This window comes from Roseicyclus sediminis (assembly GCF_025515305.1).
Lineage (GTDB): Bacteria > Pseudomonadota > Alphaproteobacteria > Rhodobacterales > Rhodobacteraceae > Roseibacterium > Roseibacterium sediminis.
In genome coordinates this window covers 1-57,671 of the sequence record NZ_JAOPHT010000001.1, presented here as the reverse complement: position 1 = coordinate 57,671, position 57,671 = coordinate 1, and the positions used below count along the sequence as shown (strand labels likewise).

46 protein-coding genes and 1 tRNA gene are annotated in these 57,671 nt (G+C 66.4%); 26 read left to right on the top strand and 21 right to left on the bottom strand.

Going from position 1 to position 57,671, the window contains the following annotated elements:
* Nucleotides 1-177: 177 nt before the first annotated feature.
* Nucleotides 178-972, top strand: coding sequence for a class I SAM-dependent methyltransferase (locus tag N8I71_RS00235; protein WP_262875909.1), 795 nt, complete (start codon nt 178-180; stop codon nt 970-972).
* A 167-nt stretch (nt 973-1,139) separates the two neighbouring features.
* A complete protein-coding gene (locus tag N8I71_RS00230; RefSeq protein ID WP_262875908.1) occupies nt 1,140-1,679 on the top strand; it encodes a hypothetical protein in 540 nt (179 codons plus the stop codon).
* A gap of 25 nt (nt 1,680-1,704) precedes the next feature.
* Here the strand turns inward: N8I71_RS00230 and N8I71_RS00225 are convergent, their stop codons facing one another.
* The 9 genes from N8I71_RS00225 to N8I71_RS00185 form a co-directional block, all read right to left on the bottom strand.
* Nucleotides 1,705-2,484, bottom strand: coding sequence for a succinate dehydrogenase iron-sulfur subunit (locus tag N8I71_RS00225; RefSeq protein WP_262875907.1), 780 nt, complete (start codon nt 2,482-2,484; stop codon nt 1,705-1,707).
* A 66-nt stretch (nt 2,485-2,550) separates the two neighbouring features.
* Complete coding sequence (locus N8I71_RS00220; protein ID WP_262875906.1) at nt 2,551-2,874, bottom strand: hypothetical protein; 324 nt, start codon at nt 2,872-2,874, stop codon at nt 2,551-2,553.
* Nucleotides 2,874-4,691, bottom strand: coding sequence for a succinate dehydrogenase flavoprotein subunit (sdhA, locus tag N8I71_RS00215; protein WP_406676059.1), 1,818 nt, complete (start codon nt 4,689-4,691; stop codon nt 2,874-2,876). Before sdhA ends, N8I71_RS00220 begins: the two co-directional genes overlap by 1 nt.
* A gap of 23 nt (nt 4,692-4,714) precedes the next feature.
* Nucleotides 4,715-5,086: a succinate dehydrogenase, hydrophobic membrane anchor protein gene (gene sdhD / locus N8I71_RS00210; protein ID WP_262875905.1), complete on the bottom strand. Its 372-nt coding sequence runs from the start codon at nt 5,084-5,086 to the stop codon at nt 4,715-4,717.
* A gap of 11 nt (nt 5,087-5,097) precedes the next feature.
* Nucleotides 5,098-5,481: a succinate dehydrogenase, cytochrome b556 subunit gene (gene sdhC, locus N8I71_RS00205; protein WP_262875904.1), complete on the bottom strand. Its 384-nt coding sequence runs from the start codon at nt 5,479-5,481 to the stop codon at nt 5,098-5,100.
* A gap of 431 nt (nt 5,482-5,912) precedes the next feature.
* Nucleotides 5,913-6,968: a MaoC family dehydratase gene (locus tag N8I71_RS00200; RefSeq protein ID WP_262875903.1), complete on the bottom strand. Its 1,056-nt coding sequence runs from the start codon at nt 6,966-6,968 to the stop codon at nt 5,913-5,915.
* Nucleotide 6,969: 1 nt separating this feature from the next.
* Nucleotides 6,970-7,173 carry a DUF1737 domain-containing protein gene (locus N8I71_RS00195; protein ID WP_262875901.1) on the bottom strand — a complete coding sequence of 68 codons (204 nt, stop codon included), beginning with the start codon at nt 7,171-7,173 and terminating at the stop codon, nt 6,970-6,972.
* Nucleotides 7,174-7,177: 4 nt separating this feature from the next.
* Entirely contained in the window at nt 7,178-7,732 is a 555-nt protein-coding gene (locus N8I71_RS00190) for an NnrU family protein (RefSeq protein ID WP_262875899.1), read from the bottom strand.
* Nucleotides 7,732-8,598 carry an HpcH/HpaI aldolase/citrate lyase family protein gene (locus tag N8I71_RS00185; RefSeq protein ID WP_262875898.1) on the bottom strand — a complete coding sequence of 289 codons (867 nt, stop codon included), beginning with the start codon at nt 8,596-8,598 and terminating at the stop codon, nt 7,732-7,734. The genes N8I71_RS00190 and N8I71_RS00185 overlap by 1 nt, the downstream gene beginning before the upstream one ends.
* Nucleotides 8,599-8,879: 281 nt before the next feature.
* Here N8I71_RS00185 and N8I71_RS00180 point away from each other — a divergent pair, with 281 nt between their 5' ends.
* Nucleotides 8,880-9,200 (top strand): hypothetical protein, encoded by a 321-nt coding sequence (locus N8I71_RS00180; RefSeq protein ID WP_262875897.1) that lies wholly within the window; start codon nt 8,880-8,882, stop codon nt 9,198-9,200.
* Here N8I71_RS00180 and N8I71_RS00175 read toward each other — a convergent pair.
* A complete protein-coding gene (locus tag N8I71_RS00175) occupies nt 9,197-9,949 on the bottom strand; it encodes a sulfite exporter TauE/SafE family protein (RefSeq protein WP_262875896.1) in 753 nt (250 codons plus the stop codon). The two genes, N8I71_RS00180 and N8I71_RS00175, sit on opposite strands and share 4 nt — an antisense overlap.
* 159 nt (nt 9,950-10,108) lie before the next feature.
* On the opposite strand from N8I71_RS00175, the gene mdh reads away from it, so the two are divergent.
* The 5 genes from mdh to sucD all read left to right on the top strand — a co-directional run bounded on the left by mdh (nt 10,109) and on the right by sucD (nt 15,287).
* Nucleotides 10,109-11,071: a malate dehydrogenase gene (mdh, locus tag N8I71_RS00170; protein WP_262875895.1), complete on the top strand. Its 963-nt coding sequence runs from the start codon at nt 10,109-10,111 to the stop codon at nt 11,069-11,071.
* Nucleotides 11,072-11,185: 114 nt separating this feature from the next.
* The gene (gene pepT, locus N8I71_RS00165) at nt 11,186-12,424 is read left to right on the top strand and encodes a peptidase T (protein ID WP_262875894.1); all 1,239 of its coding nucleotides are present in this window, start codon (nt 11,186-11,188) and stop codon (nt 12,422-12,424) included.
* A 193-nt stretch (nt 12,425-12,617) separates the two neighbouring features.
* Nucleotides 12,618-13,811: an ADP-forming succinate--CoA ligase subunit beta gene (gene sucC, locus N8I71_RS00160; protein WP_262875893.1), complete on the top strand. Its 1,194-nt coding sequence runs from the start codon at nt 12,618-12,620 to the stop codon at nt 13,809-13,811.
* Nucleotides 13,812-13,823: 12 nt separating this feature from the next.
* A complete protein-coding gene (locus tag N8I71_RS00155) occupies nt 13,824-14,393 on the top strand; it encodes a succinyl-CoA synthetase subunit beta (protein ID WP_262875892.1) in 570 nt (189 codons plus the stop codon).
* Nucleotides 14,394-14,405: 12 nt separating this feature from the next.
* Complete coding sequence (gene sucD, locus N8I71_RS00150; RefSeq protein ID WP_262875891.1) at nt 14,406-15,287, top strand: succinate--CoA ligase subunit alpha; 882 nt, start codon at nt 14,406-14,408, stop codon at nt 15,285-15,287.
* 63 nt (nt 15,288-15,350) lie between these two features.
* On the opposite strand, the gene N8I71_RS00145 is transcribed toward sucD, so the two are convergent.
* Entirely contained in the window at nt 15,351-16,226 is an 876-nt protein-coding gene (locus N8I71_RS00145; protein WP_262875890.1) for a sulfotransferase family protein, read from the bottom strand.
* Between the two features lie 32 nt (nt 16,227-16,258).
* Between N8I71_RS00145 and N8I71_RS00140 the strand changes: the two genes are divergently transcribed.
* From N8I71_RS00140 to lpdA, 5 genes are all read left to right on the top strand, one after another.
* Nucleotides 16,259-16,936 (top strand): hypothetical protein, encoded by a 678-nt coding sequence (locus N8I71_RS00140; RefSeq protein WP_262875889.1) that lies wholly within the window; start codon nt 16,259-16,261, stop codon nt 16,934-16,936.
* Between the two features lie 52 nt (nt 16,937-16,988).
* A complete protein-coding gene (locus tag N8I71_RS00135) occupies nt 16,989-19,949 on the top strand; it encodes a 2-oxoglutarate dehydrogenase E1 component (protein ID WP_262875888.1) in 2,961 nt (986 codons plus the stop codon).
* 6 nt (nt 19,950-19,955) lie between these two features.
* Complete coding sequence (gene odhB / locus N8I71_RS00130; protein WP_262875887.1) at nt 19,956-21,461, top strand: 2-oxoglutarate dehydrogenase complex dihydrolipoyllysine-residue succinyltransferase; 1,506 nt, start codon at nt 19,956-19,958, stop codon at nt 21,459-21,461.
* 75 nt (nt 21,462-21,536) lie between these two features.
* Entirely contained in the window at nt 21,537-21,926 is a 390-nt protein-coding gene (locus N8I71_RS00125; protein ID WP_262875886.1) for an MAPEG family protein, read from the top strand.
* A gap of 78 nt (nt 21,927-22,004) precedes the next feature.
* On the top strand, nt 22,005-23,393 hold the full coding sequence (gene lpdA / locus N8I71_RS00120) for a dihydrolipoyl dehydrogenase (RefSeq protein ID WP_262875885.1): 1,389 nt from the start codon (nt 22,005-22,007) through the stop codon (nt 23,391-23,393).
* A 99-nt stretch (nt 23,394-23,492) separates the two neighbouring features.
* Here lpdA and N8I71_RS00115 read toward each other — a convergent pair whose 3' ends face one another.
* Both N8I71_RS00115 and N8I71_RS00110 read right to left on the bottom strand, forming a co-directional pair.
* On the bottom strand, nt 23,493-24,146 hold the full coding sequence (locus tag N8I71_RS00115) for a GntR family transcriptional regulator (RefSeq protein ID WP_316249051.1): 654 nt from the start codon (nt 24,144-24,146) through the stop codon (nt 23,493-23,495).
* Nucleotides 24,140-24,874 carry a M48 family metallopeptidase gene (locus N8I71_RS00110; RefSeq protein WP_406676053.1) on the bottom strand — a complete coding sequence of 245 codons (735 nt, stop codon included), beginning with the start codon at nt 24,872-24,874 and terminating at the stop codon, nt 24,140-24,142. Before N8I71_RS00110 ends, N8I71_RS00115 begins: the two co-directional genes overlap by 7 nt.
* Before the next feature lie 118 nt (nt 24,875-24,992).
* Here N8I71_RS00110 and N8I71_RS00105 point away from each other — a divergent pair, with 118 nt between their 5' ends.
* From N8I71_RS00105 to N8I71_RS20600, 3 genes are all read left to right on the top strand, one after another.
* On the top strand, nt 24,993-25,334 hold the full coding sequence (locus N8I71_RS00105; protein WP_262876342.1) for an FYDLN acid domain-containing protein: 342 nt from the start codon (nt 24,993-24,995) through the stop codon (nt 25,332-25,334).
* Between the two features lie 173 nt (nt 25,335-25,507).
* Nucleotides 25,508-25,583: transfer RNA gene (locus N8I71_RS00100), tRNA-Ala, on the top strand.
* A 19-nt stretch (nt 25,584-25,602) separates the two neighbouring features.
* Nucleotides 25,603-25,932, top strand: a complete 330-nt coding sequence (locus N8I71_RS20600) for a DUF6538 domain-containing protein (protein WP_406676052.1) — start codon at nt 25,603-25,605, stop codon at nt 25,930-25,932.
* A 202-nt stretch (nt 25,933-26,134) separates the two neighbouring features.
* On the opposite strand, the gene N8I71_RS00090 is transcribed toward N8I71_RS20600, so the two are convergent.
* From N8I71_RS00090 to N8I71_RS00075, 4 genes are all read right to left on the bottom strand, one after another.
* Complete coding sequence (locus tag N8I71_RS00090) at nt 26,135-27,094, bottom strand: ABC transporter ATP-binding protein (protein ID WP_262875881.1); 960 nt, start codon at nt 27,092-27,094, stop codon at nt 26,135-26,137.
* Nucleotides 27,091-28,980, bottom strand: coding sequence for a dipeptide/oligopeptide/nickel ABC transporter permease/ATP-binding protein (locus N8I71_RS00085; RefSeq protein WP_262875880.1), 1,890 nt, complete (start codon nt 28,978-28,980; stop codon nt 27,091-27,093). The genes N8I71_RS00090 and N8I71_RS00085 overlap by 4 nt, the downstream gene beginning before the upstream one ends.
* Nucleotides 28,977-29,924 carry an ABC transporter permease gene (locus N8I71_RS00080; protein WP_262875879.1) on the bottom strand — a complete coding sequence of 316 codons (948 nt, stop codon included), beginning with the start codon at nt 29,922-29,924 and terminating at the stop codon, nt 28,977-28,979. The genes N8I71_RS00085 and N8I71_RS00080 overlap by 4 nt, the downstream gene beginning before the upstream one ends.
* Before the next feature lie 96 nt (nt 29,925-30,020).
* The gene (locus N8I71_RS00075; protein WP_262875878.1) at nt 30,021-31,598 is read right to left on the bottom strand and encodes an ABC transporter substrate-binding protein; all 1,578 of its coding nucleotides are present in this window, start codon (nt 31,596-31,598) and stop codon (nt 30,021-30,023) included.
* Between the two features lie 91 nt (nt 31,599-31,689).
* Between N8I71_RS00075 and N8I71_RS00070 the strand changes: the two genes are divergently transcribed.
* Nucleotides 31,690-32,364, top strand: coding sequence for a DUF1028 domain-containing protein (locus N8I71_RS00070; protein WP_262875877.1), 675 nt, complete (start codon nt 31,690-31,692; stop codon nt 32,362-32,364).
* Nucleotides 32,365-32,394: 30 nt separating this feature from the next.
* On the opposite strand, the gene N8I71_RS00065 is transcribed toward N8I71_RS00070, so the two are convergent.
* Together N8I71_RS00065 and N8I71_RS00060 are read right to left on the bottom strand one after the other, a co-directional pair.
* The gene (locus tag N8I71_RS00065; protein ID WP_262875876.1) at nt 32,395-33,159 is read right to left on the bottom strand and encodes a FadR/GntR family transcriptional regulator; all 765 of its coding nucleotides are present in this window, start codon (nt 33,157-33,159) and stop codon (nt 32,395-32,397) included.
* Nucleotides 33,160-33,329: 170 nt separating this feature from the next.
* Nucleotides 33,330-33,941, bottom strand: a complete 612-nt coding sequence (locus N8I71_RS00060; RefSeq protein ID WP_262875875.1) for a LuxR C-terminal-related transcriptional regulator — start codon at nt 33,939-33,941, stop codon at nt 33,330-33,332.
* 302 nt (nt 33,942-34,243) lie between these two features.
* Here N8I71_RS00060 and N8I71_RS00055 point away from each other — a divergent pair, with 302 nt between their 5' ends.
* The 9 genes from N8I71_RS00055 to N8I71_RS00015 all read left to right on the top strand — a co-directional run bounded on the left by N8I71_RS00055 (nt 34,244) and on the right by N8I71_RS00015 (nt 55,260).
* Nucleotides 34,244-34,735, top strand: coding sequence for a molybdopterin-dependent oxidoreductase (locus N8I71_RS00055; RefSeq protein WP_262875874.1), 492 nt, complete (start codon nt 34,244-34,246; stop codon nt 34,733-34,735).
* An 83-nt stretch (nt 34,736-34,818) separates the two neighbouring features.
* Nucleotides 34,819-37,416: a hybrid sensor histidine kinase/response regulator gene (locus tag N8I71_RS00050; protein WP_262875873.1), complete on the top strand. Its 2,598-nt coding sequence runs from the start codon at nt 34,819-34,821 to the stop codon at nt 37,414-37,416.
* Nucleotides 37,417-37,787: 371 nt separating this feature from the next.
* The gene (locus N8I71_RS00045; RefSeq protein ID WP_262875872.1) at nt 37,788-38,231 is read left to right on the top strand and encodes a hypothetical protein; all 444 of its coding nucleotides are present in this window, start codon (nt 37,788-37,790) and stop codon (nt 38,229-38,231) included.
* Nucleotides 38,232-38,788: 557 nt separating this feature from the next.
* The gene (locus N8I71_RS00040; protein ID WP_262875871.1) at nt 38,789-39,028 is read left to right on the top strand and encodes a hypothetical protein; all 240 of its coding nucleotides are present in this window, start codon (nt 38,789-38,791) and stop codon (nt 39,026-39,028) included.
* A 413-nt stretch (nt 39,029-39,441) separates the two neighbouring features.
* Nucleotides 39,442-49,635 carry a peroxidase family protein gene (locus N8I71_RS00035; RefSeq protein ID WP_262875870.1) on the top strand — a complete coding sequence of 3,398 codons (10,194 nt, stop codon included), beginning with the start codon at nt 39,442-39,444 and terminating at the stop codon, nt 49,633-49,635.
* A 91-nt stretch (nt 49,636-49,726) separates the two neighbouring features.
* The gene (locus N8I71_RS00030; RefSeq protein WP_262875869.1) at nt 49,727-51,487 is read left to right on the top strand and encodes a type I secretion system permease/ATPase; all 1,761 of its coding nucleotides are present in this window, start codon (nt 49,727-49,729) and stop codon (nt 51,485-51,487) included.
* A gap of 15 nt (nt 51,488-51,502) precedes the next feature.
* Nucleotides 51,503-52,444 carry a hypothetical protein gene (locus N8I71_RS00025; RefSeq protein ID WP_262875868.1) on the top strand — a complete coding sequence of 314 codons (942 nt, stop codon included), beginning with the start codon at nt 51,503-51,505 and terminating at the stop codon, nt 52,442-52,444.
* A 33-nt stretch (nt 52,445-52,477) separates the two neighbouring features.
* The gene (locus N8I71_RS00020) at nt 52,478-53,791 is read left to right on the top strand and encodes an HlyD family type I secretion periplasmic adaptor subunit (protein WP_262875867.1); all 1,314 of its coding nucleotides are present in this window, start codon (nt 52,478-52,480) and stop codon (nt 53,789-53,791) included.
* 71 nt (nt 53,792-53,862) lie between these two features.
* The gene (locus N8I71_RS00015; RefSeq protein WP_262875866.1) at nt 53,863-55,260 is read left to right on the top strand and encodes a hypothetical protein; all 1,398 of its coding nucleotides are present in this window, start codon (nt 53,863-53,865) and stop codon (nt 55,258-55,260) included.
* Here N8I71_RS00015 and N8I71_RS00010 read toward each other — a convergent pair.
* Nucleotides 55,253-55,906 (bottom strand): LuxR C-terminal-related transcriptional regulator, encoded by a 654-nt coding sequence (locus N8I71_RS00010; protein WP_262875865.1) that lies wholly within the window; start codon nt 55,904-55,906, stop codon nt 55,253-55,255. The genes N8I71_RS00015 and N8I71_RS00010 overlap by 8 nt on opposite strands.
* 314 nt (nt 55,907-56,220) lie before the next feature.
* On the bottom strand, nt 56,221-57,591 hold the full coding sequence (locus N8I71_RS00005; protein WP_262875864.1) for an aspartate aminotransferase family protein: 1,371 nt from the start codon (nt 57,589-57,591) through the stop codon (nt 56,221-56,223).
* Nucleotides 57,592-57,671 lie beyond the last annotated feature (80 nt).

Genomic DNA, 57,671 nt, shown 5'->3' with positions numbered 1-57,671 from the left:
ACGTCTCCCGGAGTTGGGCCGAGGCTATCATGAGTCGCGGGCTTTCCCTATCGGTGGATGCCGATGTGCGCCCCTCCGGGACGGGGCAACCACGATGGCCGCCATTCACAGGCTATCGGCAGTGCGGGCCAGCCACTAACGTCGGTTCGACAGATGCCAGCCGGGGGACCCGAATTCATGTCGGACGAGAAGTATATCATCAGTTTTGAGGGCGAATGCGACCGGCTGGAACGGCAGTCCCTGATGTTCGGACATGAGCGCGGATTCCAGATGGTATCCCCTCAACCCGGAACGCGGTTGCTGGACGCGGGATGCGGCTCGGGATGGCTGTCGCGGCTCGTGGCGCGGCGGATGCCGGATTGCGAGGTGGTAGGCGTGGACATCAACCCCGACTACGTGGCCTTTGCGACCGCCAGGGCCGAGGAGGAGGGGCTGACGAACCTGAGCTACCGCGTGGGCGCTGTGGGGAAGTTGCCTTTCGAGGACGGGAGTTTCGACACGGTCTGGTCCCTGATGCTCCTGATGTTCCTGCCCGACCGGTGCGGGGCGATTGCCGACCTCGCAAGGCTGTTGAGGCCGGGCGGGCGGCTTGTCACCGGTCAGCAGGGCACCCCCCGACATGCCGATGCGCCGCGCGATCCGGAACTGGAGGCTCAGGTCGAGACCTTTTTCGGCATCGCCTTCCCGGGCTGGCACCCGCAGGACATCCCGCTTCACATGCTTCAGGCGGGGCTTTCCGACATCGATGTCCGGATCGAGACGGACCCGGTGTGGACATTCCTGGGCGCGGCCACCGAGGCGCAGCTGCGAAACCATCGCGAGACCACGACACCCGGAGCGATGCGCATGGCAGACGCGTTGGGGGGCGAGGCCGCGGCGCGCGATTTCGTGGAACGGATCGTCGCCTTCGCCGCCGATCCCGGGACCGTCACCGTTACAGGGTTCTGGACGGTCTCGGGGCGGAAGGTGTGACGGAGGCCACCAGCGGACGCCGAAGCGGGGTCCCGTGGCGGCGACGCGTCCGCCTTGACGCGATGACATGCGGGACGCTGTCGCGCGATGTCCCGTTTGCGTCATCGGGAGGGCATATTCCCGGGTAGCCTGACGAATGAATCCAGTAACCTCGGGACGAGGTGACCATGACGGGCAACAGCAGCGCCGCAAGCGACAGGACACGGTCGGGTATCCATTTGGAGGAGCGCGACGGACAGGTCACGCTGACCGTTTACGCGCGGAACCGGCTTGTGTCCTGGATCGTCAGCCTGCTGGCCGTCTTCCCGGCCATGGGGGCCTTGTTCCTTGCCGTCAACGGACTGCGGGTTTCGGACTACCTGACAGTGCTGGTGATGGTCTCGGTGACGCTTGGCATTCTCTGGCTGGCGTGGCGCATCGGGTGGCGCAGGCGCGCCTTCCGGATCGTGTTCAAACCCGACCACCTCGAAGCGGGCCCACATCGCATCGCCTATTCAGACATCCAGTCCTGCGGGATCAGCCGGGATGGCGGCGATCCGTATGACCCCGCATCGATGGGGATACCCCGCAACTACACGGCCGGTCCCCACGTCTTCGTTCAGGTTGGGGAACGCCGGATGCCGGTGACGGTCGGCCTTCGCGACGACCAGGCGCGCAGCGCGCTTGGCGCGGTCGAGCACTACCTCGACAGGTTCGGCGCGCGCTGATGCGCCGCGCCGCCACCGTCCCCGATCAGAGCTGCCGCTCCACCATCATCTTCTTGATCTCTGCGATCGCCTTGGCCGGGTTCAGGCCCTTGGGGCAGGTCTTGGCGCAGTTCATGATCGTGTGACAGCGGTAGAGCTTGAACGGATCCTCGAGGTCGTCGAGCCGCTCGCCCGTCGCCTCGTCGCGGCTGTCGATGATCCAGCGGTAGGCGTGCAGAAGCGCCGCCGGCCCGAGGTAGCGGTCGCCGTTCCACCAGTAACTCGGGCAGGAGGTCGAGCAGGACGCGCACATCACGCATTCGTAAAGCCCGTCGAGCTTCTTGCGGTCCTCGATCGACTGGCGCCATTCCTTCTCGGGGCGCTGGGTCTTGGTCTCCAGCCAGGGCATGATGCTCGCGTGCTGGGCGTAGAAATGCGTCAGGTCGGGGATCAGGTCCTTCACCACCGGCATGTGCGGCAGGGGGTAGATCTTCACGTCGCCCTTGATCTCGTCCATGCCGTAGATGCAGGCCAGCGTGTTGATCCCGTCGATGTTCATGGCGCAGGATCCGCAGATCCCCTCGCGGCACGAACGGCGGAAGGTCAGGGTCGGGTCGATCTCGTTCTTGATCTTGATGAGACCGTCCAGGACCATCGGCCCGCAGGTGTCCATGTCGACCCAGTAGGTGTCGACGCGCGGGTTCTCGCCGTCGTCGGGGTTCCAGCGGTAGATCTGGAACTTGCGCAGGTTCGTCGCGCCTTCGGGCTTGGGCCAGGTCTTGCCGGTCTTGATCCGGGAATTCTTCGGCAGGGCCAGTTCAACCATGGTTGTCGGTCTCCTTGTCGGTATCGCGCGATAGGGCGCGGTCGAAGGTCTTGTCGATGGCGGCGGTCACTGGAAGTCGCCCTCGATCGCTATGCTGAACCCCGGACGACGGGGCGGCCTGTTGTCGCCCGACATCCTGCGGGTGATGCAGGCCTGAAGCGCGTCGGCCTCGGATTGCGGGTCCAGGATCGCCGAGGTGATCCTGAGGCTCCCGCCTCCGACGGCCCCCTCGCTGCCGACGCCCGCGCGAAGGGTGCCCGAGATCCCGTCGGCCTCCCGTGCCTCGTCCGCGCAGAGCCGGGCCGCGCGTTCGCGCGTCATCGGCTGTGCCGCGCATCCCGCGACCAGCACGAGCGAAAGACCGGCCATGACGAGGCGGGCGGGACGCATCAATACACCCGCGCCTTCGGTTTGATCCGGTCGAGGTCGATCCCGCCTTCGTTGTGGCCCATCAGCGGGTTGAGATGCACCGGACGGTAGTCGAGTTCGACCTTTGCATCGTCCACGACGGCCAGCGTGTGCTTGCGCCAGTTCTTGTCGTCGCGGTCCGGGTAGTCCTCGTGGGCGTGCGCGCCGCGGCTTTCCTTGCGCGCCTCGGCCGAGACGATGGTCGCCATCGCGTTCGGCATGAGGTTCGTCAGCTCCAGCGTCTCCATCAGGTCGGAGTTCCAGATGAGGCTGCGGTCGGTCACGTGCAGGTCGTCGAGCTTGCGGGCGACCGACTGCATCTTCTCGACGCCTTCGGCCAGCGTCTTGTCGGTGCGGAAGACGGCGGCGTCGGCCTGCATCGTCTTTTGCATCTCCAGCCGCAACTCGGCCGTCGGCGTGCTGCCGTTTGCGTGGCGGATCGCGTCGAAGCGCGATAGCGCGAAGTCGAGCGACGCGCGCGGCACGTCCGGAACCGCCGAGTCGGGGTCCACGATCTGCGCTGCGCGGATGCCTGCCGCGCGGCCGAAGACCACGAGGTCGATCAGGCTGTTCGATCCAAGGCGGTTGGCGCCGTGGACGCTTGCGCAGCCGGCTTCGCCCACTGCCATGAGGCCCGGCACGACCGCGTCGGGGTCCTTCCTGGTGGGTTTCAGAACCTCGCCCCAGTAGTTCGTGGGGATGCCGCCCATGTTGTAGTGCACCGTCGGAAGAACCGGGATCGGCTCCTTCGTGACGTCCACACCGGCGAAGATCTTGGCGCTTTCCGAGATGCCGGGCAGGCGTTCGGCCAGCGTTTCCGGCGGCAGGTGGTTGAGGTGCAGGTGGATGTGGTCCTTGCCCGCGCCAACACCGCGCCCCTCGCGGATCTCCATGGTCATGCAGCGCGAGACCACGTCGCGCGAGGCGAGGTCCTTGTAGGTCGGCGCGTAGCGCTCCATGAAGCGTTCGCCCTCGGAGTTCGTGAGGTAACCGCCCTCGCCACGCGCGCCCTCGGTGATGAGGCAGCCCGCGCCGTAGATGCCGGTCGGGTGGAACTGCACGAATTCCATGTCCTGCAGCGGAAGGCCCTGGCGGGCGACCATGCCGCCACCATCGCCGGTGCAGGTGTGCGCGCTCGTCGCGCTGAAATAGGCCCGGCCGTAGCCGCCGGTCGCCAGCACCACCATCTTGGCGCGGAACACGTGCATCGTGCCGTCGTCGAGCTTCCATGCCACGACGCCGACGCACTCGCCCTCCTCGGTCATCAGCAGGTCGGTGGCGAAATACTCGATGTAGAACTCGGCGTTGTTCTTCAGCGACTGGCCATAGAGCGTGTGCAGGATCGCGTGGCCGGTCCGGTCGGCGGCGGCGCAGGTGCGCTGCACCGGGGGGCCCTCGCCGAACTGGGTGGTGTGCCCGCCGAAGGGACGCTGGTAGATCCTGCCGTCCTCGGTCCGGCTGAATGGCACGCCGTAGTGTTCCAGCTCGTAGACGGCCTTGGGCGCCTCGCGGGCCAGGTATTCCATCGCGTCGGTGTCGCCCAGCCAGTCCGAGCCCTTCACCGTGTCGTACATGTGCCAGTGCCAGTGGTCCGGCCCCATGTTGCCGAGGGAGGCCGCGATGCCGCCCTGTGCCGCCACCGTGTGCGAGCGCGTCGGGAAGACCTTGGTCACGCAGGCCGTCTTCAGTCCCTGTTCGGCCATGCCGAGCGTGGCACGCAGGCCGGAGCCGCCCGCGCCGACCACGACCACGTCGTAGCTGTGTTCGGTGATGTCGTAGCTTGCCGTCATGTTCATCATGTCTTTCATCGCGTGCGTGTCCCTCAGAGCGCGATCTGCGCCAGCGCCACCAACCCTGCCGCGGCCAGTCCGTAGCTGACGATCGTCATGGCGATGATCCAGATCTTGCGGGAGAGGCCACGGACGTAGTCCTCGATCAGCACCGTCACGCCGAGGCGGAAATGGTGCATCCCCACGACCAGGAAGGCCGCGACGACGAGCGCCGGGATCGGGCGCCCGAGACTGGCCACCACTTCCTCGTGAGGGGCGCCCAGGAGCGGTCCGACGATGGCGAGGAAGAAGGGCGTCAGGAGAAGGAGCGCGACGGAGGTCACGGTCATCGTCCAGAAGTGATGCGTTCCCGAATGCGCGGCGCCGAGGCCGGTCACGCGCTTTCTGTCGGTCATGTAGGCCATGGTGCTCTCCGTCAGATCGCGATGAGGGTGAGGAAGGTCAGGGCGACCGAGCCGATGATCATGCCCCATCCCATCCGGTCCGCCGTCTCGAGGTCGAGGCCGCGGCCGGTGTCCCAGATCAGGTGACGAATGCCGCCGAGCGCGTGGTACCACAGGCCGAGAACCGACAGGCTCATCACGATGTCACCCAGAAACGAGGTCACGAGGCCGTCGACGAATTCGAAATAGGCCGCGCCCGAGGCCGCACCGATCAGCCACCAGACGAACAGGAACGCCGTCACGAGGAGCGCATTGCCCGTGATCCGGTTCAGGATGGATGTGATCGCGTTCAGCTGCGGGCGGTAGATCTGCAGGTGCGGGGAGAGCGGACGGTTTCCGCGGTTCACGTCGGCCATGGCGGACCCCCTTCGTGGTTTGGCTGTGGTCTGGTCGTTTGCCTTGATCAATAGCGAGTTTTGCAGGCCTGTCACGTGGGTTGGGCGGGATTCCGGCGGGGATCGTGGGTCTTAACGCCGCAGTTTTGGCATTCGTGATCACGCTTTTCGAAAGTGTGATCACAAAAACACCCGACCTGCTTTGGTGCGCGCCGGGTCGGGTTCGGGCGCCTTGTCGGGATCGGGCGGCGTTGCCGCGAAGCGACGCATGAAGACCTGTCGCCAGCGGCAGCGTCAGGAACTCCATGCCGCCGATCGGGGGGCTTTCGGAGGGAAACGCGCTCCCATGGCCCCGGTGCACCAGGGCGATTGCGCCGGTCATGATGGCGATGGCCGGAACACCGCCGGCGCCCCATTCGCGAGCCATCGTCCACTTCGGCGATCGCCGGTTCTCAGACCGGCATCAGCGCCCAGTAGTCGAGATCGAGCAGGACGTGGGGTAGGTACTTGCCGTCCTCGCCCCGCAACTCTCCCGCGTGCCCGCCATCCTTCACGGCCACCAGCCTGAGACGGATCGCCCCGACGCCCGGAGCGGGGGTCTCTGCGGTGTCCAGCACCTCCGACCAGGCCCGCACGGTGTCGCCGGCGAAACAGGGATTGGCATGGCTGCCGCCGTTGATCGCCACCAGGCACTGCGCGTTCGCAAGCCCGTTGAACGAAAGCGCGCGCGCCATGGACATGACATGCCCGCCATAGATCAGTCGCTTGCGGTCCTCGCGGGGCGTGGCGTCGAAATGGGTCTTCGACGTGTTCTGCCACAGGCGCGTCGCCATCATGTGCTCGGCTTCCTCGATGGTCACGCCGTCCACATGGTCGATCACCTCGCCCACGGCATAGTCAGACGTGCGGTGCGGCTCGCCCGCCTGCACGAAGTCGTAGGCGGAAAAGTCGATGCCGCCCGGCATCACCAGCTTTTCGGGCCGCACCGTCGCGGCAAGCTCGGGGACGACCGTCTCGGGCGCCGGAGCCTCGGGGTCGCGCTTTCTCACCATCACCCAGCGGGCGAATTCCATGACGGCGAGGCCGTGCTGGTTCCGCCCCGTGGTGCGGACATAGACGACCCCGGTCCTGCCGTTCGAATTCTGCTTCAGGCCGATCACCTCGGAGGAGGAGCGGATCGTGTCGCCCGCGTAGACCGGACGGAGCCAGCGCGCCTCGGCATAGCCGAGGTTGGCGACCGCGTTCAGGGAGACATCCGGCACCGACTTGCCGAAGACGATGTGGAAGGCGGCGAGATCGTCGAGCGGGCTTTCGGGCAGGCCGCAGGCGCGGGCGAATTCGTCGGAGGAATAGAGCGCGTGCCGCGCCGGATAGAGCGCATGGTAAAGCGCGCGTTCGCCGCCGGAGACCGTGCGAGGCACCGCGTGCTCGATCACCTGGCCGATGCGGTAATCCTCGAAGAAGCGGCCCGGGTTCGTCTTGCTCGCACGCGGTACGTCCTTGGGCATCTCACTGGTCTCCGAGCTTCATGTCGGGGGAATAGGTGCCCTCGACCTCCTTCGTCACGGCCTGAGCGCAGCGCATGACGCCGCGCGCGGCATCGAAGGCCATGGTGGGGGAGCCGTGCAGCTCCCAGCCCTTGGCCAAGGCCGCGCTGACCTTGTGGCAGAATACCGACGAGTCGTCCTCGGTCAGGAGACGGTAGAGCTTCATGGCGTCAGACCGGGAACGGGTAGTAGCCAAGCCAAGTGTGGATCGCGGCCACGACCCCGTAAAGGACCGCGCCGACGAAGAATGCCAGCACGTCTTTCCCGACGCTTGCATTTGCCGGCCGCTCCCATGTCGGTTCGGCCTTGTTGATGAGGATGACCGAGACCACCGCCCAGGCCAGCATCCCGCCGAAGAGCAGAATCGAAGCAAGATCGCCGTTTACCAGCAGGTGCGCGACCGCCCAGCTTTTCACGCCGGTCAGCTGCTTGTGCCGCACGCGCGCCGAAAGCTTGCCGGGGATCGCGCTGAGCGCGAAGAACCAGAAGCCGATGAGGACCAGCAGGTTCGCGATGTGGATCATGAAGGACGGCGGGAACCAGACCTGCACGACATTCGCGCTTCGGAAGCCGATGACCATCAGGACGATCGACGCGAGCAGCAGGACCGCCACCAGCCCCTTGCCCTTGTCGCCCATCTCCGCCCGTCGCGCGGGCGCCAGGCGTTTGAACAGGTGCGCGCCACTCCAGAGCGCGATGCCGATTATCAGTAGGACGTAACCCATCAAGCCGCCTCCAGTGCCGCTATTGCCTGTGCCTTTGCCAGCGTCGCGCGCGCGGTGTCGACATGCAAGTTCTCGACGATCTTTCCGTCCACGACCGCGACGCCTTGTCCCTCCCGGAGCGCTTCCTCATAGGCCTCGATCTGCCGGCGCGCGAGGTCGAGCTCGTCTTGGGAGGGCGCGAAGGCGGCATTGGCGATGGCGATCTGTGCTGGGTGGATGAGCGTCTTGCCGTCGAAGCCGAAATCGCGCCCCTCGGCGCACTCGGCCTCCAGCCCCTCCTCGTCGCGGAAAGCGTTGTAGACGCCGTCGACGCAGACGAGGCCGTGTGCTCGGGCGGCCAGCAGGCATATCTGCAGCGACGTCGTCATCGCCGTTCGGCTGCGGGCGCCGAGTTCCTTGGCCAGGTCGTTCGTGCCCATCACGAAGCCCGCCATGCGCGGGGCGGCGGCGATCGCGGCGGCGTTCAGGATGCCGAGGGGCGTTTCCATCATCGCCCAGATGACGGTCTCCCGCGTCTGCGGCCGGGCGTCGAGCCGGGCGGACAGCGCCTCGACGTCGGCCGGGCCATTCACCTTGGGCAGCAAGATCGCCTCGGGTCCGATCGCGGCGATGGCGTCGAGGTCTGCGTCGCCCCACTCGGTATCGAAGCCGTTGATCCGGACGATGCAGGCGCGCGGGTCATATCCGCCGGCGGCCAGTGTCTCGGCCAGCAGCATCCGCGCGGCAGGCTTCTCTTCGGCGGCGACGGCATCCTCGAGGTCGAAGATGATCGCGTCCGCCGCCAGCGTCTTCGCCTTTTCCAGCGCGCGCGGCTTGGAGCCGGGGATGTAGAGGACCGAGCGGAAGGGCCGGGCGCGGTGATCCATGGGAAGACTCCGTCAGCGGGTATTCTGGCACGTGACGGGCTTGGAAACACGCCCACAGCGCGAAATCAAGTTCCAATTTGCCGCGCTGCAGAAGAATATTGTTGCGCATGCGAAGGCGCGGGGGTTCACGGCCCGTTAACCATGTCCATGGCACGGTTCATGGATCGCCGGTCATTCTCCGCCGCATTCGCGGCCCGGAATGCGACCGGCGCATTCCCCGAGCCGGATGCGCGTGTCCGCCGCCGGGGCGGGTCCGCACTCCCAACACGAAAGGCGGACCCATGACACGACCGACTTTTCCCGCCGTCGCCGCAATCCTCGCACTGGCGGCGATCCCGGCGGCGATATTGCCGAGGATGGCAACGGCACAGGCCGCCTGCGGCGCGCGGCAACAGGTGGTGGACCACCTCAGGACCCGCTACGGCGAAACGCTGCGCGGCATGGGTCTGTCGGCGGACAACCGGATCATCGAGGTCTACGCCTCGGAGGAAACGGGCACCTGGACGATCACCGTCACATCGGTGTCCGGCATCACCTGCCTGATCGCTTCGGGCGAACACTTCGAAACAATGGCGCGCGCGCCCGTCGGCGAGGCGCTCTAGGTCAGGCCGTCCCACAGAAGCTTGCCGCCCGTCAGCAGAAGGGCGGCCTGCGCGACGGTGAAGAACGCGCGCTCGGAGATCAGGCCATGGGCGCGTACGCCGACATACGTGCCCGCCAGTGCGAAGGGGATCATCAGCATCGACATGCCAAGCGTCGACAGCGTGAAGAGGCCGATCACCGTGTAGATCACCGCCTTCAGCGCGTTGACCACCCAGAAGACCATGACCGACGTCGCATGGTACTGGGTCTTTCCGATCCCGTCCTGTCCCAGCATGAACATGGCGAAGGGCGGTCCTCCGGCATGGGCGACGAAGCTGGTGAAGCCGACGGCGAGGCCGGCGATCCGCCCCTTGGTCGCATCGAAGGGGCGGGGACGCGGCGCGATCCAGCCGCGGGTGCGAGCGATGCGGAAGGCGACGAAGCCGACGGCGATGAAACCGATGATAACCCGGATCGAATCCGCCGATACGATGAAGAACAGCGCGGTGCCGAGCGCCAGCCCTGGCACGGCCCCTGTCAGGATCGCGCGCGCCGAAGGGGCGTGCCATCGGCCCCAGTAGGTCCGCACCGCCGCGAGGTCGATCGCCATGAGGACCGGCAGCATCAGGGCGAGCGCGATGCCCGGATCCACGACGACCGCGAGAATCGCGGAGCTCGCAAAGCCCAGCGAACCGCCGAAACCGCCCTTGGAGACACCGGCAAGGAACGCTCCCGCGGCCGCCAGCACGAATACCCAACCTTCAAGCAAGGCCGTTCCTTTCCCCAAGCATCGCAACGTCTTGACCAGTGCCTTGCCGCTGCGTGCGTGCGGCTGGGGCTTTCCGCCGCGCGCGCCCGGGCTTGCGCGGGAGACAGGGCGCGGCTACCCCTCGCGCCGATATCAACGAGGGACTTGGAGATCAATCTCATGGCCAGACCCAGGATCGCGCTGATCGGCGCGGGGCAGATCGGGGGCACTCTCGCCCATCTCGCCGCGCTGAAGGAACTGGGCGACGTCGTTCTGTTCGACATCGCCGAGGGGGTTCCGCAAGGCAAGGCGCTCGACATCGCCGAAAGCGGACCCTCCGAAAAGTTCGACGCGAAGCTCAAGGGCACCAACGACTATGCCGACATCGCGGGGGCGGATGTCTGCATCGTCACCGCCGGCGTTCCGCGCAAGCCGGGGATGAGCCGCGACGACCTGCTCGGCATCAACCTCAAGGTGATGAAGTCCGTGGGCGAAGGCATCCGCGACCACGCGCCAGACGCCTTCGTGATCTGCATCACCAACCCGCTCGACGCGATGGTCTGGGCGTTGCAGCAGTTCTCGGGCCTGCCCGCGCACAAGGTCTGCGGCATGGCCGGCGTGCTCGACAGCGCACGCTTCCGCCACTTCCTCGCCGAGGAGTTCGACGTGTCGATGAAGGACGTGACCGCGTTCGTCCTGGGCGGCCATGGCGATACGATGGTTCCTTCGGTCCGCTATTCGACGGTGGCGGGCATCCCGCTCCCGGACCTCGTGGAGATGGGCTGGACCACGAAGGAAAAGCTCGACGCGATCGTGCAGCGCACGCGCGACGGCGGCGCGGAGATCGTGGGCCTCCTGAAGACCGGCTCGGCCTACTACGCGCCCGCGACCAGCGCCATCGAGATGGCCGAGGCCTACCTGAAGGACCAGAAGCGCGTCCTGCCCTGTGCGGCGTGGTGTGACGGCGTCTTCGGCCTGAAGGGCATCTATGTGGGCGTGCCCACGGTGATCGGTGCCGGCGGCATCGAGCGGATCGTCGAAATCAACCTGACCAAGGACGAACAGGCGATGTTCGACAGCTCGGTCGCGGCGGTTAAGGGCCTTGTCGACGCCTGCAAGGGCATCGACGAAAGCCTCGCATAAGGCAGAAGACCTGCGGTTTCTCGGGGCGGAAAACACGCGTTTTCCGCCCTGTCCCGTTGACGTCGCCCGCGCGACATGTGCCACTGGTCGCATGATGACGCAGCGGAGGTCAGGATGAGCGCCGATTTCGACGCGGAACTCGAAACGCGGCTTTGCCGCTATGCCGCCATCGACAGCCAGTCCGACATCGACAGCATGGCCACGCCATCGACGCCGGTGCAGCACGACATGCTCGACCTTCTCGTCGGGGAACTCGAGAGCATCGGCGCGGCGGACATCACGAAGACCGACTACGGGACGGTCATTGCCACGATCCCGGGCAACGCCCCCGGACCCGTCATCGGCTTTCTTGCCCATGTCGACACCGCGCCGCAGTTCAACGCGACCGGCGTGAAGCCGCGGGTGATCCGTGGCTACAACGGCGGCGCGATCAGCTTTCCCGACGATCCCTCCCTTGTCCTGTCGCCCGAGGATTTCCCCTATCTCGCGGGCAAGGTCGGCGAGGATATCGTGACCGCCTCGGGCACCACGCTGCTCGGGGCGGACGACAAGGCCGGGGTGGCGATCATCATGACCGCGGCGCGGCATCTTCTGGAGAACCCGGATCTTCCCCGACCGACGATCCGCCTCGCCTTCACGCCCGACGAGGAGATCGGGCGCGGCGTCGATGAACGCCTGCCGAAGGATCTGGGCGTCGACTTCGCCTATACCTTCGACGGTGGTGACGCCGGCGAAGTAGTCTACGAGACGTTCTCGGCCGACTTCTGCGTCGTCACCGTCACCGGCGTCTCGATCCATCCCGGCGAGGCGACCGGCAAGTTGGTGAACGCGATCCATCTCGCCGCGCGCATCGTCGACACGCTGCCGCAGGCCACCATGACGCCCGAGACCACCGCCGAGCGCGAAGGCTTCATCCATGCCGTCGACATGAAGGGCAGTGCGGCCGAGATGGTCGTCCGCTTCATCCTGCGCGATTTCGAGCGCGAGGGCCTCGCCGCCAAGGGCGCGCTGGTGCGGCAGGTCTGCGAGGCCATCGCCGCGACCGAGCCGCGCGCGCGGATCGACGTGAAGATCACGCCTCAGTACCGGAACATGCGCTACTGGCTGGAAGACGACATGACGCCGGTAGACCTTGCGCGGGACGCCTGCCGCGAGATGGGTGTCGAACCCGTCGAGACGGTCATCCGCGGCGGCACCGACGGCTCGCGGCTGACGGAAATGGGTGTGCCCTGTCCGAATCTCTTCACCGGCATGCAGAACGTTCACGGGCCGCTCGAATACGTCTCGGTGCAGGACATGGCCCTTGCGACCCGGCTCATGCTGCAGATCGCGGAGCGTGCCGCACGCGGCTGACGCCCGGGTGAGTCGCGGCGGCATGCCATTGCATACTGATTTCCCGGCAATCTTGTGATCACACTTTTTCGGCCTGTGATCACAAATGTCGCTTTTTTCGGGAAAAGCCCGCCGCTGCGGCAGAATGCCGTTTTATTGCGCGCATGGGTTGTGCTTAAGCGGGTCGAAACACCACCAACGACGGGACAGTTTCATGAACATTCATGAATACCAGGCGAAGGCGCTTCTGCGTCAGTACGGCGCCCCGGTCAGCGACGGCCGGGTGGTTCTGCGAGCCGAAGAAGCGAAGACCGCCGCCGGCGAACTCGACGGTCCGCTCTGGGTCGTGAAGGCCCAGATCCATGCCGGCGGGCGCGGCAAGGGCCACTTCAAGGAGGCCGACGCGGGCGACAAGGGTGGCGTGCGCCTGGCGAAGTCGGTGGAAGAGGCCGAGGCCGAGACCAAGAAGATGCTGGGCCGCACGCTGGTGACGCACCAGACGGGTCCGGCGGGCAAGCAGGTGAACCGCGTCTATATCGAAGATGGCTCGGGGATCTCGCGCGAGCTCTACCTCGCGCTCCTCGTCGACCGCGGGACTTCGCGCATCTCCTTCGTCTGCTCGACCGAGGGCGGCATGGACATCGAGGAAGTCGCGGCGCGCAGCCCCGAGAAGATCCTGTCCTTCGCCGTCGATCCGGCGACCGGCTACCAGGCCTTCCACGGCCGCCGCATCGCCTTCGCGCTCGGGCTCGAGGGCAAGCAGGTCAAGGAATGCGTGAACCTGATGGGCATCCTCTACAAGGCCTTCGTCGAGAAGGACATGGAGATGCTTGAGATCAACCCGCTGATCGTCACCGACGAGGGCAGCCTCAAGGTGCTCGACGCCAAGCTCGGTTTCGACGGCAACGCGATCTACCGCAACCCCGACATCGCCGCGCTGCGCGACGAGACGGAGGAGGACCCCAAGGAACTCGCCGCCTCCAAGCATGACCTGAACTACATCGCGCTGGACGGCGAGATCGGCTGCATGGTCAACGGCGCGGGCCTCGCCATGGCGACGATGGACATCATCAAGCTCTACGGTGCGGAACCCGCCAACTTCCTCGATGTCGGTGGCGGCGCCACGAAGGAGAAGGTCACCGAGGCCTTCAAGATCATCACGTCGGACCCGAACGTGAAGGGCATCCTGGTGAACATCTTCGGCGGCATCATGCGCTGTGACATCATCGCCGAAGGCGTTATCGCGGCGGTGAAGGAAGTGGGGCTGAAGGTCCCGCTGGTCGTCCGGCTGGAAGGGACCAATGTCGAGAAGGGCAAGGAGATCATCAACTCCTCCGGCCTCGCCGTGATCGCGGCCGACGACCTCAAGGACGGCGCCCAAAAGATCGTGGCGGCGGTTAGGGGCTGAAGGCCCGGGACGATGGTCGAACGCGCACATATCGAGGAGAGGGCGGCCGAAGCGCCGCGGGGCGCGGGCCTCTGGGCCGTGCTCCATATCGGTGCGATCGCGCTCTTCCTCGTGATCGTGGCCGGTCGCGTGCTGGCCGCGTCGCACGACACGGCGCCCGACGCTTTCGCGGCCCATTGCTTCTCGCCGCTCCTGACCGGGGAAACGGCGGCCGAGCGCCTCGCGCCGGCCCGTGTCGATTTCTACGACCTGCGGCCGTTCCGGACGGGCGCAGCTGTGTCCGAACCCGGCGGGCGCCCCGTGACGCCGGGCACCGACCGGCGCTGCGAAGTGGCATTCGACGGGGCGCATGTGGAGGCTGGCATCGACGCGGTGCGGGCCGGACTGTCGCGCGAGGGCATCCTCGACGAGGCGCCGGTTCCCGGGGACTTCGCGGTGCAGGACGGGGCGTCCTTCGTGGCGGCCCGGTTCCTCAACCCCAACCGCATCGCCGTGGTGCAGGTCGGCACCCGCCCCGGCCCCAACGGCACCGAGACATTCATCAACGTGGAACGGCTGGAGCCGTCCGAAGACCAGAACTGAAGGACAGAACGCATGGCCGTACTCGTCGACGAAAACACCAAGGTGATCTGCCAGGGCTTCACCGGCAGCCAGGGCACCTTCCATTCCGAGCAGGCCATCGCCTACGGAACCAAGATGGTTGGTGGCGTGACGCCCGGGAAAGGCGGCATGACCCATCTCGATCTGCCCGTGTTCAACTCGGTTCACGAGGCCAAGCACGCGACGGACGCCGATGCGACGGTCATCTACGTGCCGCCGCCCTTTGCCGCCGACTCGATCCTCGAGGCGATCGACGCCGAGATGGAGCTGATCTGCTGCATCACCGAGGGCATTCCGGTTCTCGACATGATGAAGGTCAAGCGCGCGCTGGAAGGGTCGAAGTCGATCCTCATCGGCCCGAACTGCCCCGGCGTCATCACGCCGGATGCCTGCAAGATCGGGATCATGCCCGGTCACATCCACAAGCGCGGCAAGGTGGGCGTCGTCTCCCGCTCGGGCACACTGACCTACGAGGCGGTGAAGCAGACGACGGATGTCGGTCTCGGCCAGTCGACCTGCGTCGGCATCGGCGGCGACCCGATCAAGGGGACCGAGCATATCGACGTGCTGGAATGGTTCCTCGCCGATGACGAGACGCAGGCAATCATCATGATCGGCGAGATCGGCGGCTCGGCCGAGGAAGAGGCGGCACAGTTCCTCGCCGACGAGAAGAAGCGCGGCCGCTGGAAGCCGACCGCGGGCTTCATCGCCGGACGCACCGCGCCTCCGGGACGTCGGATGGGCCATGCGGGCGCCATCGTGGCAGGCGGCAAGGGCGGCGCCGAAGACAAGATCGAGGCGATGAAAGCCGCAGGCATCGTCGTTGCCGACAGCCCCGCAACGCTGGGCGAGGCGGTTCTGAAAGCCATTGGTTGAGCCATGACGCCGCGCGAGCGCCCACAATGCGACCCCAACAGCTACGCCGGGCATTGCCCGGCGTCAGGCGTCGGTCGCGGGGTCGTATCCAAGAAGCCCGAAGTCGTCCCGGTAGATCGACGCGACAAGCGCGCGGCACTCCTCGGTCGTGCGGGGGAGGGAAGACGTCGCGGGCGCGTTGACGTTCTTGCGTGGCAGGTCGGCGGACAATCCGTGCTCGGCCGCGAAGGCCGGCCATTCCTCGGCCAGCCGCTCGAAACGAATGATGCGGTCGACGCCGATCGCTCCGTCGGGCGCTTTCAGCATGTCCACCTGCGGCCTCAGATGCATCTGGCGGAGCAGGTCGGGCCGTCCGGCCAGATGCCGAGCAAAGTCGTTGTGGGTCATGTCCGGAGGAATGTTCCGGCGCGCCCAATCCGCGTCATGCGCGTTCAGGCCGCCCTTCCTCAGGAAATAGTAGGCCGAGATGAAGCGGCTCATGGGATGGCGGACGACGGCGAAGGTGTGCGGCATGTCGCGGTCGCGCGGCTTGTGGCGCAGGTAGAACGAAAGCGGCTTGTGGCCCTTCGTCCATCTCACGCCGGTCGACAGGATGCTGGACCCGGCCGCCTTGGGCACATGGATGAAGATCGGGCCGTCCCAGACATTCCGTTCCGGCCCCTCCAGTTCGAGCAGCGCGAACAGCATTCTGAGGCGGGCCGCGTCGGGATCGATGCCCTCGAGCCTGGCCAGAACGGGGGCGATGTATCGGATCGCTCCCTTGCGGAATACCCGGATGGTTTTCTGAGCTGTCATTGTCGGCCCGACAGAAAGGCCCCCAAGGCCGAATGTAACGCCAACGCCGCCGGGCGCCAGTGCCCGGAGCGCGGTCCTTCCCTGGGCGGCCTGCGCAAGCGGCTGTCCCGAGCGGATGCAGGCCGCGCCGATGCGGTTGGCCATCGGCCGCACAGGCTGCTGACCGGGGGGTGCCAATGAAGGACCGGAGGCTCTGGCGAAGGGTATGGCGCGCAGCCCATGCCATTGGCGCGGCAAGTCTTTTCGCCCTTGCGGCGATGCTGTTCCTGTCGCTCCCCGCCCGGGCGCAGGCGCCGCAGATGGACGGTGTGGAGCCCTGTCTCGCCACTCATTTCGATCCGTCGCGCTACCTCGCCGAGTTGGGCGCCTTGGGTTGGCAACCGATCGCCGATGACGCGCGCGGGGCGGCCCTCGCGTGGCTGTCGGACGCCTTTCTGCCGCTGGCTTTCGAGGGCTTCGACTATGCGGACGCCACGGATGCGGCCGGACGCCGGGCCGAACAGGTGCGGGTCTGGGACGACATGACCCGCGGCCGCAACATCCTGGTGCGCGGACAGCAGGTGCTCTTCATCGGCGGCGACAGCGCCGCAGACGGACGCCGGCGCATCTCCTGTTGGCTGGCGGCGGCGTCGGGCGATCCGCTGACCTCGCGGCTGTTCGACATCTGGTCGGAGGTCGGACTTTCCGTGGCCGGCCCGACCGTCACGCGCGCCGGCATTCCCGACACACCGCTTGCCGGGGGTGGCACGCTCTCGGTTCGCGGCGTGCGCACCTTGCCCGGGGCCTTGCCCGGGCTTTCGGCCCACGAGGGCCTGCTGATCCGGGTCGTCCTGGACGCGGAGGCGACGCAATGACCGCGCTTCCGCGACACCTTCATTTCACTCCCTCGACAGAGGATTCCGAGCAATGACCGAGCAATCCCCCAACGACCAGTTCCACGCGTCCTCCTTCATGCAGGGGCACAACGCGGAATACCTCGAACAGCTCTATGCCCGCTACGCGCAGGACCCCAATGCCGTCGACGAGGGTTGGCGGCAGTTCTTCGCGACGCTGGGCGATGCACCGGCGGAGGCGCAGGCAGAGGCGCAGGGACCCTCCTGGGCACGCGCCGACTGGCCGCCGCAGCCTGCCGATGACTGGACGAACGCGCTGACCGGTGAGTGGCCGGCCGCCGCCGCCGAGGTCAAGGAGGCCGGTCGCAAGATCAAGGAGAAGGCCGCCGAGAAGGGTGTCGAGCTTACCGACACCCAGATCCAGCGCGCCGTGCTCGACTCGATCCGCGCGCTCATGCTGATCCGCGCCTACCGGATCCGGGGCCACCTCGTCGCCGATCTCGACCCGCTGGGGATGCGCGACCAGACCCCGCATCCCGAGCTCGACCCGAAATCCTACGGCTTCACCGAGGCCGACATGGACCGGCCGATCTTCCTCGACAACGTTCTGGGCCTTCAGCACGGCTCGATCCGGCAGATCCTCGACATCGTGAAGCGCACCTATTGCGGCACCTTCGCGCTGCAGTACATGCACATCTCCGACCCCGAGCAATCCGCCTGGCTGAAGGAGCGGATCGAAGGCTACGGCAAGGAGATCGCCTTCACCCGCGAGGGGCGGAAGGCGATCCTGAACAAGATGGTCGAGGCCGAGGGCTTCGAGAAGTTCCTGCACGTCAAGTACATGGGCACCAAGCGTTTCGGGCTCGACGGCGGCGAAAGCCTCATTCCCGCGATGGAGCAGATCATCAAGCGCGGCGGCGCGCTGGGCGTGAAGGAGATCGTCATCGGCATGCCGCACCGCGGCCGCCTCTCGGTGCTCGCCAACGTGATGGCCAAGCCCTACCGCGCGATCTTCAACGAGTTCCAGGGCGGCAGTTTCAAGCCCGAGGACGTGGACGGCTCCGGCGACGTGAAATATCACCTCGGCGCGTCCTCCGACCGGATTTTCGACGAAAATTCCGTTCACCTGTCGCTGACGGCGAACCCCTCGCACCTCGAGGCGGTGAACCCCGTCGTTCTGGGCAAGGTCCGCGCGAAACAGGACCAGATGGGCGACACCGAGCGCAGGCAGGTCGTGGGCGTCCTTCTGCATGGTGACGCGGCCTTCGCGGGCCAGGGCGTCGTGGCGGAAGGCTTCGGCCTGTCGGGCCTGCGCGGCCACCGCACCGGCGGCACCATCCACTTCATCGTGAACAACCAGATCGGCTTCACGACCGCGCCGCACTTCTCGCGGTCCTCGCCCTATCCGACGGATATCGCCCTGATGGTGGAAGCGCCGATCTTCCACGTGAACGGAGATGACCCGGAGGCCGTGGTTCACGCCGCCAAGGTCGCCATCGAGTTCCGCCAGAAATTCGGCAAGGACGTGGTCATCGACATGTTCTGTTACCGCCGGTTCGGTCACAACGAGGGCGACGAGCCCATGTTCACCAACCCGGTGATGTACAAGAAGATCAAGACGCAGAAGACCACGCTGCAACTCTATACCGAGCGGCTGGTGAAGGACGGACTGATCCCGGAGGGCGAGATCGAGGACATGAAGGCGGCCTTCCAGGCGCACCTGAATTCCGAGTTCGAGGCCGGCAAGGACTACAAGCCGAACAAGGCCGACTGGCTCGACGGACGCTGGAGCCATCTCGACCGCGAAGGCGAGGAATACCAGCGCGGCGAGACCGCCATAAAGCCCGAGACCATGGCCGAGATCGGCCGTGCGCTGACCACGGCGCCCGAAGGCTTCAACCTGCACAAGACGGTGGCCCGGCAGCTCGAGGCCAAGGCGCAGATGTTCGAGACCGGCCAGGGCTTCGACTGGGCCACGGCCGAGGCACTCGCCTTCGGGTCTCTCCTGACCGAGGGTTACCCGGTTCGCCTTGCCGGACAGGACAGCACGCGCGGCACCTTCAGTCAGCGCCATTCGGCCTTCATCGACCAGGAGACGGAGGACCGGTACTACCCGTTGAACGCCGTCCGCGAAGGGCAGGCACGCTACGAGGTCATCGACTCGATGCTCTCGGAATACGCGGTTCTCGGCTTCGAGTACGGCTACTCCCTGGCCGAGCCGAATTCCCTGGTGATGTGGGAGGCGCAGTTCGGCGACTTCGCCAACGGCGCGCAGATCATGTTCGACCAGTTCATCAGTTCGGGCGAACGCAAGTGGCTCAGGATGTCGGGCCTCGTCATGCTCCTGCCGCACGGCTTCGAGGGGCAGGGCCCCGAACACTCCTCGGCCCGGCTCGAACGCTTCCTGCAGATGTGTGCCGAGGACAACTGGATCGTCGCCAACTGCACGACGCCCGCGAACTACTTCCACATCCTGCGCCGGCAGCTGCACCGCTCCTTCCGCAAGCCGCTCGTGCTGATGACGCCGAAGTCGCTTCTCCGGCACAAGCTGGCGATCTCGGATGCCGCCGATTTCACCACCGGCTCCAGCTTCCACCGTGTCCTCTGGGACGACGCCGAGAAGGGGCATTCCGAGACGACGCTGGCCAAGGACGACAAGATCCGGCGCGTCGTGATTTCGTCGGGCAAGGTCTACTTCGATCTTCTGGAAGAACGGGACGCCCGTGGCATCGACGACGTCTATCTCCTGCGGCTCGAACAGTTCTATCCCTTCCCGGCGCTCGCGCTGATGAAGGAACTGGAGCGCTTCAAGGGCGCCGAGATCGTCTGGTGCCAGGAGGAGCCCAAGAACCAGGGCGCCTGGACCTTCGTCGAGCCCAATATCGAATGGGTGCTGACCCGGATCGGCGCCACGCACAAACGCCCTCGCTACGTGGGCCGCGCCGCCAGCGCCTCGCCGGCGACGGGGCTTGCCAGCATGCACAAGGCACAACAAACCGCGCTCGTGAACGAAGCGCTGACCATCGAAGGGTAATCCGCAATGTCCATTGAAGTCCGCGTGCCCACCCTGGGCGAAAGCGTTACCGAGGCGACGGTCGCAACCTGGTTCAAGAAGCCGGGCGACAAGGTGGCCGCCGACGAGATGCTCTGCGAACTGGAGACCGACAAGGTCACAGTCGAGGTCCCGGCGCCCTCCGCCGGAACGTTGGGCGAGATCGTCGCGGCCGAGGGCGAGACCGTCGGCGTCGACGCGCTTCTTGCGACGCTGAACGAAGGTGCGGGCGCCGCCCCGGCCCCGGCGCAGCCGGCCGCCGAGGAAAAGACCGGCGGTGGCAATGTCGACGTGATGGTTCCGACGCTGGGTGAAAGCGTCACCGAGGCGACCGTCGCCACCTGGTTCAAGAAGGTCGGAGACACCGTCGCGCAGGACGAGATGCTCTGCGAGCTCGAGACCGACAAGGTCTCGGTCGAGGTGCCCGCGCCGGCCTCCGGCACGCTGACGCAGATCGTCGCGGCCGAGGGATCGACCGTGCAGGCCAACGGCAAGCTCGCCGTGATCGGCGGCGCCGGAGCGGCCACCACGCCGGCCCCCGCGGCCTCCGCCGCCCCCGCAGCCGCGGCGGAAGCGCCCGTCGCCTCGGACCGGGATGTCGCCAACGCGCCCTCCGCCGAGAAGCTGATGGCCGAGAAAGGCCTCGATCCGGCTTCGGTGCGGGGCACCGGCCGCGACGGACGGATCATGAAGGAGGACGTGATGCGCGCCGCGGCCGCCCCGGCACCTGTCGCCACGGCCCCCGCTTCGGCGCCCGCCGCCGCGCCGCGTGCGCCGGTCGCAGCCGAGGACGCCGAGCGCGAGGAACGGGTGAAGATGACCCGCCTGCGCCAGACCATCGCGCGGCGTCTCAAGGATGCCCAGAACACCGCTGCGATCCTGACCACCTACAACGAGGTGGACATGACCGAAGTGATGGCGCTCCGGAACCAGTACAAGGACGAATTCGAGAAGAAGCATGGCGTCCGGCTGGGCTTCATGTCCTTCTTCACAAAGGCCTGCGTCCATGCGCTGAAGGAGGTTCCCGAGGTCAACGCCGAGATCGACGGCACCGACATCGTCTACAAGAACTACGTCCACATGGGCATCGCGGCGGGGACCCCGCAGGGCCTCGTCGTGCCGGTGATCCGGGACGCCGACCAGATGAGCTTCGCCGGCCTCGAGAAGGCGATCGCCGAGAAGGGCCGCCGCGCCCGGGACGGCAAGCTCTCCATGGCCGAGATGCAGGGCGGAACCTTCACCATCTCGAACGGCGGCGTCTACGGTTCGCTCATGTCCTCGCCGATCCTGAACCCGCCGCAGTCGGGCATCCTCGGCATGCACAAGATCCAGGAACGACCGATGGTCGTGAACGGCCAGATCGTGATCCGCCCGATGATGTACCTCGCGCTGAGCTACGACCACCGGATCGTGGACGGCAAGGGCGCGGTCACGTTCCTTGTGCGCGTGAAGGACGCGCTGGAGGATCCGCGGCGGTTGCTGATGGATCTTTGAGGGCCCAAGGCGGGCTGCCCTCCGCCCATCACGGGTGGCGCGCAGCCCGCCGGCCTCGCTTGCAGAAGGTGTCGCATGACCCCCGAGCTGACCGTCCTGACCCTCGCCGCCCTGCTGCAATGCGGGCAGATGCTGCTTTATTCCGTCGCGGGCAATGCACAGGCGGGGACCAGGGCCGCGCTCTCGCCCCGCGACCGCAAGGTCGAGCTGACCGGCACGCCGGGCCGCGTCCAGCGGGCGATGAACAACCATTTCGAGGGGTTGATCCTTTTCGGCATAGCCGCCACGGTGATCTCGGTTTCGGGCCAGGGCACCGGCCTCACCGCCGCCTGCGCCTGGATCTACCTTGCCGCGCGCGTCGCCTACGTGCCGGCCTACGTCTTCGGCCTGGTCCCCTGGCGCAGCCTGGTCTGGGCCCTGGGCTGGATCGCCACGCTCATCATGCTCATAGCCGCTCTCCTGTGATCTTCATCTTTCAAAAAATACGCCGGGGGTCCGGGGGCAGCGCCCCCGGCTCCGACACCGACCAGAAGGACCAATCCCATGGCTAGTTACGACGTCATCGTCATCGGCTCCGGCCCCGGAGGCTATGTCTGCGCCATCCGCTGCGCGCAGCTGGGACTGAAGACCGCCTGCGTCGAGGGGCGGGAGGCCCTGGGCGGCACCTGCCTCAACATCGGGTGCATCCCGTCGAAGGCGCTGCTGCATGCTTCCCACCAGCTTCACGAGGCGGAGCACAACTTCGCGAAGATGGGCCTCAAGGGAAAGGCGCCCTCGGTCGACTGGACGCAGATGCAGGCCTACAAGGACGACGTCATCGGCCAGAACACCAAGGGCATCGAGTTCCTCTTTAAGAAGAACAAGATCGACTGGCTGAAGGGCTGGGGTTCGATCCCCGAGGCCGGCCGCGTCAAGGTCGGCGACGAGGTGCACGAGGCCAGGGCCATTGTCGTGGCCAGCGGCTCGGAACCTTCTGCGCTGCCCGGCATCGAGATCGATGAGAAGGTCGTCGTGACCTCCGAGGGCGCGCTGTCCCTGCCGAAGATTCCCAGGAAGATGGTGGTCATCGGCGCGGGCGTCATCGGGCTGGAACTCGGCTCGGTCTATGCCAGGCTCGGGACCGAGGTGCAGGTGATCGAATATCTCGACCACATCACGCCCGGGATGGACGCCGAGGTTTCCAAGACCTTCCAGCGCCTTCTCGCCCGGCAGGGCCTGTCCTTCACGCTCGGCGCGGCCGTGCAGAAGGTCGAGGCGACGAAGACCAAGGCGAGGGTCACCTACAAGCTGCGCAAGGACGACAGCGAGGCCACGCTGGACGCCGACGTGGTGCTGGTCGCCACGGGGCGGCGGCCCTACACCGACGGCCTCGGTCTCGAGGCGCTGGGCGTGAAGATGTCGGGCCGCGGCCAGATCGAGACCGACGCGCATTGGGCGACCTCCGTCCCCGGCGTCTATGCCATCGGCGACTGCATCGCGGGCCCCATGCTCGCCCACAAGGCCGAGGACGAGGGCATGGCGGTGGCCGAGGTAATCGCCGGCAAGCATGGCCACGTGAACTACGGCGTCATCCCCGGCGTGATCTACACCCACCCCGAGGTTGCCAGCGTGGGCGCGACGGAGGAGAGCCTCAAGGAGGCCGGCCATGCCTACAAGGTCGGCAAGTTCAACTTCATGGGCAACGGGCGCGCGAAGGCGAATTTCGCCGCCGACGGATTCGTGAAGATCCTCGCCGACAAGGAGACCGACCGCATCCTCGGCGCGCATATCATCGGGCCCATGGCGGGCGACCTGATCCACGAGATCTGCGTCGCGATGGAATTCGGCGCCGCGGCCCAGGACATCGCACTGACCTGCCACGCGCACCCGACCTATTCCGAGGCCGTGCGCGAGGCGGCGCTGGCCTGCGGCGACGGGCCGATCCACAGCTGAGGGTCCGCGGGACCGGCAGCGCCCCGCAGGGCATCGAGCCCCGCGGGGCGCTCGCGTCCCGGGGACGCGTGCGTATTTCTGGAAAGATGAAGGGGCGGTTCAGGCCGCGAGCAGGCGCAGGCCCTGGGTCACGTCGGCACGGACGGCGAGGCGCAGGCCGGGCTCGTCGCCGGCCTTGAGGGCGGCGAGGATCAGGCGGTGATGCTGCGGTGGTTCGGTCCGGTTCAGACGGCCGTAGAGCGCGCGCATGGTGGGCCCGAGTTGCAGCCAGACGGTCTCGGCCAGGGCGAGCATCGCGGGGGCCTGCGCGCGGAGATAGAGGGTCCTGTGGAACTCGAGGTTCGCGCGGATGTAGCCCACCGCGTCACGTCGGGCGACCGCCTGACCGACCGTTGCGTTGATCGTTTCCATCCGGTCGATGAGCGCGGGATGGGCGCGGGGCAGGGCACGCGCCGAAAGCTCGGGTTCCAGAAGCGCCCGGATCGCGGCCAGCTCCTCGATCCTTTCATTCGAAAGTTCCGGCGTGGAGACGCGGCCCGAGGCCGAGAGAAAGAGAGCGCCTTCCGAAACGAGCCGGCGTACGGCTTCGCGCGCGGGCGTCATGGAGACGCCGAACTCGCGCCCGAGGCCACGGAGCGTCATCGCTTCGCCCGGGCCCACCTCTCCGTGCATGATCCGGGTGCGGAGCGCGCGGTAGACCCGGTCGTGCGCCACGGCGGCGCCGGTCTCCGTCGGGCGGGGGTTCATCAGCATGGCGCCTGGTCTTCCCTCTCGGTGTCGAAGTTCCAGGCCAGGAGCGCTGGACCCTGGGCGCGAAGCCAGCGCCTGTGGGCGTCCGTCTCCGGGCAAAGCCTGCGGCACAGGCTCCAGAAGGCGGGCGAGTGGTTCATCTCTGCGAGATGCGCGACCTCGTGCGCGGCGACGTAGTCGAGCACGGCCGGAGGCGCCATGATCAGGCGCCAGGAGAACATCAGGTCGCCGCGTGCCGAACAGCTTCCCCAGCGCGAGCGCGGATCGCGGAGCGTCAGGCGGCCGGGAACGCGTCCGAGCGATTGCGCATGGACCGCCACGGCCCGCGAGAGGCGCTCGCGGGCCAGCGCCGTCAGGAGGGCGCGCAGGCGAGGACCCTCTCGCGGCCCGGCGGGCACGTGGATCGTGCCATCGGCGAAGCGGGCAGTCCGGCCCGCGCCTTCGATCACGGGGCGAAGGACCCCGCAGACCGGAATGGAGGCACCGATGCGGGCGAGCTGGGGCGCGGGGGCGCGGTCGAGATGGTGGCGCACCCAGTCGGCGCGGTCGTGCAGGAAGGCAAGGGCTTCGGCTTCCGGCGCCCAGGCCGGAAGGCTCAGCGACACGCGTCCATCCGTGCGCGAGACCCTGAGCGAGAAGCGCTTGGCGCGGCGATTGCGGCGCAGAACGACCTCGACCGGGGGGTCTCCGGGAAGGACATGGGTCGAGACGGTCGGTTTCGAGGACAACACGCGCCTCCGTGCACGGGCCGCCGCCGCACTCGTGCCCGGCGGGAAAGGCTTTGACAGGCTCCCGCCAGTATGGCAGATGGCCGCAGTTCTCTCGATAGCGATGATTGAAGGGGGTGTCATGCCCAAAGAGGAATGGGGCGTCAAACGCGTTTGCCCCACCACCGGTAAGCGTTTCTACGACCTGGGCCGCGATCCGATCGTGAGCCCCTATACCGGCGAGGTCGTCGTGCTGGATACCGGAAAGGGCGGGCGCAGCCTCGTCGCCGACCGGTCCGACGCGAAACGTGCGAAGGCGAAGGTCGAGGATGAGGATGATCTGGTTCTCGACGACGATCTGGAGATCGAGGACGACGACGCCGACGTCGATATCGACGACGACGACGTGCTCGACGACGATGACGACGACACCGACACGGTCGCACTCGACGACCTGGCCGATGTCGCTTCGGACGACGACTGAGCTTTTGCCGCGACACATGCGGCGGAACGAACGCGGGCCCTCGGGCCCGCGTTTTCGTGTCTGTCGGCCCGGCTGATCCGGGCGTCGAAGGGGCCGGATCGGGGGAGACTTTTCTCTTGCACTCCGCCGGAGCGTTCCTTAGACACCGGCGCTGTCGGCGGGCACGCCGCGATGGGGCCATAGCTCAGTTGGGAGAGCGCTTGCATGGCATGCAAGAGGTCAGGGGTTCGACCCCCCTTGGCTCCACCAAACCCCCTCTTTCAGGAACATGATCAGTGACTTGCTGATTTCTCATGGTGTTTCTCAAGAACTGTTACGCTCAAGTGTTACAGTGAGGAGCCTTGAGAGAGTGCCTGGACACACTCGTCTGTATCGTCGCGGGGCGGTCTACTGCCACCGTGCGGCCGTCCCTCTGGACATCATCGACACCTGCGGACAGCGGGAGGAAACCTGCTCGTTGCGGACGCGCGACCATGCAGACGCGCTGCGCCGGGTGAAAATCGAAGCGGTGAGGGCGGGCCGGAAGTTCGATGAACGCCGGCTGAAGCTGGCGCGCGAGTGCGAGGAGCAGCTTAGGGAGCTGACCCCTGTGCGGTAGAACCGACCATGCCCGTCACGGGCCTGATGGATGCCGAACGCCTTCGGCGGCTTCGCGATGCTGCGCGCCATGATCGGATGACCGCGACGCCACTCCGCCGTTGGGCTTTCCTCCTCCGCCGTCAGGTCATCGGGCAGATCGCGGGAACTGATACCGATGCCCTTGCCGGTCCGCGACACGGCCTCTCTCGCTCAAGTGCCGATCACCCGTCAGCAGGATTGAAACAGGCCGCCTCGGTGCGTTCCGATACCGGGGCGAGCGCGGGGGTCTCCAAGCCGCAACGCTCGACCGCGCGGGGGCAGCGGGCGCGGAAGGCGCAACCCCGGGGCGGGTTCAGCGGATCGGGAAGCTCTGTCTCTCGCCCTTCCGGGGCCTGCAGCGGTCGGCCCACCACCGGGGCGCTGTCGGCCAGTAGTCGCGTGTAGGGATGGCGGGGGTTTGCGAAGATCTCCGCCGCCGGGCCGACCTCCACGACTGCGCCGAAATACAGAACCGCGATCCGGTCGCTGACGGCCTCGACCACGGCGAGGTCATGGCTGATGAAGAGGTAGGTGAGCCTGAATTCGGCCTTGAGATCCGCCAGCAGGTTCAGGACCTGCGCCTGCACCGACACGTCGAGGGCCGAGACCGGTTCGTCGAGGATCAGGATGCGTGCGTCCGCGGCGAGCGCGCGGGCGATCCCGATGCGCTGCGCCTGTCCGCCGGAGAACTCGTGCGGATAGCGGTCGAGGAACTCCTCGCGCAGGTTCACCGCCGCGAAGATCTCGGAGATTCGGGCCGCACGGGCGGCGGGCCCGAGCCCGTGGAGGTGCCTCAGCGGGGCCTCCATGATCTGACGGATCGTCTTGCGCGGGTTGAGCGAACTGATCGGGTCCTGGAACACGTACTGGATCTTCTTGCCGAACTCCGCCGGGTTGGCGTTGTCGAGCGGTTCCCCCTCGATCTCTATCCGTCCCGAGGACGGACTGAGCAGGCCCACCAGCATCCGCGCCAGCGTCGACTTCCCGCAGCCGCTCTCGCCGACGATGCCCAATGTCTCGCCCTTCTGCACGGTCAGGTCCACGGGCTGCACCGCCCGCACGAGGGCCTTCGGCGGGCCGAACAGGCGCTTGCCGACCGGAAAGTCCTTGCTCAGGCCGGTCAGTTTCAGGGCTTCGGTCATTGGGCGGCCTCCGTCTTGGGCGCCAGGACGGGGTTGATGCAGCGGACGCGCCGGGCGGGGCCGTGCGGGTCGAGGGGGATATCGCCTGTCCGGCAGGCCTCCGTCGCCACGTGGCAGCGATCGGCGAAGGCACAACCATCGGGCAGCCTGTCGACGGCGGGCGGCAGGCCCGGGATCGCCTCGAGCCGCCTGCGCCCGCCGCCGAGTTCCGGCACGCAGGCCATCAGCTTCGAGGTGTAGGGATGGGCGGGGGCGTTCAGGATCGCGTCGGTCGGTCCTTCCTCGACGATGCGGCCCGCATACATGACCGCCACCCGGTCGCAGAGTTGCGCCACGACGCCGAAATCGTGCGTGATGAAAAGGATCGCAAGCCCGCGCTCGCGCCGCAGGTCGCTGAGAAGGGTGAGGATCTGGGCCTGCACGGTCACGTCGAGCGCGGTCGTGGGCTCGTCGGCGATGATGATCTCGGGATCGTTGGCCAGCGCCATGGCGATGCCCACGCGCTGCCGCATGCCGCCCGACATCTCGTGCGGGTAGCTGTCGATCCGGTTTTCGGCGTTGGGGATGCGGACCTGTTTCAGAAGGTCTATGGCATGTGCCCGCCCCTCCTCGCGGCCGACGCGGCGGTGGCTTGAGACGGCCTCGATCAGCTGATCGCCCACGGTGTAGAGCGGATGGAGCGTCGCCAGCGGGTCCTGGAAGATATAGGCCACGCGCCGCCCCCGCATGGAGCGCAACGTCTCGTAGGGGGCGCCGACGATGTCGCGGCCCTCGTAGTAGACCGCGCCGCCGGTGATGACGCCGGGCGGTGATGCGACCAGTCCCATGACGGAAAGGGCGGTCACCGACTTGCCCGACCCGCTCTCGCCGATCAGGCCGACGCACTCGCCGGGGCGCAGGCTCATGTCCACGCCGCCCACGGCCCTGTAGACCCGGTCCTTTACGTGGAACTGCGTCTCCAGTTCCCGGATCGCCAGCAGGTCGTCGCCTTGCGCCTGCGGGATCGGACCCTCCCGCCTGACCATCGTCGCGGGCATCGGCCGCGACAGGGCGCCCGACTTCAGGCGCGGGTCCAGCGCGTCGCGCACGCCGTCGCCGAGGAGGTTGATGGCCATGACGATGACCAGGATCATCAGGCCCGGCACGACGGAGGTGTGCGGGTTGGTGATGAGCGCCGAGCGCGCCTCGCCCAGCATGGAGCCGAGATCGGCCACGGGCGGCTGACTGCCGAGGCCGAGGAAGGACAGGCCCGCCGTCTCCAGGATCATCCACCCCACCGTGGTGGACATGGCGATGACGATGACCGGGATCACGTTGGGCAGGACCTCGGTCACGATGATCTTCGCGTCCGACATGCCCGCGAGCTTCGCGGCGTCCACGAACTCCTTGTTGGCGATCCCCACGGTGATCCCGCGGATGTTCCGGGCAAAGAAGGGGATGTTGACGGCCGCGACCGCGATCAGCGCGTTCATCAGTCCGGGGCCGAGGGCGGCGACGATGGCCAGCGCGAGCAGGATGTAGGGAAACGCCATCAGCATGTCGACGCCGCGCATGATGACGTTGTCGGTGCGCCCGCCGTAGTAGCCCGCGACGATGCCGATGGCCGCCCCCAGCGTCGCCGCGATGACGGCGGCCGAGAAGCCGACGGCGAGGCTGAGGCGCGTGCCCCACATCAGCCGGCTGAGGAGGTCGCGTCCGAGATGGTCGGTGCCGAGAAGGGCGCCTTCTGAGAACGGAGGCTGGAAGCGGCTGGCGGTGTCGGTGACGTTCGGCGGCTTCAGCGGCAGGAGCGGTGTCAGCAACGCCAGCAGCACGACGATGCACAGCACGATCAGCCCGCCAAGCGCCAGCCGGTTCCGGGCGAGGAGCGTCAGGAAGGCGCTCATGTCTTGATCCTAGGGTCGAGGAGGCTCTGGGCCACGTCCACGATGATGTTGAACATCACATAGCAGGCCGCGACGAAGACGACGCCGCCCTGCACCAGAAGGATGTCGCGGCGCAGGATCGCGTCGACCAGCATCCGGCCCACGCCCGGCCACTGGAACACGATCTCGATATAGACCGCGCCCGAAAGGACGAAGCCCGCCTGGATGCCGAGGACGGGGATGATCGAGACCATCGCGGCCCTGAGCGCGTGGCCCCAGATCACGCGCCGCTCGTGGACGCCCTTGGCGCGCGCGGTGCGGATGAAGTCCTGCCGCAGCACCTCCAGCATCGCCGAGCGCGACAGCCGCGCGACCACGCCGGTGGCGACGACGGCGAGCGCCGTGGCGGGCATGGCGAGGTGATCAATCAGGACCCAGATCGTCCGGTCGCCGAAGATCGGCCACATGCCCGAGACCGGGAACCACCGCAGGTTCACCGCGAAGGTCAGGATCATCATCATGCCGAGGAAGAAGGACGGGATGGAGATGCCCAGAAGCACCACGAAGGTGATCGCCTTGTCCGCCAGCCCGTACTGGTTCGCCGCCGAGATGACACCGGCGGCGATGCCGAAGACGGAGCACAGGACGAAGGCGGTTCCGGCCAGCACCAGCGTGGCGTTGAACCGCTCCATCACCTCGTCGAGGACGGGGCGGTTCAGCGCGAAGGAGCGCCCGAAATCGCCCTGCAGCATGTTGCCGAGCCAGATGAAGTACCGCTGCACGAGCGGTTTATCGAGGCCGAGGTCTTCGTTCAGGGCGGCCACGTTCTCGGGCGTCGCGTAGGAGCCGAGGATCGCTGTGGCCGGGTCGCCGGGGATCATCGCCATGATCAGGAAGACGATCACGGAAATCCCGATCAGGACGGGGATCGCCGAGAGGAGGCGTTTGAGTATGTATCCGGTCATTGGGCCTCCGCGCGGGCGTACTCCCCCAGAAATTCGGCCCGGAGGACGCCTGTCCCCCGGGCCGCCCGGGGCCTCGTGGCCCCCGGCATTTTCAGCTCAGTTCTTAACGACCTCGTCGAGGAGGAGAAAGAACGAGGGTTCGAGCTGGAAGTTCTCGACGCGGTCGTTCGTCACCGCGTTCTGCACCCAGTTGGCGACGAAGACCCAGGGCGCGTCCTCCTGCACGATGACCTGCATCTGGCGGTAGAGCTCGGCGCGGCGGTCCTGGTCGGTCGCCGTCCGGGCCTCTTCCAGCAGCGCGTCGACCTCGGGGTTCGAATAGTAGCCCGAGTTGAACCCGCCCTCCTGCGGCCATGCGGCCGTGCGCAGCGCGAGGTAGGGCAGCGTGTCGGGGTCGTTCGTCATCCACGCCATCTCGGCCATGTCGGCCTTGCCCTCGAGCCCGGGGTTCACCTGCCCGAGGAAGGTGTTCCATTCGTAGGTCTCGATCGTCACGTCGAAGCCCACGGCCTCCAGGTCGGCCTGGATCGCCGTGCCCATGGCGACGGGGTCGAGCATGCCCGATCCGCCCTCGGTCACGTAGAAGGTGATCTCGGGGTTCTCGACACCGGCTTCGGCCAGGAGCGCACGGGCGCGGTCGGGGTCGTAGGGATAGGGTTCCAGCTCGTCATTATACGCCCATGCGAAGGCGGGCGGCGTGGGGCCGGCGGCGACATCGGCGGTGCCTTCCAGAACGTCGTTGACGATCGCTTCCTTGTTGATCGCGTAGTTCGCGGCCTGACGGACGCGGACGTCCGCGAACGGCCCTTCGAGCGCGTTGAGGATCAGGAACCAGACGTGCGGGCCGGCCTGCTCATGCACGGTGAACCCGTCCCCCTGGAACTCGCTCAGCGCGACGGGCGGGACCTCGACCATCACGTCGATGCCGCCTGCGAGCATCTCGGCGGTGCGGGTGTTGGCGTCGGTGATGGGCCGGAAGACCACGGCCTCCAGCGCCGGCGCCCCGTCCCAGTAGTCGGCGTTCGCGGTCACCACGACCGCCTCGTTCGAGCGCCATTCGCCGAAGACGAAGGGGCCGGTTCCGCTTGGGTTCCGGCCGAAGTCCGCGCCGTGTTCCATCACGGCGGCCGGCGAGACGATGAGGCCCGTGGGATAGGCGAGGTTCGACAGGAACGGCGCGTAGGGCGCATCGAGCGTGAACTGCACCGTCATCTCGTCCAGCGCCTCGACCGACTGGACCGACGAGAAGAAAAACGACAGCGGGAACGGGCCGGTGTCGTGATAGGGGTGATCGTCGTTCAGCATCCGCTCGAAGTTGAAGACCACGGCCTCCGCATTGAACGGGCTGCCGTCATGGAAGGAGACGCCCTCGCGCAGCGTGAAGGTGTAGACGGTGCCGTCGTCGGAAATCTCCCAGGAGGTGGCGAGCGCCGGCTCGACCTCGAGCGTGCCCGAAGCATAGCGCACCAGCCCGTCATAGACGTTCATCAGGATGCGGAAGTCGTTGACCGCCGTCACGGCATGCGGATCGAGCGCCTGGGGCTCGGCGATCTGGCCGACGACGAGGACGCCGGGCGGGGTTTGCGCGTCCGCGGCCGTGAAGCCGCCAAGGGCCAGCGCCGTCGCCGCGGTCGCCGCGAGCAGGGAGCGCCGGGTGAGGGAGAGCAGTTTCATGGGTTTTCCTCTCTGCCGGAATTTATCATGATGAATTGAAGTGAGGCAAATGATCATGATAAATTCAAGTCAATTGTGAGCTGGAGGCCCCATGACGTTTTCGCTTCTCGCGCGTGATGAAAAAACAGGCGCCCTGGTCGCCGCCGCCGCGACCGGATCGCTCTGCGTCGGGGGGTGGGTGATTCGGGGCGCGCTCGATGCCGGGCTGGTAGCTTCGCAGGGCACGGCACCCTCGACGCTCTGGCGCGACGCGGTCCTCCGCCTCATGGGCGAAGGAATGTCGGCGGCCGAAGCCGTCACCGCGATCACGGATGCGGATGAAGGAAGAGACCACCGGCAACTGACCGCGCTCGACACCGCCGGACGGGCCGGGGCCTTCACCGGGGCCTCCTCCGTCCCGATAGCCCGGCACGAGACTGCGCCGGGCCTCGTGGTTGCCGGAAACATGTTGTCGGACGGGCCCGTCCTCGCCGCGATGCGCGGGGCCTGGTCGGACGGCGAAGGCGACCCGGCCGAGCGGGCCCTGGCCGCCCTGGCCGCTGCAGATACCGCAGGGGGCGACGCGCGCGGCCTGAGCTCTGCCGCGCTGCTCGTGCTGCACCCTTCCGCGCCGCCGCTCGATCTGAGGGTCGATCTTTCCGACGACCCGTTGACCGCCTTGTCCTTGCTTCTGAAGGCGGCACGGACCTCGCCCTATGCCGATTGGCTCACCGTCGTGCCCGTGGCCGACGACCCGTCGCGCGCACCGTCGAGTGCGCCGTCGTGATCCTTGGGGCGGCGGCCGGGTGGGCGCCGCTCATGGCGATCCCATGAAGCGCCGCATGACCTGCGCCTCCTGACGCTGCATCATCTCCTCGGCGCCTTCCATGTGCGAGCGCATGGTGGCCCGGGCCGCGCCCGCATCCCCGCGTTCCAGCGCCGCGACAAGGTCGATCTGGTGTTGCCGCCCGCGCGCCCAGAGTTCCTCGTTGTGGGGCTCGTAGAGCCGGCGGTAAACCGTCAGGTCCGCGAGAATCCGCGCCATGAACGACACGCAGAACCCCAGGAGCGGATTGCCCGCGAATTCGGCCAGCCTTTCGTGGAACCTGAGCGAGGTCACGTGCTGGTCGCGCTCCTCCTCGGGGGATTGCGCCGGACGGTCGTGGCGCGTGGCCAGTTCGCGCAGCTCGTCGAGTTGCCAGCGTTCCAGCCGCCCGGCCATCGAGGCGGCGAGCTCCGGTTCGAGCATCTTGCGCATCTGGTAGATGTCGGTGATCGAAAGCTGCTGGAAATAGAAGTAGTTGGCCAGAAGCGACTTGGCGCGTTCGGCCGTCACCTCGCCCACGAAACTGCCGCCTCCGGGGCCGGTGCGGGTGATGATAAGGCCCTGCGCCTCGAGGATGCGCATCGCCTCGCGGACGGTGCCCTTCGATACGCCGAACTGGGCGATCATCTCGGCCTCGCTGGGAAGCCGGGCGCCGGTCTTGAGATCGCGTTCCACCACCCAGTCCTTGATCCGGTCGGCGACCTGTACGGGCCGCGACCGGCGCGGGAGGGGCCTTGCGATACTGTCCTCTGGCATGGGACTCCCCGAATTTATCATAATAGTTATGGAGGGGAGCGTCGGGCCGGTCTAGGGCGAAGGTACGATGCGGCGGTCCGGCGCAGGAGAACGCTTTGCGCTCGCCCGGCCCGGGGACGGCCTACCGGGCAGGTGAAACGGCAGCGCCCACAATGGGGGCGCGGGCCGGATCAGATCAGCATGAGTTCGCGGCTGATGATTGCGGCATGCGCCCGGTTGCGCGCGCCGAGTTTGCGGCAGATGTTGCGCATGTGCATCTTCACCGTCACCTCGGTGACGGAGATGTCCCGCGCGATCTCCTTGTTCGTCATGCCGTCGGCAGCAAGGCGCAGAATGTGCAGTTCACGTTGCGTGAGGTCTTCCTGTCCCTTGCCGGCCATCGCAGCCTTAGGCTCGGTATCCGGCTTCACCGGAATGAAGGTCTGGCCCGACTGGATCAGGTGCAGCGCGCTGTCGAGGGACCGCAAGGGCATGTCCTTGGGGATGTAGCCGCGAACGCCGAGCGACACGCAATCCGACAGGAACCTGGAATCCAGGCTGCCGGTGAAAAGAACGACATACGCCCCGCCGGCCGCATCGAGCACCGCCTTGACGGAGGCCAGCCCCGCCATGCCCGGCATCTTCAGATCCAGCATGATGACGTCGAACGCGGTCGACGAAAGCTCTGCGAGGAGGCCCTGCAACGTTTCGACCAGCGTCACCTCGTAGTCGCTCGTCTTAGCCAGGGCGGCTTCTACCGCCTGTCCAAGAAGGAGATGGTCGTCGGCAATGATCAGCTTCATGGCGCGCAGTTTCTCCGTTGTACCCGGCGCGCCTCGCGTGGGAATAGGGGCGCGCGCCTCGGCTGGCCGCCATCGACAGGATGCCACGCCGGTCCCTGCCGACGACAGCGTGCATCTTCCTAAGTAAAGGGATTTCTGGCAAAGAAAAGGAAAAGGCATGCCAATTGAACGGCATTCATCCTTACGAATCCGGGAAACCAACTAAAGATATCAAATCCATACCTTTGACAGATTTGTCAGGCATTGGGGACGTGAGAAATAGCTTAAGAATGAGAAACACTTATTCAAATCCCCGCAGGGCCTTGCTTCTTGCGATAGCGGCTGCCGGTGCCCTCGCCCTCCAGGGGGGCGCGGCCATCGCACAGCAGGCAGAGGCACCGCCCGACACCGTCCTGACCGTCGTGCCCGCCCCCGGCGCCACGCCCGTTCATTTCACCGACGCCGATCTCGCGGATTTGCCCCTGCGCTCCTTTCAGACGTCCACGATCTGGACGGAAGGGGTGCAGGAGTTCTCCGGCCCGTCCCTTGCGACCGTGCTTGCCGCGGCAGGCATGGACGACGGCGTGCGGCAGATCCGGCTCACGGCGCTCAACGACTATGCCGTGCTGATCGACATGGAGCAGGTCGAGGCGGACGTGCCGATCGTCGCCAACCGGATGAACGGCGCGACCTTCAGCGTCCGGGACAAGGGACCGCTCTGGGTGGTCTTCCCTTATGACTCCGCACCGCGTTATCGCGCGGAATCGATCTTCGCGATCAGCGTCTGGCAGCTGCGGCAGATCGAGGCTCTTTGATCGTGGAAGGCCGGGCAGGCACCGCCAGCGCAACGGACTGGCGTCCTCATGCCATGGCCTACCTGCTGGTCGGTCTTCTTTTGTTGAGTTTGATCGGCCTCGCCCATGGCGCATGGCGCTTCGAGCAGAACCTCGAGGCCGTGCGCGAGGCCGAGGGGGACAACCGTGCCTGGAACGTGTCGCAGCTCGAAGTGGATTATCAGGATTTCCTGATCGCCTTGCAGGACGCGAGGGATGCCTTCCAGCGCGGCGATCCGCTGCGGGTCCGGCAGGCGGACACCGCCATGCGGCTCGAGTTCGACATTTTCTACAGCCGCATCACCGCGTTCACCGCAACCCTCAGGCGGTCCGAGTTCGAAGACGAATTCCGGGATCGCCTCGATCGATTGCTGACATTCCGCGATCTCACGGCCGATGCGGTCGATGCCATCGAGGCAGGCGACAGGACCGCCCTCGGCGAGCTCTATTCGGATGTCGCCGCGTTCGAGGTCGGGATCCGGGAATTGACGGTTGGCGCGCTTCAGGCGCTCGTCTCTCGCGCCGAAGTCGCCAGGCTCGAAGAGCAGCGGCTGCTTCGGTCATTCCTAAGACAATCCGTCCTCCTCCTCGTTCTGACGCTGGTCTCGGCAAGCCTCGCCCTGCGCCTTGTAGGGCTGATCCGCAGGCAGGCAGAGGAAACGCTCCAGGCGCAGGCGCTGGTCAACAAGGCCTTCGAAGGCGCGCAGGAGGGTGTGCTTGTCTGTGATGCCGATGGCCGGATCCTCCTGAGCAACCCGACCGCCCGCGAGATCTTCGGCTATGGTCCCGGGGAGCTTGAAGGAAAGCTTCTTGCAGAAACCGTTGTTCCGCCTTCCCGGATGCGCCGATATCGCATGGGGATGGCAGAGGTTCTCGCCCAGGTGCGTGCGGGAGAAAGCGGCGGTCTTGGTCCCATCCAGTTCGAGGGACTGCGTTCCGACGGCGAGGTCTTCAAGGCGTCCGTCGCCTTGCGTGCCGAGGCCGCGTCCGACGAGGCCCTCCGGATCTTTGTCTTCGTGCGCGACATCACCGAACGGTTCGAGTTCGAGGAACGGCTGCGCGTGGCGTTGCACGAAGCGCGGGAGCATTCCGATGCCAAGGGCCGGTTCCTCGCGACGATGAGCCACGAGATGCGGACCCCGCTGCACGGCGTGGTGGCGTCGCTCGACCTTCTGCGCAATGACGAGCTTGACCCCGAGACGTCGTCTCTTCTCGCCACGGCGAGGAGTTGCAGCGAAAGGGCGCTGGCGCAGATCGATTACGCGCTGGATGCGATCCGCAGCGAAGGCGACAGCGAGGCCCCGGCGCCGTTCGACCCGGTCGCGGCCGTCCGCTCGATCATCGCCGAGATGGAACCGCTGGCGCGGATCAAGGGCAATGTCATCTCTCTCGACCTGCAGGACTTGGGCGACCGCACGACAATTGCCGGGCAGCCCAAGGCCTACGCGCGCACGGTGTTCAACCTCGTCGGCAACGCGGTCAAGTTCACATCCGGCGGGCGCATCACGATCCGGCTCGAGGATCTTCCCGGCCGAGGGGCGGAGCCACGCGAGCTCCTGACGGAAGTGCGGGACACCGGCCCCGGCATCGAAAGAAAGGACTGGGAAAAGATCTTCGATCCGTTCGAACAGAGCGAGGCCACCCACCAGGCAACCGCCAACCCGGGTTTCGGCCTCGGGCTTTCGATCGTGAAACAGGACGTGGCGCGCATGCGTGGCAGAATCGAGGTCGACAGCGTTGTCGGGCAAGGCGCGTGTTTCCGCTTCACCGTCCCCTTCGTGGAAGTCGACGCGCCCCTCTCGCCGCAAGCCGATCGCCGCGTCGCGGAGGCCGTCATCCCGGGTCAGTTGCCCCGCCAGCCCATGTATTCCCACGCGCTTGTCGTCGACGACAACGCCGTCAACTGCGCTCTGGTCGCGCGGATGCTGGAGCAACTGGGCGTTGCCGCGCAGTGCTGCGTCTCGGGCGCGGAGGCCGTGGAGATGGCCCGAACCCGTCCCTACGGCCTGATCCTGATGGATGTCCGGATGCCCGGTATGGACGGCGTCGAAGCCACCGAGCTCATTCGCCGTGGCGGTGCCTCCCGCAACGCCGTGATTATCGGGATCACCGCGCAGGTGGATTTCATGTCGTCCGAGGCCTACCGAGGTTCGGGCATGACCTCCGTGTTGATCAAGCCGTTCGGCAAGCACGAGCTCGCGCGCCATATCGGCGAACACCGTGCGGCAGGAAACGAGGAGGTCGCGGTCCCCGACATGAGCGACGAGGCGCGGCATCGGGTTCTGGTGGCATTGCGCGACGCGCTCGACCTGATCGGTGACAAGGTCGGTTTCGCGCTTGCTTCGGATGTCTGCGTCGGGGCCCGGGCTGCCATCGCCGCGGCGTGCACCGAAGACCCGACCACGGCCGACAAGGCCCATTCCGCGGGGGGGTCGGCCCTGATGATGGGTCTGTCCGATCTGGGACGAATGCTTCAGGATCTCGAGCGTATGGCGGATGCCGCGGAACCGACGGACAGCGAGGCGCTGCGGATGCTTCTTTCGTCGCTGACCCTTGAGGTCCATACCGTCGAGGAGGTGCTTCGGGATCTGCCACGGGACGGGACAGGTGGCCAACCCGATGCGTCGGACGACGCAAAAAGCATCTCGGCCGCGTCCGACTGATCGCGCAGAATCCACCCGCCGCCTCTCCGTTCATCCGCGCCCGGTATCGATAGGTTGCCCCGGCAAACCTTTTCGTAGCGCGACTGACTTCCGCACGGTTGCTCGATTCGCGGGGCGTGCGACACTTTGGGAAAAAAAGAGAATTCCCGAGAGGTGGAAAGGCAGGCGCAGCGATGTTGAAAAGACTTGTCGCGATGATCGCGAAGGGGGGAGGGCATGGCTACACGGAGGCCGTGACCTTCGCGATGGGCGGCGGGGCGCCGGCCGGCATACTGGCACCGGCGCCCCGTCGGGCCGCCGACCCTGGGCTCGAACCCGGCAGACCCCCTCAACCGACCGCTTGCCATCTGACGCGGTCGCCATCGGGCGCGGTGTCCCACCTGCTCGGGCCGAACGCGGTTGAACGGCGCGTGGTCATGCTGGCACCGGAAGGATCCACCCTCTTGCGTCACGCAGACTGGTTCGATCACGCAACGCAGGGCTGCGTGACCTCGTCTGATCCCGCCGATGTTCGCGACGCGCTGAGTTTTGGCGGTTCGCATGGCGCCATACTCGTCGTCGACCTCGCGGTTTTCCCCCGTCTGGCGACGGCTCTCGAATGGTTGACCGCACTGCGGAACGATGTGCCCGGGCTCGTTGTTGCGGTGGCGTTCGACCAGTTTCCGGAACACGACATGAGCTGCGAGAGATACCAGGTCGCCGACGTGAGCGTGCGCTTGCCAGTCTCTCGCCCGGCGCTCGGGCTGGCGCTCAGCGCGGCGATGACCAACCATGAATTCACCCTGACACTTCGACGGCACTCGATGCTGCACTGAGCCTGCGCCGCACCTGACCTCGGGCGCAGGACTGGCCATCGACCGACAAGCGCGGTGCAGTGATGACGGCCAGGATGCCGGGCATTCAGGTTCTTGGCGTCTGCGTGCGAAGCGAGCCGCGTGTTCTTGCGCCCGTACACCAAAGATATCGAAGCCGACGGCCGAAAGACATTCCGAATTCCAAATTTTCGCCCTTTCGAGGGCAGCCGGAATGTGATCAAGGGGGTTCAGGTAATTCGCTTCTTGCGAAGCCGCCCCGCAGACGTGACCCCGTTATGCGGCATGGCCGTGGTGTTTTACGCCGCGGCCATTTCATTTTGTCCATGCCGATAGCCATCACCTTCGAAAAGTTGCCTTCGTGTGACGCGATCGAATTGCGGATTTCCTTTCGAAACGTCGACCGATACCAAAGATATCGACCGGGACGCTTCTGCCCATCGTGGCGGCCACGTTCCCGCCTCTTTCCGCCCGGAATTTGATCTTCGACAAGGAACGGGGGGCTGCCCGATGCGTGCAGTCCAGAGAATTGCGAACTGAATTGAGCGGAAGGAAATATTGTGGATCACATCGCCAGATACTTCACGGGAGAGGCAGGGGCCATAACGGTCGACTGGGTCGTCCTGACTGCGGCTTGCCTGTCCCTCGGCCTGGGAGCCGTGTCGATGATCTCCGGCAGCGTCCGCGACGTCGGGCTGGAGGCTAATGGTATGATGTCGAACTATGAAATCGATCATCACTTCGACACCGAAGAGGAGATCCAGGCGTTGCAGGCGGCTGCGAACGTCGCCGCGAATTGACGATGACGTCGGCCAGCGGAGGCTATCGCCCACGCCGGCCACAACGCCCCGGGTGCCTGGCGATCACTGTCCGCCAGGCGTCGCAAGAAAGGGGGGAGGCGTGGCCGGCGGATTGAAGGCTTGAACGATGCGGATCGAGGCCCCTCGATCCGGAATTAGACTTTGGTCGAAAAATCCGTACGACCAAGGTCACGAAAATCATTGGCCCTTTTGACTCCTTTTTTGAGCGGGGGACCGTAGTGGTGTCCCGAACATATTTTTTGGGGGCCGACATGGTTTTCGTGAACACAAATGATCTCAAGCACATTCTTGATCAAATTGTTATCGCCGAGCAGCACGCAGCAGGCAGCCCGCTGACCAATCTGATCGCGGACCCGCTTTTGCCATATGGCCTCCGTCTCGTAGACGGCACGATGAACAACCTCACCGAAGGCCGCGACACCTGGGGCTCTGCCGACCAGGTCATGCCGCGCCTTCTCGATTCCACCTACCTCACCCAGCCCGAGGCGGCACATCTTGCCGACCCGAACCCGCGCGCGCCTCTGGCCGGCCCGACCTCGTACAGCCAGACTGCGGGCTCGGTGTACGACGCCGAACCGCGGATCATCTCCAACCTCATCGCCGACCAGACATTGGGAAATCCGGCGGCCGTCGCGGCCGCGCTGGCCCATTCCGGCCTGACCGGACAGGCCATGCTGGCGACCGCAAACGCGATCGTCCAGGCGCATCAGCGGTCTCTCGACCTGCAGGCCACGGCCGGGAATGTCGACGGAGCGCTCGCACTTCAGCGTCAGCAGCTTCAGGCGGCAGTCGAAACCGCGCAGGCGGCATTCAACGAGGCGCAGTCCGCGGCAGAGGGCCTGGTCGCGGAAAAGGGCGCCGCCGATCAGGCGGTCGCCGATGCCCGTACCGCCCTCGACGACGCGGCGGCGACCCTTCTGACGCTTCAGAACGAGGGGCAGGTCGGCGCAGCACAGGCTGCGCTGGACGATGCGCAAGCCGTTCTGAGCCAGGCTCAAGGCGAACTGGATGCGGCGATGGCCCAGCTGGGCGCCGCGCAGGCAGAGGCGGCGACGGCGCTGTCGCTTCGGGATGCGAAGCTGGCTGAAGTGACTGATCTGCAGGGCCAGAAGGAAACGGCGGACCAGGCACTTGCCGAAGCGCAGGCGGCACGTGAGCAGGCCCAGGCCGCGCTTGCGCTCGAAGCGGATTCCTCGGCCGAGGTGGCGGCTGCGCAGAGCGCCGTGACGGAAGCGGAGACATCCGCCGGCAACGCGCAGGCGATCGTCGACGACCTCGTTGCCCGGCTGGATATCGCGCAGGCGGCCCTCGACGATCTGAACACGCAGCTTCTGGGCGCGGAAGGCGCCGTTGCGACGGCTGAGGATCGTGTCTCCGTGGCGCAGACGAGAGCGGCCGAAACACAGGCCGCGCGCGATGCTGCCCAGGCTACCTTCGACACCGAGGTCACGGAACTGAGCGCGGCGCAGACGGCCTTTCTCAGTGCGCTCACGACATATCTGAACGGCGGATCGCTGGCGGCGTTTTCTGCCGCTTCGACCGCATATTCGCAAGCCCGCGAGGAACGGAGCGTTGCCGAGAGCGCCCTGAACCTTGCCATCAGCGAGGACACGGCCGCCGATATCGCATTGGCGGACCAACAGGCGGCGCTGGCGGACGCACGGACGTTGTTCGAAACGCTGACCGGCCAGCGGGACGCGGCGCTCGCGTCCCGTGACGACCTGTCCGCGCAACTGTCGGATGCGAACGCAATCCTCGCCACGGCAGAGGCCACGCTTCTGTCGGCCCGGGCCGAGCTTCAGACGGCCGAGCAGAACAACCAGGCCTTTGTCGCGGCGCAGCAGGCTGTGGTCGAGGCGCAGGCGCTTGCCGACGCGGCACAGGGGACCGTGGACATCCTCGCGGCTTCGCTCGCGGCGGCCGATGCCGAACTCGCGACGCTCGAGTCCGCCCTTGTGACGGCCGACGGGGATGTCACGACCCTCCAGGCGGCTGCGGACACGGCGGCGGAAACCGTCACGACCGCCGAGGCCGATGTTGCCACGGCACGTCAGGATCTTGCCGCCGCGCAGGTCGCGGACATGCGCATCCTCGATCAGCTCGACCTGATCGCCGACATTACGCTGACCCTCAACGCGGCGATCGAAACCGCAGGGCAGGCGGAGACGGACCTTGCGACGGCAGAGGTCTCGGCGGCACAGCGGCAGGCAGACCTCGACACGGCCACTGCCGATCTTGCCGCGCTCGATGCACCCGGCGCGGCGGAGGCGGCCATCGCGGCGGCCCAGACTGCCGCGGCCGAGGCGCAGACCGCGCTTGATGCGTTGCTGGCCACCCACGGAATCGAGCTGGACGGCGACAACCTCCACCTCCCCGACGTGGCGCCCGACGAGGGCCTGTCGGCCCCCTACAACTCGTGGATGACGCTTTTCGGCCAGTTCTTCGATCATGGTCTCGATCTGGTTGGCAAGGGCGGAAGCGGTACCGTCTTCATCCCCCTGCAGCCTGATGATCCGCTCTATGATGCGAACTCGCCGACCAACTTCATGGTGCTGACCCGCGCCACCAACCAACCTGGTCCCGACGGGATCCTCGGCACTGCTGACGACATCCGCGAGCATTCCAACAAGACGACGCCCTGGGTCGACCAGAACCAGACCTACACGTCGCACCCCTCGCACCAGGTCTTCCTGCGCGAGTACGACTTCGATGCGGGGGGGCAGCCCGTTTCGAACGGCTACCTCTTGCATGGGCAGACTGGGGGCATGTCCACCTGGGGCGACGTGAAGGCCCAGGCCGCCGAGAAGCTGGGGATCCGCCTCAATGACAGCGATGTCCTCGACGGTCCCCTGTTGGCGACAGACCCCTACGGCAATTTCATCCCCGGCCCGAACGGCCTGCCGCAGCTTGTGGTGCCCAACCCTACCTTCGTCGAGGGCGGAACCGAGCCGATGCACATCCTCGTCGAGGGCAACCTCGCCGATCCGGTCGATGCTTCGCAGGCTGTCCGCAACGGCCATGCCTTCCTCGAGGATATCGCCCATACCGCGGCACCGGGCACCTTCACCGACCGGATCACCAACGAGACCTTCGACAAGACGCCCGACGCCGACACCGAGACCGGAAACGCGATCCAGCCCAACCAGTTCGGTCAGAACGAGACCTACGACAACGAGCTTCTGGACCGCCACTTCATCGCCGGTGACGGCCGCGGCAACGAGAACTTCGGCCTGACCGCCGTGCACCACGTGTTCCACTCCGAACACAACCGCCAGGTCGCCGAGATGAAGCAGACCATCCTCGACAGCGGGGAACTGGCCTTTGTAAACGAGTGGCTCGCCACGCCGATCACCGACGCCGAGCTCGCTACCGCGACGCCCGATCTCCTGGACTGGGACGGCGGGCGCCTGTTCCAGGCGGCGAAATTCACGACCGAGATGCAGTACCAGCATCTCGCCTTCGAGGAGTTCGGCCGCAGGGTGCAGCCGTCGATCGCGGCCTTCACGGTCAACAGTTCGAGCGAGATTAACGGGGCCGTCTTCGCGGAATTCGCCCATGTCGTGTACCGCTTCGGCCACTCGATGCTGACCGAGAACGTCCACACGATGGACCCGAACGGCGTGAACACGCAGAACGGGCTTATCGAGGCCTTCCTGAACCCGGTCGCCTTTGACAACGACCAGACGCTGACCTCCGACCAGGCGGCTGGCGCCGTCGCTCGCGGCATGTCGCGCGAGACCGGGGCGAATATCGACGAGTTCCTGACCAGCGCCCTACGCGACAACCTCGTCGGCCTGCCCCTCGACCTTGCTGCCCTCAACATCGCGCGCGGCCGCGATGCCGGCGTTCCCTCGCTCAATGCCGCGCGGGAGCAGTTCTATTCGGCGACTGGCAGCGAGTTCCTCAAGCCCTACGACGACTGGGCGGAGTATGCGGCCAACCTCAAGAACCCTGCTTCCATCATCAACTTCATCGCGGCCTACGGCACCCACGAGACCATCGTGAATGCCCAGACCGTCGTGGAGAAGCGCGCGGCGGCCACGGACCTCGTCCTCGGCGGCCCGAACGCGCCGGCTGACCGACTCGACTTCGTCAACGGCACTGGCGCATGGGCAGGAACCGAGACCGGCATCAATGACGTCGAGTTCTGGATCGGCGGCCTCGCCGAAGAGATCATGCCTTTCGGAGGGATGCTCGGCTCCACCTTCGGCTTCGTGTTCCAGCACCAGATGGAGAACCTCCAGAACGGTGACAGGTTCTACTATCTGGGCCGGACCAACGGCATGAACATGCTGGGAGAGCTGGAGAACAACTCCTTCGCATCGATGATCGTGCGCAACACCGACATCGCGGATGGCGGCGCGCATATTCCGGCCGACATCTTCTCGTCGATGGAATACATCCTGGAAGTTGACCAGGCGGTGCAGTCGATGCCCGATCCGGTCTCGACGGATGTCGATCCATTCCTCGCCGCGATGGGCCAGACCCTGGTCGAGCGGGCGACCGCTACGGCAGATGCCCCGCTCGTCGATGGCACGCGCGAATACGACAACTTCCTCAAGTTCAACGGCGGCGAACATGTCGTTCTCGGCGGTACCGACCAGCGCGACATCCTTGTCGGCGGATTGGGTGACGATGCCCTCTGGGGTGGCGCGGGTGACGACCTCCTGATCGGCGACTCCGGCGTCAATACCTTCCGCGGTGGCGACGGCAACGACATCATCAAGGATGGCGACGACATCAGCTTCCTACACGGTGAGGACGGTGACGACGTCATCTCCGCCGGCGGCGGCGCTGCGGAGTTGATCTTCGGCGGCAAGGGCAACGACGCCATCCTCATGGGTCGCGACGATGCCAAACACGCCTTTGCCGGCATGGGCAACGACTTCGTTCTCGGCGGTGCCGGGGCCGATATCGTCGATGGGGGCGAGGGCGACGACTGGATCGAGGGCGGGGACGGCTTCGACGTCCTCGTCGGCGACAACAACGACAACCTGGGCGGTTCGCGCGTGATCGGGCACGATGTCCTGATCGGTGGGCCGAATGACAACGACCTGCATGGCGAGTCCGGGGACGACATCCTGTTCCAGGGTCTCGGCACGCACGTCAATCTCGGCGAACTGGGGTTTGACTGGGTGGCGCACAAGGGCGTTTCGACCCATGCCGAGGTCGATTTGACCAAACGCGTCTTCACCGAGCAGCAGCAGTTCTTCCGCGACCGCTATATCGATGTCGAGGCCGTGTCGGGCACCGATCACGACGACCTGATCTGGGGCGACAACCGCCTGGGCAACGAGGCGCCCGCCAATGGCGCCATCCTCGACAACACGGCGACATTGTTCGGCAACGAGCTGACGCAGGAAGGCGTGGACCGGATCGAAGGGCTGCGCGAGCTGCTCGGCAACCTCATGGGAGTCGAGCCCGGTGATCTTTTCACCGGAGGCAACATCCTGCTTGGCGGTGCTGGCAGCGACACCATCCAGGGTCGCGGCGGCAATGACGTCATCGACGGGGACAAGTGGCTGGATGCGCGGATCTCGATCCGCGATCCGAACGATCCCACGGTCGAGCTTCGGAGCATCGACAGCCTCGCGGAGATCATCCCGCAGCTTCTGGACGGGAGCATCTCGCCCAGCCAGCTGCAGATCACCCGCCAGATCGTGGACCGTGGGCAGGAGGGCGACGTCGACGTGGCGGTCTACTACGACCTGCGCGAAAACTACACGATCCGCCAGAACCCCGATGGCAGCGTCACGGTCAGCCACATCAACGTCACGGCGGGGCCGAACCCGATCGACCCGGTCAACGGCGATCCCAACCCTATCCTCGGCGACGGAACCGACCGGCTGATGGGCATCGAGATCCTGCGTTTCGCGGACCAGGAGGTGGATCTGCGCGTCGAGCCGATCGACAATGGCGTGATCCAGGGTACGCCGGGCGATGACGTGATCGTCGGCAGCAACGGTCCCGACGCGATCTTCGGCGACGCCGGTGACGACCAGATCGACGGTGGCCCGGGTACCGACGTCATCTTCGGAGAAGCCGGCAACGATACGATTGTCTGGAACGCGCCCGATGGCGGCTACGACATCGTGGACGGAGGCACGAACCGGGACGGTGTCACCGACATCGACGTCGTCCAGGTCAATGGCGATGGCACCGAAGAGGCGATCACCATGTACACGGTTGCCGCCTGGCTCGAGACCGGCGGCGCGCCTCCGCAGGACCCGAACTCCGAGATCGTCATCACGCGGACCGTAGAGGGCGTCGAGACTGCGATCATGGAGATCCGCAATATCGAGGAGGTCGTGTTCAACAACGTCCAGGGCGTTGGAACCATCAGCGCGGTCGGCGACTTCGCGACCACCTCGATCGGACCGGCGACGATTTACGTCAACGGCACGGCAGGCGAAGAGATCATCGATTTCTCGGGTTTCCTGTCCACGCAGCGGATCGTGGTCGATGCCGGGGCCGGCGATGATCAGATCACCGGCGGGGCGGGTGCGGATCTGCTTCTGGGCGGCGACGGTGCCGATCTCCTGACATGGAGCGTCGGTGGCGGCTCGGACGTGGCCGATGGCGGTGCAGGTGAGGATACCTACATCGTCAATGGCGACGCTTCGAACGAGGTGTTCCGCGTCTATGCCGCGAATGCCTGGACAGGCGCGCCGCTCGATGCCGGGGTCGACATCGTCATCACCCGCGACGCCGGCGACGGCGAACAGGTGATCGGCCAGCTCCGCAATATCGAGGAAATCCGGATCAACACGGCAGGAGGTGCCGACGATGTTCAGGTCATCGGCGATTTCAACCCGACCGCGCTGAACTTCAACACCATCACCATCGATGACGTGGACGGCGACGACAACGTGAACATCGAGGGCCTGACCTCGATCCACCGGATACTGTTCCGGACGGAAGGCAACAACAACACGGTCGTTGGCGCGGTGCGCGACACCGACGTGATCGTCCTTCCCGAGGGCTTCGACATGGTCGCGATGACGCGGTCGGCCGATCCCGCCACCGGGATGGTCACGATCACCGACGGAACGAACAGCGTCTCCTTCACCCCGGCCCGACCGGACGTGGAACCCGGTATCGTCCGGGCCGGCACGCCGCAGGCGGCCGCGTTCGAGCGTCAGACCATCGACCCGGTGACCGGCGAGGCGAGCGTGCCGCAAGGCGCCCTGGTGCTCGACAGTCTCGACGTCAGGGCCCTCGAGTACATGGTCGGAGCGACGGATGTGGCCCCGGTCCTTCCCCTCGAGGCTGGCGCGACGCGGGAAGAGGGCCAGCCGGGTATCATGCGCGGTGTCCGCGACCTGCCGGGTCTCGAGAATAATGAGGTGAACCCCGGCCAGGGGGCGGCGACGCAGCCCTTCATCCGCATCACCGACGCGCGCTACGGGGCACCGAACGACGAAGGCAACAGGGACGTCAACCCGATCTTCGACGGCATCGACCCGCGCAATGTCTCCAATGACCTCGGCGCGCAGGAGGCCGGCACGGCCAAGGCCGCTTCGGCGAACATGTTCCTGATGTCCTTCGGACAGTACTTCGACCACGGTCTGACCTTCATTCCGAAGGATGCGGCCAACGGCGTCATCCCGATCGGCGGCCCGGATACGGGTCGGCCGGGCGGCGACAACCCGGCGGATCTCACGCGCGCGAAGGTCATCGGCTTCGACGAGAACGGCGTGCCTCAGCATGAGAACATCACGTCTCCCTTCGTGGACCAGAACCAGGTCTATGGCTCGTCGGCCCAGATCGGGCGCCTCCTGCGCGAGCCCGGCGAGGAAGGCGGCCTCGGTGCGGGGATCTTCGGTGGCGCGCTTGACCCATCGCGCCCCGAAGGCACCGACTTCCGTCTCCTGCCCACGCTCCGGGAGGCGCTCGATGCCCATATCGAAGCCGGTACGCTCTTCGAGGCACCGGACGGACGCATGGTGACTTTGCAGGAGTACTACCCCGGCCTCAGGGCCGAGGACGGTTCCTATGATGGCGGCCTCGTGGCCGATCTTGTCGGTGATTTCATGGGCGAGGGCTGGCCGCTACTCATCGATACCAACCGATTCATCGATCTCCTCGACCATGCCATCGGCGGCGACGGCCGGGTGAACGAGAACATCGGCCTCACCTCGATGCACACGATCTTCGCGCGGAACCACAATTTCTACGTGGAGCAGCTGAAGTTGTCGGGTTTCCAGGGCACGGACGAGGAACTGTTCCAGGCCGCGAAGATCCTGAACGAGGCGGAGTATCAGCAGGTCGTGTTCAACGACTTCGCCGATGCGCTGATCGGGGGGCTCAAGGGCTCGGGTCGTCATGGCCATGACGAATACTTCCCCGACACCGACGCTTCGATCAGCCACGAGTTCGCGGGGGCGGTCTATCGCCTCGGCCATTCGATGATCGGCGAAACCCTGACGGTCATGGGGCCCGACGGGCAGCCGATGGACGTGCCGCTCTTCGATGCTTTCCTCAACCCGTCGAACGAACCGGGGATCTTCCGTTTCGATCATGATCGCGACCCGACCACGCCGGAGCTGACGGGGCAGGATGCGGTCGATGCGCTAGGCATGGGTCCGATGGGCTACACCCCGCAGCCCGGCTATGCCCAGTACGGCGCCGGTGCGGTTCTGGAGGGCATGGCGCTGCAACCCTCGGAAGAAGTCGACTTCAACATCGTGGACACCGTTCGGGACAACCTCGTGCGGGTCTCGGCCGACCTCTTCTCCTTCAACGTGGCGCGCGGCTGGGATCTCGGCCTCGGTACGCTGAACCAGGTGAAGATGGACCTTCGGGACTCGACCGACCGCTATGTCCGTGAAGCGATCGAGCTGTCGGACATGGCCATGGAACCCTACACATCGTGGGAGGACTTCCAGGCTCGCAACAACCTGTCCGACATGGTGATCGAGCAGTTCAAGTCGGCCTATCCCGACCTGATCCTCGGTGCCGACGAGGTGGCGTCCTTCCGCGAGATCAACCCCAAGCTCGACCTGGCGGAGAACGCGGACGGCAGTTTCACCGTCAAGGGGATCGACCGGGTGGACCTCTGGGTCGGCGGCCTTGCGGAAAGCCACATCAATGATGGCATCGTCGGGCATACCTTCTGGGTCGTGATACACGAGCAACTCGACCGCCTTCAGGAGGGCGACCGGTTCTACTACACCGATCGACTGGGCGAGATGCCGGTTTATGCCAACTTCATCAGCAACTCGACCATGGCCGACATCGTGGCTCGCAACACGGGGATCGAAGGGCTGGGCGTGAATGTCTTCAGCTACGAGCCGCAGTTCCCCGATACCGTGACTGAGTCTCCGATCGTCGAACCTCCGGTCAATGACGCACCCATGTCGGAGACCCCGGCGGACGACGCACCCGTGTCGGAGACCCCGGTGGACGACGCGCCCGTGTCGGAGACCCCGGTGGACGACGCGTCCGTGTCGGAGCCCCCTGTGGACGACGCGCCCGTGTCGGAGCCCCCGGCGGACGACGCGCCCGTGTCGGAAACCCCGGTGGATGACACACCCGTGTCGGAGCCCCCGGCGGACGACGCGCCCGTGTCGGAGACCCCGGTGGACGACGCGTCCATGTCGGAGCCCCCTGTGGACGACGCGCCCGTATCGGAGCCCCCTGTGGACGACGCGTCCGTGTCGGAGCCCCCTGTGGACGACACGCCCGTGTCGGAAACCCCGGTGGACGACGCGCCCGTGTCGGAGCCTCCGGTGGATGACGCGCCCGTGTCGGAGCCCCCGGCGGACGACGCACCCGTGTCGGAAGAGCCCACTCCGCCCGAACCGGAGCAGATCGCCCCGATCGTCGGCTTCGGCACCATTGGTGACGACGAGCTTGCGGGCGGCGTCGGTGATGACGTCCTGCTCGGGAACGGTGGCAACGACATTCTGCGGGGTGGCGACGGGGCCGATGTGCTCAACGGCAATGCAGGGACCGATGTCGTTTTCGGTGACGGTGGCGCGGACGTGATCGACGGCGGAGACGGCGAGGACGTGCTCTTCGGCGGAGCCGGGGACGATCTGTTCTTCCTGTCCGACGATGGGTCCATCGACATCGTCTTCGGCGGCGAAGGACAGGACCGGGTCGACCTCTCGGGCACCACGGCCGACCTCAGGATCGACCTCGGCAGCCTCTCGGATGTCGGCTCGATCCAGTCGGGGACGACGCTCGACCGCCTGTTCTCGATCGAGGACATCGTCAGCGGGGACGGCAACGATGTCATCACCGCGGGCAATTCCGCGAATGTCATCGCGACAGGCGAAGGCTCGGATACCGTGCGCTTCCTTTCGGCCGGGGCCGCAGACGGCGACCACATCGCCGACTTCGCACCGGGCGACCGGATCGACCTGTCGTCGATCGACGCGGTGCGCGGGGCGGCCGGCGACCAGGCATTCACCCTGGTGACCGAGGGCGAAGGGGCCGCCGGAGCGGGCAGCCTCGTGATGTCGACCGACGAGGACGGCAACACGGTGCTGACCGGACACCTCGACGACGACGGGCAGTCCGACTTCAGCCTGTCGGTCCGTTCGTCCCACACCCTCTCGCAGGACGACTTCAACTTCTAGGTCGGCCTCGACGATCCCGGTCCGCGCCCTTTCGCGGACCGGGCACACTTTTCCCTGACAAATCAATTTTTTCGACAGGTGGGAACCAATCATGAGCAAGGCCGGTACATTCACCGCCCGCAGGAAGGCGGCACGCCTCCTGACCCGTGACCTGAGGCGCTTCGGACTGGTGATTTTCCTCGTTTCGGGGCTGATCAACATACTCGCGCTTACCGGATCGATCTACATGATGCAGGTCTACGACCGCGTCCTGACGAGCGGGTCGATCGAGACCCTGATCGCCCTCTCCATCCTGGCCGTCGGCCTTTTCCTCTTCCACGGCGGTTTCGACGCGGTTCGGTCGGCGATCTTCGTGCGTCTCGGCGCCCGCCTCGACCGGCGCGTGTCGCCACTGGCGCACCGCGTCTCCCTCGACATGCCCCGCCATGGCTTCACGGCGGCCGAGGCGATGGAAAGGGCCCGGACGGTGGACACCCTGCGCGGCTTTTTCGGAAGCGGCGCCCCCGCCGCCATCTTCGACCTGCCTTGGGTTCCGATCTTCCTCGGGTTCGTGTGGCTGCTTCATCCCGTTCTCGGTGTCGTGACGCTCGCAGGCGCGGCCGTGCTTGCCGCGCTGACGGTGGTGTCGGAGCTCCTGTCGCGGAGCCTGACGCAGACGGCTCGCAACTCCATGGTCCGGCGCAACATCGCGGCGGAGTCGAACACCTCCAACGCCGACGTGATCGCCGCGATGGGGCTGGGCGACAGGGCCGTGGCACGTTTCATGAAGGCCAACGACGATCATCTTGAAACGCATACCAGGACCGCCGCGACCGGGGCTGCGATCACCTCGCTGTCCCGGACGCTGCGCATGGTCCTGCAATCCGCGCTTCTCGGCCTCGGGGCCTACTTTGCCCTGCAGGGGCAACTCACGCCGGGCGCGATCATCGCGGTGTCCGTGGCCTCGTCGCGGGCGCTCGCGCCGATCGACCAGGTGATCGGCGGTTGGCGGAACATCCTCGCCGCCCGCCACGCCTACCGCCAGCTGAAGGATACGATCCAGCAATGCGTGCAGGAGGAAGGACGCTTCCCCGGCCTGCCGCTGCCCAAGAACTCTCTCAGTGTCGAGAACCTGACGGTGGCTTCGCCCGCCACGGGACGGGTGCTTCTCAGCGACGTATCCTTCGAGCTCAAGGCCGGACAGGCGATGGCGGTGGTGGGCCCCAGCGGCGGCGGCAAATCGACCTTGATGCGGGCACTTGCCGGCATCTGGTCCCCGCTCCGGGGTGCTGTCCGGTTCGACGATGCCAGCCTCGCGCATTACGACCCGGCCATGCGGGGCAGTTTCCTCGGCTACCTGCCGCAGGAGGTGAACCTTTTCACCGGCACCATCGTGGAGAACATCAACCGCTTCGGATCCGGCGATGAAAGCGCCGTCTACGAGGCGGCCAGCAAGACCGGCATCCATCGCATGATCGCGGAACTTCCCGAAGGCTACGACACGCAGGTGGGTGCGATGGGCACGGCACTCTCCGCCGGTCAGCGTCAGCGGATCGGCCTCGCCCGCGCGCTTTTCGGCAATCCCTTCGTGGTCCTGCTCGACGAGCCGAACGCCTCGCTCGATGCGGTGGGGGAGCGTGCGCTGAACGACACGATCCGAGACATCCGCGCGCGAGGGGGCATCGTCATCGTCGTCGCCCACCGTCCCAGTGTGCTCGCCGCCGTCGACACGGTTGCGGTGATCCACGGCGGCAAGCTCGCGGCCGTAGGCCCGAAGGAAACCGTGATCTCCAGTCGCGGCGGACAGATCTTCACCACCGTGAGCGGAGATGGCGCGCAGCGCACGGCTGTCGCGGCCGATGCGGCGGTCTGAGAGGAGCAGGCCCTAATGAGCGCCCATATCTCGATCGCGCACCGTGGCCGGACGGCCGCCCCCCGGCTCGGGGATGCCTTCCGAGAGGCGGACGCCGAAGGCCACCGCGCCTCGCGCTGGCCATGGAGGGGGTTCGTCTTTCTCCTTGGTCTCGGAGCGCTCTTCACCGCCCTGTCCGCGCGCTCGTCCGGTGTCACGGAAGCCGGTGCGGATGCCGCAAGGACCGTCGATGGCGGTGACGCGCCGGGCATCGAGATCATCGATCCGGACGCGCCGGCCCTGCAATCGGAGGTTCCGGCCGACGAGGTGGAGGGAACCGGCGGGCCGTCGCCCTCGCCCGAGAGCCAGTCGGCATCGGGTGCCGCCTCGTCCGGCGGCGAGGGTCTCTTGCCGGTGGCGGCGCCGGGGGGCCTGTCCCCGACGATACCGGGAGAGATGCACCATCCCGGAACCGCCGGCCCGGTCGCCATCGGGACGGGCGCCATCGCCATGCCCGCAGCTCCACCGACGGCGATAGGTGCGCCTCAGGTCCCAGCCCGCGTATCGGGACCGACCGGTCCCGATGCGGTTTCCCCCGAGCCTGACGCCAAAGGTGAGGATGCTCGCGTCGAGCCTGCAGTCCCCACGGGTTTCGATGATCTCATCGAGGATCTCGACAGCCTGCTCGGCCGCTTTCCCGAGATCCATGCCAGGGAGATCATGGATTACGCGGTCGGGGACATCCTGCGCGAGGTGCCGGCCGAACGCCTCTTTTCGTCGCCGGACGAGGCCACGGGCCCAGGTGCGGCAATACTTCAGGAAGCGGTACACCGTCTGTCCGGCGGTTCCGCGCGGGAAGAATTCCTGCCTCCCGCTGCGTCCGTTTCCGTCGGACCAGGGGATCCATCCATGGCGGGAGCGATGTTCGCCGGTGCGGACGGCCTGACCCAGGACCTCAACGGCTTCGGCTTTCTTTAAGGCTCTTTTCTACTGTCCAGGAGTATTTTCGAGATGACCAGACAGACTTCCGGAACCCCCGCTTCGAAAGGCGAGATCGGAATGGCGCGCCCGCTGATCGCGGCTTTCGTCATGGCGGTTGCCCTGCTGGGCGGCGTCGGCAGCTGGGCCGCGACGGCACGGCTGAACGCGGCGATCATCGCGAACGGGGAGGTCAAGGTCGACCGCGAGTTGCGGCTGGCCCAACACCCGACGGGCGGAGCGATCGCGGAGATACTGGTGGCTCCCGGCGACAGGGTGCAGGCCGGAGACGTGCTGGCGCGGCTGGACACGCGGGAGATCGAAACGGAACTCGACCTCGTGCTGGGCGAGTTGCTCGACCTTCGGGTCCGGGCCGCGCGGCTGGACGCCGAACGCAATCTCTCCGACGTCATGAGCGTGCCACAGGGTCTCGAACTCGAGGATGCAGGTGTCTTGCGGGCTGTCGAGGGGGAGACGCGGCGCTTCGAGGATCGTCTCGGCGAGCGGCTGGCGCGTCATGAAATGCTGTCTCTGAGGCTGGAGCGCAGCGTCCGTGCTGCGCGCGCCCTGGAGGCGCGCCATCACGCACTCCAGCGTCAATCGGTTCTCGCCGACGAAGCGCTGGCCCGGAATACCGAACTCGCGGAGCGCGGCGTCATGTCGGAAAGCGGTCTTGCCGAAGCCGAGGCAGCCCAAGCCCGGCTGGTTGGCGAACTCGCCGCCGTGGCGGCGGAGATCGAGACGAACGAGATAGAGCGCCGCGAGATCGCGGCGGAGATCGATGGCCTCGACCGCGGCTTCTCGTGGGATGCGCATCGCCAACTCCGCGAGATCGAGCCGCGGATCAGTGAGCTCGAGCTGCGGATCGTTCAGGCCGAGGCCAGGCTCGAACTATCCGCGATCCGCGCACCGGTTGCCGGAACCGTCAACGAACTCATGGTCAACACCGTGGGCCAGGTTCTGCCGGCGGGGCAGACGCTGGCGTCCATCGTGCCGAGCGACGCGCGCCTCGTGATCGAGTTCCGCGTCGATACCGTCGACATCGACCAGGTCGCCGCCGGACAGGATGCGCGCCTTCGGTTCCTGTCCTTCGACCAGCGCACGACGCCGGAGATCGCTGGCGTCGTCTCCTACGTCGCGCCAGCCGGCGTTTCCGATGCAACGAGCGGCCAAACCTATTTCGTCGCCACCGCCCGTCCTGCCGAAGCCACGGGGGCGGACGCACCTGCGCGCCTCGTTCCGGGCATGCCGGTCGAAGTCTATATCCAGACCGATGCACGTACCCCCCTGGAGTACCTGCTTCAGCCACTGCACGACGGTCTTCTCCGGGCGATGTCGGAAGGCTGAGTTGCGCGGGACAGCGATGGCGTCGACCTTGTGGGAGAACGGCTTTGCGACAGGCGGAAGAAAGCGGACTGATGCGACGGGCGCTGTTCGCCATCGGCCATGTCTGGACGAGGCTCGGCCTCGTCACGCAAACCCTGCTGCTGGTGGCGCTGACCCTGTGGGCCATGCAGCTTGCAGCGGCGGAAGCCGAGCGGCGCTTCGCCCGGCACTACCTCTTCGAGACGGCGATGGAACTCGAACAGGCGATCGTCCGGGCCTTGTTCCTGCAATATCTTCCAGATCTGTCGGCCGGTGAGGATCCTTCGGCCGATCGGCTCGCCGCCATGGACGCGGCCCTTTCGCCGCACTTCGTCGCCGGGCACTTCGACATGGTCAAGCTCTGGTCCACCGATGGCCGCCTGATCTACTGGAGTCACGGGCGAACGGCGTCCGGGCATGTTGCGGACGATGCACTCGCGCGGGCATTGGGCGGCGAGACGGTCGTTGCCCTCGTCGAAGGCGAAGACGCCTCGGTGCCCGGGACCGTGTTCCCGGGGGGCGACGTCTACGAGATCTATGTCCCGCTCTACAATGCGCGCGGCGAGACCGTGGCGATCGGCGAGATCTACTGCCGCTTCGATGTTTTGTTGGGCAGGGTCGGCGAGGTCGCGAGGCGCATGGAACAGGCAAGTTTTCTTGCGCTGGTCGCGGGTCTTGCGGCGCTCTGTGCGCTGGTCGGCATCGCGCAGGTCCGCATCTCCCGGAGCGAGAGCAGTCTCGCCCGCATGCGGAACAGCGAGATGGATCTGGCGCTACGCAACCGTGTCCTGAACCGTGAGCTCGACCGGCTGCGTCATGAATGGCCCCGGGCGGGCGAATACGGTGTGACGCGCATACGGGCCGAGTTGCGTGACGGTCCGATGCAGCTGCTGTCGCTCGCGGCTCTGTACACGAGCCAGATCGTCAGTCGCGATAGCTGTCGGCACCAGGTTCGGCGCGCTCGGGACCTTACATCCGAGGCCCTCGAGGCGCTGCGCGGCCTGATCTCCGAAACGACATCTCCGGACCAGTCGGCGCAAGGTTCCTTCGATGTCGCGGACCGTGCCATCGCGGAGTTCGAGGACCAGACAGGCCGCACCGTGACGCGCAACTGGACAGAGGCAAGGGGCATCTGCGCGCGGGTGTCTCCCGAGGCCGTCGCGGAGGTCCTTCTCCTCGTGCTTTGCGCGTGCGACCGTCACACGTCCGAGGACGAGATCCGTGTCTCGGCGGTTCGCGGCGCGGCTGGGCTGCAAATCGTCGTCGAGTGCCCCTTGCGGTGGAAAGGCCAAGGGCATGCGGGTGCGGCGCGCGCCCCCTCCGACGAGGTCATGGCGGATCTCGGCCGGCTTCGGTCGGAAACCGGCCGGTCCGGCTTCGATCTGGATTGGTCGGAAAACACGGGACGCCTGCGCGTGGTGGCACGGTTGCCCGGCGACCCCGCTACCTGATAGCGGCTGTCGCGGCCCGGTCACGCTGAACCGTCAGGGCGACTTCGACCCGGTTCTTCGCGTTCAGTTTCTGCATGATCTGCGTCATGTAGTACTTGACCGTCTTCTCCGAGATCGAAAGCGTCCGGGCGATCGATTTGTTGGACGCTCCGTTCAGGAGTTGCTCGACGATCTGGGCCTCGCGATAGCTCAGGTCATAGGAGGGCTGCTCGGCCTTCTGGCGCGACCGCTCGGTGATCGTCTTGAGGCACCGACCGGCAATCCCGGGCGAAAGGTATTCCCGCCCTTCCGACACTGAGCGCAGCGCCCGGAAGAGTTCGTCGCTGCTGCTGCCCTTCACGACATAGCCGAGAGCGCCCGCCTCGATCGCGTCAAGGCAGTCGGTCGTCTCAGCGGAGGCCGTGAATACAAGGATGTTACGAGATCCCTGCCCTCCCGTCACGGAGCGGATCGCATCCAGTGTGCTGCCGGGCATTTTCAGATCGACGACAACCACGTGCGGGTCGGACGAATCCACGACTTCGAGCAGGTCGCCCGCCGTCGATCCGCTGGCCACGACCTCGAATTCCGGCTGCTGGGAGATGATGCTGCACAGGGCATCGCGAACAATGGGATGGTCGTCCAGTACGGCCACTTTCACGGGCATTATCGAACTCGCTCCAATACGCGTGGCCGAATGGAAATTTTCGCTTCGGCGATGCGCCCTGACACAGCAAGCTGTGCCATCGGGGATCAAAAAATGATTGGTCGAAGAAACCGGCCACCCTTCTACGGCTTGCCGAAGGGTAAGTCATTGATTCGATGCATTTGTGTCGGAAATGACGACAGTCCTGCACCGACCGTTGAATTCCGGAGCAATCGGAAACGGGCGCCGCCTTTTGAAAAAAGGCATCTGCCCGCTCCCTGCATTGCCAAGGCGGATTTCCTGCCGGGGCGCCTGGTACAGCGCCCGGAACAGGCTCAGCCGAGCACCTCGCGGATCGCCTCCGCCGTGACGGAGACGACGGTGTCCGCCTCTTCCCGGCTGAGGCAGAGCGGCGGGGCGTAGCCCAGGATGTCGCCCTGCGGCATGGCCCGCGCGATGACCCCGCGCTTGGCCATCGCCCCGACGATGCGCGGCACGACCTTGTCGGCGGCATCAAAGAAGGTACGGCTTTCGCGGTCCTTCACCAGTTCCACGGCGGTCAGCATGCCCTCGCCTCGCACCTCGCCGAGATTGGGGTGCTCGGCCAGCGCCTCCGCCATCGTCCGCGTCAGGTAGGGTCCGACCTCGCCCGCGTTTGCGACGAGGTTCAGGCTGTCCAGAAGCTTGAGGTTGGCGACTCCCGCCGCGGCCCCGATGGGATGGGCCGAGTAGGTCCAGCCGTGGCCGAGCGGGCCGAACTCGTCGGTGCCCTTCTCCAGAACCTTCCAGACGCCTTCGGATACGATCGTGCCAGAAAGGGGGGCGTAGGCCGAGGTCAGGCCCTTGGCGATGGTCATGATGTCGGGCGTGATGCCGTAGAAGGGCGAGGCGAACATGGACCCCAGCCGCCCGAAGCCCGTGACCACCTCGTCGGCGATCAGGAGGATGTCATGCTTGCGCAGGATCGGCTCGATCGCCTGCCAGTAGCCCGCGGGCGGAGGCACGATGCCCCCCGTGCCGAGCATCGGCTCGGCGATGAACGCGGCGATGGTGTCGGCGCCCTCGCGCTCGATCAGCGCCTCGAGGTCTGCGGCGCATTGCGCGGTGAACTGCTCTTCCGTCTGGGAGATGTCCTGGCGGCGGAAATAGTAGGGCGAGGTCGTGTGCAGCACGGTGTCGAACGGCAGGTCGAACTTCTGGTGGAAGAGCGAGAGGCCCGTGAGCGAGCCGGACATGAGCCCCGAGCCGTGATAGCCGCGCCACCGCGAGATGATCTTCTTCTTCTCGGGCCGGCCGAGGATGTTGTTCATGTACCAGACGAGCTTGATGTTGGTCTCGTTCGCATCCGACCCGCCGAGGCCGAAATAGACCCGGGACATGTGATCGGGCGCGCGCTCCATCACCATGTGGGCCAGCGTGATCGAGGCCTCGGTGCCGTGCCCGACATAGGCGTGGTAATAGGCGAGCTCGCGGGCCTGTTCGGCGATGGCCTCGGCCACTTCCTGCCGGCCGTAGCCGATGTTCACGCAATAGAGCCCGGCGAAGGCGTCGAGCAGCCGGTTCCCATCGCGGTCGGTGATATGGCAGCCCTCGGCAGACTTGATGACCCGGCCGGGTGCCTCGCCGCGGGCGTGCTGGGCGAGATGCGTCGAGGGGTGGAGGAAGCTCTCCCGGTCCCATTTCGCAAGCTGGTCGTTTGTGAGCATGGCCGTCTCCTTTGTCGTTTGCGGCGACAGTATCAGGGAGCTTGGACGGATGGCAGGGGGGGGCACGCGCCGGGGCATCG

Excerpts from the sequence above, each read along its gene's own strand:
- odhB (WP_262875887.1), top strand. The coding sequence starts at position 19,956 with ATGTCCATTGAAGTCCGCGTGCCCACCCTGGGCGAAAGCGTTACCGAG.
- N8I71_RS20600 (WP_406676052.1), top strand. The coding sequence starts at position 25,603 with ATGATCAGTGACTTGCTGATTTCTCATGGTGTTTCTCAAGAACTGTTA.
- N8I71_RS00190 (WP_262875899.1), bottom strand. The coding sequence starts at position 7,732 with ATGGGTTACGTCCTACTGATAATCGGCATCGCGCTCTGGAGTGGCGCG.
- N8I71_RS00015 (WP_262875866.1), top strand. The coding sequence starts at position 53,863 with ATGCGACGGGCGCTGTTCGCCATCGGCCATGTCTGGACGAGGCTCGGC.
- sucD (WP_262875891.1), top strand. The coding sequence starts at position 14,406 with ATGGCCGTACTCGTCGACGAAAACACCAAGGTGATCTGCCAGGGCTTC.
- N8I71_RS00105 (WP_262876342.1), top strand. The coding sequence starts at position 24,993 with ATGCCCAAAGAGGAATGGGGCGTCAAACGCGTTTGCCCCACCACCGGT.
- N8I71_RS00090 (WP_262875881.1), bottom strand. The coding sequence starts at position 27,094 with ATGACCGAAGCCCTGAAACTGACCGGCCTGAGCAAGGACTTTCCGGTC.
- N8I71_RS00010 (WP_262875865.1), bottom strand. The coding sequence starts at position 55,906 with ATGCCCGTGAAAGTGGCCGTACTGGACGACCATCCCATTGTTCGCGAT.
- N8I71_RS00065 (WP_262875876.1), bottom strand. The coding sequence starts at position 33,159 with ATGCCAGAGGACAGTATCGCAAGGCCCCTCCCGCGCCGGTCGCGGCCC.
- sucC (WP_262875893.1), top strand. The coding sequence starts at position 12,618 with ATGAACATTCATGAATACCAGGCGAAGGCGCTTCTGCGTCAGTACGGC.
- sdhA (WP_406676059.1), bottom strand. The coding sequence starts at position 4,691 with ATGATGAACATGACGGCAAGCTACGACATCACCGAACACAGCTACGAC.
- N8I71_RS00035 (WP_262875870.1), top strand. The coding sequence starts at position 39,442 with ATGAACAACCTCACCGAAGGCCGCGACACCTGGGGCTCTGCCGACCAG.
- lpdA (WP_262875885.1), top strand. The coding sequence starts at position 22,005 with ATGGCTAGTTACGACGTCATCGTCATCGGCTCCGGCCCCGGAGGCTAT.
- N8I71_RS00135 (WP_262875888.1), top strand. The coding sequence starts at position 16,989 with ATGACCGAGCAATCCCCCAACGACCAGTTCCACGCGTCCTCCTTCATG.
- N8I71_RS00185 (WP_262875898.1), bottom strand. The coding sequence starts at position 8,598 with ATGGATCACCGCGCCCGGCCCTTCCGCTCGGTCCTCTACATCCCCGGC.
- N8I71_RS00145 (WP_262875890.1), bottom strand. The coding sequence starts at position 16,226 with ATGGCCAACCGCATCGGCGCGGCCTGCATCCGCTCGGGACAGCCGCTT.
- N8I71_RS00020 (WP_262875867.1), top strand. The coding sequence starts at position 52,478 with ATGACCAGACAGACTTCCGGAACCCCCGCTTCGAAAGGCGAGATCGGA.
- N8I71_RS00030 (WP_262875869.1), top strand. The coding sequence starts at position 49,727 with ATGAGCAAGGCCGGTACATTCACCGCCCGCAGGAAGGCGGCACGCCTC.
- N8I71_RS00125 (WP_262875886.1), top strand. The coding sequence starts at position 21,537 with ATGACCCCCGAGCTGACCGTCCTGACCCTCGCCGCCCTGCTGCAATGC.
- sdhC (WP_262875904.1), bottom strand. The coding sequence starts at position 5,481 with ATGGCCGACGTGAACCGCGGAAACCGTCCGCTCTCCCCGCACCTGCAG.
- N8I71_RS00200 (WP_262875903.1), bottom strand. The coding sequence starts at position 6,968 with ATGCCCAAGGACGTACCGCGTGCGAGCAAGACGAACCCGGGCCGCTTC.
- N8I71_RS00080 (WP_262875879.1), bottom strand. The coding sequence starts at position 29,924 with ATGACCGGATACATACTCAAACGCCTCCTCTCGGCGATCCCCGTCCTG.
- N8I71_RS00155 (WP_262875892.1), top strand. The coding sequence starts at position 13,824 with ATGGTCGAACGCGCACATATCGAGGAGAGGGCGGCCGAAGCGCCGCGG.
- sdhD (WP_262875905.1), bottom strand. The coding sequence starts at position 5,086 with ATGGCCTACATGACCGACAGAAAGCGCGTGACCGGCCTCGGCGCCGCG.
- mdh (WP_262875895.1), top strand. The coding sequence starts at position 10,109 with ATGGCCAGACCCAGGATCGCGCTGATCGGCGCGGGGCAGATCGGGGGC.
- N8I71_RS00230 (WP_262875908.1), top strand. The coding sequence starts at position 1,140 with ATGACGGGCAACAGCAGCGCCGCAAGCGACAGGACACGGTCGGGTATC.
- N8I71_RS00235 (WP_262875909.1), top strand. The coding sequence starts at position 178 with ATGTCGGACGAGAAGTATATCATCAGTTTTGAGGGCGAATGCGACCGG.
- N8I71_RS00140 (WP_262875889.1), top strand. The coding sequence starts at position 16,259 with ATGAAGGACCGGAGGCTCTGGCGAAGGGTATGGCGCGCAGCCCATGCC.
- N8I71_RS00115 (WP_316249051.1), bottom strand. The coding sequence starts at position 24,146 with ATGCTGATGAACCCCCGCCCGACGGAGACCGGCGCCGCCGTGGCGCAC.
- N8I71_RS00085 (WP_262875880.1), bottom strand. The coding sequence starts at position 28,980 with ATGAGCGCCTTCCTGACGCTCCTCGCCCGGAACCGGCTGGCGCTTGGC.
- pepT (WP_262875894.1), top strand. The coding sequence starts at position 11,186 with ATGAGCGCCGATTTCGACGCGGAACTCGAAACGCGGCTTTGCCGCTAT.
- N8I71_RS00005 (WP_262875864.1), bottom strand. The coding sequence starts at position 57,591 with ATGCTCACAAACGACCAGCTTGCGAAATGGGACCGGGAGAGCTTCCTC.
- N8I71_RS00070 (WP_262875877.1), top strand. The coding sequence starts at position 31,690 with ATGACGTTTTCGCTTCTCGCGCGTGATGAAAAAACAGGCGCCCTGGTC.
- N8I71_RS00195 (WP_262875901.1), bottom strand. The coding sequence starts at position 7,173 with ATGAAGCTCTACCGTCTCCTGACCGAGGACGACTCGTCGGTATTCTGC.
- N8I71_RS00025 (WP_262875868.1), top strand. The coding sequence starts at position 51,503 with ATGAGCGCCCATATCTCGATCGCGCACCGTGGCCGGACGGCCGCCCCC.
- N8I71_RS00060 (WP_262875875.1), bottom strand. The coding sequence starts at position 33,941 with ATGAAGCTGATCATTGCCGACGACCATCTCCTTCTTGGACAGGCGGTA.
- N8I71_RS00220 (WP_262875906.1), bottom strand. The coding sequence starts at position 2,874 with ATGCGTCCCGCCCGCCTCGTCATGGCCGGTCTTTCGCTCGTGCTGGTC.
- N8I71_RS00180 (WP_262875897.1), top strand. The coding sequence starts at position 8,880 with ATGACACGACCGACTTTTCCCGCCGTCGCCGCAATCCTCGCACTGGCG.
- N8I71_RS00075 (WP_262875878.1), bottom strand. The coding sequence starts at position 31,598 with ATGAAACTGCTCTCCCTCACCCGGCGCTCCCTGCTCGCGGCGACCGCG.
- N8I71_RS00225 (WP_262875907.1), bottom strand. The coding sequence starts at position 2,484 with ATGGTTGAACTGGCCCTGCCGAAGAATTCCCGGATCAAGACCGGCAAG.